Origin of the sequence: Corynebacterium sp. HMSC05C01 (assembly GCF_001807155.1) — a bacterium.
GTDB classification, from domain to species: Bacteria; Actinomycetota; Actinomycetes; order Mycobacteriales; family Mycobacteriaceae; genus Corynebacterium; species Corynebacterium coyleae.
In genome coordinates this window covers 451-58121 of the sequence record NZ_KV787947.1, presented here as the reverse complement: position 1 = coordinate 58121, position 57671 = coordinate 451, and the positions used below count along the sequence as shown (strand labels likewise).

General features: G+C 61.2%; 51 protein-coding genes (1 of these 51 running past the window's edge). 23 read left to right on the top strand and 28 right to left on the bottom strand.

Annotated elements, in window-relative coordinates; translation table 11 throughout:
* Window positions 1-1335: the 5' portion of a DEAD/DEAH box helicase gene (locus tag HMPREF3145_RS03255; protein ID WP_070421820.1), read on the bottom strand. 1794 nt of this gene lie to the left of the window's left edge; 1335 of the gene's 3129 nt are visible here — the first part of the coding sequence; it begins with the start codon at window positions 1333-1335; its stop codon lies beyond the left edge, outside the window.
* Window positions 1336-1453: 118 nt separating this feature from the next.
* Between HMPREF3145_RS03255 and putP the strand changes: the two genes are divergently transcribed.
* From putP to HMPREF3145_RS03240, 3 genes are read left to right on the top strand one after another with little or no spacing between them, the layout of a single operon-like run.
* Window positions 1454-3028, top strand: coding sequence for a sodium/proline symporter PutP (putP, locus tag HMPREF3145_RS03250; protein WP_070421819.1), 1575 nt, complete (start codon window positions 1454-1456; stop codon window positions 3026-3028).
* Between the two features lie 6 nt (window positions 3029-3034).
* A complete protein-coding gene (locus tag HMPREF3145_RS03245; RefSeq protein ID WP_070421818.1) occupies window positions 3035-3655 on the top strand; it encodes an HNH endonuclease family protein in 621 nt (206 codons plus the stop codon).
* A 16-nt stretch (window positions 3656-3671) separates the two neighbouring features.
* A complete protein-coding gene (locus HMPREF3145_RS03240; protein ID WP_070421817.1) occupies window positions 3672-4157 on the top strand; it encodes a DUF2269 family protein in 486 nt (161 codons plus the stop codon).
* A 70-nt stretch (window positions 4158-4227) separates the two neighbouring features.
* Here the strand turns inward: HMPREF3145_RS03240 and HMPREF3145_RS03235 are convergent, their stop codons facing one another.
* The 3 genes from HMPREF3145_RS03235 to HMPREF3145_RS03225 all read right to left on the bottom strand — a co-directional run bounded on the left by HMPREF3145_RS03235 (window position 4228) and on the right by HMPREF3145_RS03225 (window position 8422).
* Window positions 4228-5256 (bottom strand): chymotrypsin family serine protease, encoded by a 1029-nt coding sequence (locus HMPREF3145_RS03235; RefSeq protein ID WP_141740791.1) that lies wholly within the window; start codon window positions 5254-5256, stop codon window positions 4228-4230.
* Window positions 5257-5354: 98 nt separating this feature from the next.
* Window positions 5355-6170, bottom strand: coding sequence for a chymotrypsin family serine protease (locus HMPREF3145_RS03230; RefSeq protein ID WP_070421815.1), 816 nt, complete (start codon window positions 6168-6170; stop codon window positions 5355-5357).
* A 107-nt stretch (window positions 6171-6277) separates the two neighbouring features.
* Complete coding sequence (locus tag HMPREF3145_RS03225) at window positions 6278-8422, bottom strand: DEAD/DEAH box helicase (protein WP_070421814.1); 2145 nt, start codon at window positions 8420-8422, stop codon at window positions 6278-6280.
* A gap of 98 nt (window positions 8423-8520) precedes the next feature.
* Between HMPREF3145_RS03225 and HMPREF3145_RS03220 the strand changes: the two genes are divergently transcribed.
* The 4 genes from HMPREF3145_RS03220 to HMPREF3145_RS03200 all read left to right on the top strand — a co-directional run bounded on the left by HMPREF3145_RS03220 (window position 8521) and on the right by HMPREF3145_RS03200 (window position 13294).
* Window positions 8521-9870, top strand: coding sequence for a CitMHS family transporter (locus HMPREF3145_RS03220; protein ID WP_070421813.1), 1350 nt, complete (start codon window positions 8521-8523; stop codon window positions 9868-9870).
* A 13-nt stretch (window positions 9871-9883) separates the two neighbouring features.
* Window positions 9884-10459, top strand: a complete 576-nt coding sequence (locus HMPREF3145_RS03215) for a hypothetical protein (protein WP_070421812.1) — start codon at window positions 9884-9886, stop codon at window positions 10457-10459.
* A 40-nt stretch (window positions 10460-10499) separates the two neighbouring features.
* Window positions 10500-11459, top strand: a complete 960-nt coding sequence (locus HMPREF3145_RS03210) for a hypothetical protein (RefSeq protein WP_070421811.1) — start codon at window positions 10500-10502, stop codon at window positions 11457-11459.
* A gap of 425 nt (window positions 11460-11884) precedes the next feature.
* Window positions 11885-13294 (top strand): amino acid permease, encoded by a 1410-nt coding sequence (locus tag HMPREF3145_RS03200; RefSeq protein ID WP_070421809.1) that lies wholly within the window; start codon window positions 11885-11887, stop codon window positions 13292-13294.
* 21 nt (window positions 13295-13315) lie between these two features.
* Here HMPREF3145_RS03200 and hisD read toward each other — a convergent pair whose 3' ends face one another.
* A complete protein-coding gene (gene hisD, locus HMPREF3145_RS03195) occupies window positions 13316-14614 on the bottom strand; it encodes a histidinol dehydrogenase (protein ID WP_070421808.1) in 1299 nt (432 codons plus the stop codon).
* A 134-nt stretch (window positions 14615-14748) separates the two neighbouring features.
* Here hisD and HMPREF3145_RS03190 point away from each other — a divergent pair, with 134 nt between their 5' ends.
* The 3 genes from HMPREF3145_RS03190 to HMPREF3145_RS03185 all read left to right on the top strand — a co-directional run bounded on the left by HMPREF3145_RS03190 (window position 14749) and on the right by HMPREF3145_RS03185 (window position 17850).
* Window positions 14749-15708 carry an L-lactate dehydrogenase gene (locus tag HMPREF3145_RS03190; RefSeq protein WP_070421807.1) on the top strand — a complete coding sequence of 320 codons (960 nt, stop codon included), beginning with the start codon at window positions 14749-14751 and terminating at the stop codon, window positions 15706-15708.
* A 235-nt stretch (window positions 15709-15943) separates the two neighbouring features.
* On the top strand, window positions 15944-16966 hold the full coding sequence (locus tag HMPREF3145_RS11455) for a DNA cytosine methyltransferase (RefSeq protein ID WP_083279363.1): 1023 nt from the start codon (window positions 15944-15946) through the stop codon (window positions 16964-16966).
* Entirely contained in the window at window positions 16963-17850 is an 888-nt protein-coding gene (locus HMPREF3145_RS03185; protein ID WP_246817485.1) for an NgoMIV family type II restriction endonuclease, read from the top strand. Before HMPREF3145_RS11455 ends, HMPREF3145_RS03185 begins: the two co-directional genes overlap by 4 nt.
* Window positions 17851-17941: 91 nt before the next feature.
* Here HMPREF3145_RS03185 and HMPREF3145_RS11450 read toward each other — a convergent pair whose 3' ends face one another.
* From HMPREF3145_RS11450 to HMPREF3145_RS03145, 8 genes are all read right to left on the bottom strand, one after another.
* A complete protein-coding gene (locus HMPREF3145_RS11450; RefSeq protein ID WP_083279362.1) occupies window positions 17942-18994 on the bottom strand; it encodes a DNA cytosine methyltransferase in 1053 nt (350 codons plus the stop codon).
* A gap of 73 nt (window positions 18995-19067) precedes the next feature.
* Window positions 19068-19859 carry an MAE_28990/MAE_18760 family HEPN-like nuclease gene (locus tag HMPREF3145_RS03175; RefSeq protein WP_141740790.1) on the bottom strand — a complete coding sequence of 264 codons (792 nt, stop codon included), beginning with the start codon at window positions 19857-19859 and terminating at the stop codon, window positions 19068-19070.
* Window positions 19801-20871 carry a DUF262 domain-containing protein gene (locus tag HMPREF3145_RS03170; RefSeq protein ID WP_070421804.1) on the bottom strand — a complete coding sequence of 357 codons (1071 nt, stop codon included), beginning with the start codon at window positions 20869-20871 and terminating at the stop codon, window positions 19801-19803. The genes HMPREF3145_RS03175 and HMPREF3145_RS03170 overlap by 59 nt, the downstream gene beginning before the upstream one ends.
* Window positions 20872-22426: 1555 nt before the next feature.
* Window positions 22427-23596: an ATP-binding cassette domain-containing protein gene (locus HMPREF3145_RS03165; protein WP_168162442.1), complete on the bottom strand. Its 1170-nt coding sequence runs from the start codon at window positions 23594-23596 to the stop codon at window positions 22427-22429.
* Window positions 23587-24294, bottom strand: coding sequence for an energy-coupling factor transporter transmembrane component T family protein (locus HMPREF3145_RS03160; RefSeq protein WP_246817483.1), 708 nt, complete (start codon window positions 24292-24294; stop codon window positions 23587-23589). The genes HMPREF3145_RS03165 and HMPREF3145_RS03160 overlap by 10 nt, the downstream gene beginning before the upstream one ends.
* A gap of 9 nt (window positions 24295-24303) precedes the next feature.
* Complete coding sequence (locus HMPREF3145_RS03155) at window positions 24304-25110, bottom strand: glycosyl transferase family 9 (protein WP_070421802.1); 807 nt, start codon at window positions 25108-25110, stop codon at window positions 24304-24306.
* A gap of 92 nt (window positions 25111-25202) precedes the next feature.
* Window positions 25203-26198 carry a nucleoside hydrolase gene (locus HMPREF3145_RS03150; protein ID WP_070421801.1) on the bottom strand — a complete coding sequence of 332 codons (996 nt, stop codon included), beginning with the start codon at window positions 26196-26198 and terminating at the stop codon, window positions 25203-25205.
* Window positions 26195-27394 carry an MFS transporter gene (locus tag HMPREF3145_RS03145; RefSeq protein WP_070421800.1) on the bottom strand — a complete coding sequence of 400 codons (1200 nt, stop codon included), beginning with the start codon at window positions 27392-27394 and terminating at the stop codon, window positions 26195-26197. Before HMPREF3145_RS03145 ends, HMPREF3145_RS03150 begins: the two co-directional genes overlap by 4 nt.
* 95 nt (window positions 27395-27489) lie before the next feature.
* On the opposite strand from HMPREF3145_RS03145, the gene HMPREF3145_RS03140 reads away from it, so the two are divergent.
* Complete coding sequence (locus tag HMPREF3145_RS03140) at window positions 27490-28017, top strand: hypothetical protein (RefSeq protein ID WP_141740789.1); 528 nt, start codon at window positions 27490-27492, stop codon at window positions 28015-28017.
* Here HMPREF3145_RS03140 and HMPREF3145_RS03135 read toward each other — a convergent pair.
* Both HMPREF3145_RS03135 and HMPREF3145_RS03130 read right to left on the bottom strand, forming a co-directional pair.
* Entirely contained in the window at window positions 28014-28823 is an 810-nt protein-coding gene (locus HMPREF3145_RS03135; RefSeq protein WP_070421799.1) for a hypothetical protein, read from the bottom strand. The two genes, HMPREF3145_RS03140 and HMPREF3145_RS03135, sit on opposite strands and share 4 nt — an antisense overlap.
* A gap of 88 nt (window positions 28824-28911) precedes the next feature.
* A complete protein-coding gene (locus HMPREF3145_RS03130; protein WP_070421798.1) occupies window positions 28912-30441 on the bottom strand; it encodes a carboxylesterase/lipase family protein in 1530 nt (509 codons plus the stop codon).
* 100 nt (window positions 30442-30541) lie between these two features.
* Between HMPREF3145_RS03130 and HMPREF3145_RS03125 the strand changes: the two genes are divergently transcribed.
* The 3 genes from HMPREF3145_RS03125 (at window position 30542) to HMPREF3145_RS03115 (ending at window position 38918) form a co-directional block, all read left to right on the top strand.
* A complete protein-coding gene (locus HMPREF3145_RS03125) occupies window positions 30542-31447 on the top strand; it encodes a hypothetical protein (protein ID WP_070421797.1) in 906 nt (301 codons plus the stop codon).
* Entirely contained in the window at window positions 31434-35060 is a 3627-nt protein-coding gene (locus HMPREF3145_RS03120) for an ABC transporter ATP-binding protein (RefSeq protein WP_070421796.1), read from the top strand. The genes HMPREF3145_RS03125 and HMPREF3145_RS03120 overlap by 14 nt, the downstream gene beginning before the upstream one ends.
* Window positions 35061-35183: 123 nt before the next feature.
* A complete protein-coding gene (locus HMPREF3145_RS03115) occupies window positions 35184-38918 on the top strand; it encodes a multifunctional oxoglutarate decarboxylase/oxoglutarate dehydrogenase thiamine pyrophosphate-binding subunit/dihydrolipoyllysine-residue succinyltransferase subunit (RefSeq protein ID WP_070421795.1) in 3735 nt (1244 codons plus the stop codon).
* A 63-nt stretch (window positions 38919-38981) separates the two neighbouring features.
* Here the strand turns inward: HMPREF3145_RS03115 and HMPREF3145_RS03110 are convergent, their stop codons facing one another.
* Complete coding sequence (locus tag HMPREF3145_RS03110; protein ID WP_070421794.1) at window positions 38982-39692, bottom strand: type 2 periplasmic-binding domain-containing protein; 711 nt, start codon at window positions 39690-39692, stop codon at window positions 38982-38984.
* A gap of 6 nt (window positions 39693-39698) precedes the next feature.
* Complete coding sequence (locus HMPREF3145_RS03105) at window positions 39699-40226, bottom strand: YflT domain-containing protein (RefSeq protein WP_070421793.1); 528 nt, start codon at window positions 40224-40226, stop codon at window positions 39699-39701.
* Between the two features lie 59 nt (window positions 40227-40285).
* Here HMPREF3145_RS03105 and HMPREF3145_RS03100 point away from each other — a divergent pair, with 59 nt between their 5' ends.
* On the top strand, window positions 40286-41422 hold the full coding sequence (locus HMPREF3145_RS03100) for an Mrp/NBP35 family ATP-binding protein (RefSeq protein ID WP_070421792.1): 1137 nt from the start codon (window positions 40286-40288) through the stop codon (window positions 41420-41422).
* Here the strand turns inward: HMPREF3145_RS03100 and tatB are convergent.
* The 3 genes from tatB to sigE are packed head-to-tail and all read right to left on the bottom strand — an operon-like array spanning window position 41415 to window position 42742.
* A complete protein-coding gene (gene tatB / locus HMPREF3145_RS03095) occupies window positions 41415-41801 on the bottom strand; it encodes a Sec-independent protein translocase protein TatB (RefSeq protein WP_070421791.1) in 387 nt (128 codons plus the stop codon). The two genes, HMPREF3145_RS03100 and tatB, sit on opposite strands and share 8 nt — an antisense overlap.
* Before the next feature lie 10 nt (window positions 41802-41811).
* On the bottom strand, window positions 41812-42132 hold the full coding sequence (locus HMPREF3145_RS12110; RefSeq protein WP_070421790.1) for an anti-sigma factor family protein: 321 nt from the start codon (window positions 42130-42132) through the stop codon (window positions 41812-41814).
* A 19-nt stretch (window positions 42133-42151) separates the two neighbouring features.
* Window positions 42152-42742, bottom strand: a complete 591-nt coding sequence (gene sigE, locus HMPREF3145_RS03085) for an RNA polymerase sigma factor SigE (RefSeq protein WP_070421789.1) — start codon at window positions 42740-42742, stop codon at window positions 42152-42154.
* Window positions 42743-42853: 111 nt separating this feature from the next.
* Here sigE and HMPREF3145_RS03080 point away from each other — a divergent pair, with 111 nt between their 5' ends.
* A complete protein-coding gene (locus HMPREF3145_RS03080; RefSeq protein WP_070421859.1) occupies window positions 42854-43507 on the top strand; it encodes an O-methyltransferase in 654 nt (217 codons plus the stop codon).
* Here HMPREF3145_RS03080 and glgC read toward each other — a convergent pair.
* Entirely contained in the window at window positions 43504-44721 is a 1218-nt protein-coding gene (gene glgC, locus HMPREF3145_RS03075; protein WP_070421858.1) for a glucose-1-phosphate adenylyltransferase, read from the bottom strand. The two genes, HMPREF3145_RS03080 and glgC, sit on opposite strands and share 4 nt — an antisense overlap.
* Window positions 44722-44788: 67 nt before the next feature.
* Here glgC and glgA point away from each other — a divergent pair, with 67 nt between their 5' ends.
* Together glgA and HMPREF3145_RS03065 are read left to right on the top strand one after the other, a co-directional pair.
* Window positions 44789-45943 (top strand): glycogen synthase, encoded by a 1155-nt coding sequence (gene glgA, locus HMPREF3145_RS03070; RefSeq protein ID WP_070421788.1) that lies wholly within the window; start codon window positions 44789-44791, stop codon window positions 45941-45943.
* Window positions 45943-47367 carry a GH32 C-terminal domain-containing protein gene (locus HMPREF3145_RS03065; protein ID WP_070421787.1) on the top strand — a complete coding sequence of 475 codons (1425 nt, stop codon included), beginning with the start codon at window positions 45943-45945 and terminating at the stop codon, window positions 47365-47367. The genes glgA and HMPREF3145_RS03065 overlap by 1 nt, the downstream gene beginning before the upstream one ends.
* A gap of 106 nt (window positions 47368-47473) precedes the next feature.
* Here HMPREF3145_RS03065 and HMPREF3145_RS03060 read toward each other — a convergent pair whose 3' ends face one another.
* From HMPREF3145_RS03060 to dapE, 7 genes are read right to left on the bottom strand one after another with little or no spacing between them, the layout of a single operon-like run.
* Window positions 47474-48334: a methyltransferase domain-containing protein gene (locus HMPREF3145_RS03060; protein WP_070421786.1), complete on the bottom strand. Its 861-nt coding sequence runs from the start codon at window positions 48332-48334 to the stop codon at window positions 47474-47476.
* Between the two features lie 28 nt (window positions 48335-48362).
* A complete protein-coding gene (locus HMPREF3145_RS03055; protein ID WP_070421785.1) occupies window positions 48363-48533 on the bottom strand; it encodes a DUF3117 domain-containing protein in 171 nt (56 codons plus the stop codon).
* Between the two features lie 12 nt (window positions 48534-48545).
* Complete coding sequence (locus HMPREF3145_RS03050) at window positions 48546-48851, bottom strand: hypothetical protein (RefSeq protein ID WP_070421784.1); 306 nt, start codon at window positions 48849-48851, stop codon at window positions 48546-48548.
* Window positions 48852-48861: 10 nt separating this feature from the next.
* Complete coding sequence (locus HMPREF3145_RS03045; protein ID WP_256365571.1) at window positions 48862-49611, bottom strand: glucosyl-3-phosphoglycerate synthase; 750 nt, start codon at window positions 49609-49611, stop codon at window positions 48862-48864.
* A complete protein-coding gene (folP, locus tag HMPREF3145_RS03040) occupies window positions 49608-50447 on the bottom strand; it encodes a dihydropteroate synthase (protein ID WP_246817482.1) in 840 nt (279 codons plus the stop codon). Before folP ends, HMPREF3145_RS03045 begins: the two co-directional genes overlap by 4 nt.
* Complete coding sequence (locus HMPREF3145_RS03035) at window positions 50440-51225, bottom strand: LOG family protein (protein ID WP_070421783.1); 786 nt, start codon at window positions 51223-51225, stop codon at window positions 50440-50442. The genes folP and HMPREF3145_RS03035 overlap by 8 nt, the downstream gene beginning before the upstream one ends.
* A gap of 5 nt (window positions 51226-51230) precedes the next feature.
* A complete protein-coding gene (dapE, locus tag HMPREF3145_RS03030; protein ID WP_070421782.1) occupies window positions 51231-52319 on the bottom strand; it encodes a succinyl-diaminopimelate desuccinylase in 1089 nt (362 codons plus the stop codon).
* A gap of 29 nt (window positions 52320-52348) precedes the next feature.
* Between dapE and HMPREF3145_RS03025 the strand changes: the two genes are divergently transcribed.
* The 5 genes from HMPREF3145_RS03025 to HMPREF3145_RS03005 all read left to right on the top strand — a co-directional run bounded on the left by HMPREF3145_RS03025 (window position 52349) and on the right by HMPREF3145_RS03005 (window position 57611).
* On the top strand, window positions 52349-53290 hold the full coding sequence (locus tag HMPREF3145_RS03025) for a 2,3,4,5-tetrahydropyridine-2,6-dicarboxylate N-succinyltransferase (RefSeq protein WP_070421855.1): 942 nt from the start codon (window positions 52349-52351) through the stop codon (window positions 53288-53290).
* Between the two features lie 62 nt (window positions 53291-53352).
* Window positions 53353-54774, top strand: a complete 1422-nt coding sequence (locus HMPREF3145_RS03020) for an amino acid permease (RefSeq protein ID WP_070421854.1) — start codon at window positions 53353-53355, stop codon at window positions 54772-54774.
* The gene (locus tag HMPREF3145_RS03015) at window positions 54774-56132 is read left to right on the top strand and encodes an amino acid permease (protein ID WP_070421781.1); all 1359 of its coding nucleotides are present in this window, start codon (window positions 54774-54776) and stop codon (window positions 56130-56132) included. Before HMPREF3145_RS03020 ends, HMPREF3145_RS03015 begins: the two co-directional genes overlap by 1 nt.
* Before the next feature lie 5 nt (window positions 56133-56137).
* Entirely contained in the window at window positions 56138-57112 is a 975-nt protein-coding gene (dapD, locus tag HMPREF3145_RS03010) for a 2,3,4,5-tetrahydropyridine-2,6-dicarboxylate N-succinyltransferase (RefSeq protein ID WP_070421780.1), read from the top strand.
* The gene (locus HMPREF3145_RS03005; RefSeq protein ID WP_083279359.1) at window positions 57102-57611 is read left to right on the top strand and encodes a GNAT family N-acetyltransferase; all 510 of its coding nucleotides are present in this window, start codon (window positions 57102-57104) and stop codon (window positions 57609-57611) included. Before dapD ends, HMPREF3145_RS03005 begins: the two co-directional genes overlap by 11 nt.
* The last annotated feature ends 60 nt before the right edge of the window (window positions 57612-57671 follow it).

Genomic DNA, 57671 nt, shown 5'->3' with positions numbered 1-57671 from the left:
CAGATGCTTGGTATCGGCCAGCACCCACTCCCCGCGCAGTTTGATCAGCCCGGTTTTGGAGCGCGCAAGTTCCGCCATCTCATCGTCAGTCAATTCCACTCCGCCGATGGAAAGGCGCCAGTCGTACTTGACCAGCGTGTCAAAGCCCATGCGAGTGACCGTGGCGGAATCGTGCGGGTCCTCGTGACGGGCAAGTTTCAGTTGCGACGACGTCTCCGCCGTCGCCCACGTTCGCGGCAGCATGACGACGAAGCCTTCCGCACGCAACTTGGGCGCAACGTTTTGGACGAACTCGACGATCTGATCAGCCGTAAGCAGCACATCCCAATCACCGTCAGTACGCCCTTGGGCACCATGCAGTGAGGGATCGAGCAGCTCCGACACTGCGATCGCGGAGCGCAACTGGCCACGAAGGTGATCCGCCGACGCGCTATCAAAATCCGCCATGCGAACCGGGCGGGGTGAATCCGCCTGTGAGCGGACCTGGATCCGCACCGGCCACAACGGCTCCGCTGCAGCGGCGTCACTGTTGCTACTGCCGTCGCCGTCGCGGTCGTCGTCAAGATCTGTCATCGGCTCTTGCGGGTCTTCAGCAATGAAGACCAGCTGCAGATTCGCGGCGGTGATCGTGCCGTTCCAATCACCGACCTGCTGCGCCAGGCTCGGTCCGCCGCGACGAAGTGGAGTATCGAACATCAGCGACAGCACAAAGTCGTGGCGTGGAAACGGACGCCCGGCTTCTGACGTCGCAGTATCACGCAGACGAGTCGAGGCAATCCAGTGCGTAAATGTCGTCGCACAATCCTCGCTTAACTTGTGGTTATTGGCCGTGAGCACGCCCGGCGCTGCGGCGATCATCTCCGCGAGCCAGCCACGCTCCTCAAGACCTGTGCCCAACTGCCACTGTGCAAACCACTGGTTCTCCCGGTACGGCACATGGATGGACACTCGCCCGGCTCGGATGAACTTGGTCAACCCCGCGTACATACGAATGAGCCAATACAGGTCAGGTGCGATCGATTGGCGCTGCGACGGGGTTGCCGCCGGTGATGGCCCGTCGAGATGTGCGATGCTCTCCAAGAACCTGATCGCATCCTCGGGCGCGAACTTTGCCACCGGAGCACGCAGCGTTACCTGGCGCCCTTTCGGAGTTTGCAGGAGCAGGATTTCTCGATGACGGAACCGGGAATCGTCGAGAAGCGAATGCACAATTGGCGGAAAAGTCCCCTCCGGAACTTGACCAATCGTCACAATTCTGTGGCCTTCTACCTGCTCAGCCCAAATGACAAGTCCAGCGTCGGACGTCCAGAGCCCGTGCAAAACGTATTTAGGCATACCCACCCTTATACCACCCACCCCGAAATTGACCCCTAAAAGTTTTTAAGGATTATGTGCAACGTAGAGCACCCTTACGTTAAAGTGTGGCGAACGTTACAAGAAGATTGGAGAAACTATGTCAGAGAGTTTCTGGCTTGTCCTCGCGATCGTCCTCTACTTCGGTGTCATGGTAGCCATCGGATTCTACTCATGGCTACAGACCGAGAAGTACGACGACTACGTACTAGGCGACCGTGGCCTCAATCCGTTCGTCGCGGCGCTTTCTGCCGGAGCTTCGGACATGTCCGGCTGGCTGCTGATGGGCCTGCCCGGCGCGCTGTTCGTCTCCGGCCTCAGTGAGCTCTGGATCGCCATCGGCCTCTTCCTTGGCACGTGGGCGAACTGGAAGTGGGTCGCACCCCGCATGCGCGCCTACACGGAAGTGTCCAACGACTCGATCACGCTGCCGAGCTTCTTCGAAAACCGCACGCACGACCAGTCTCGCGCGCTGCGTTTCACTTCCGCCGTGATCATCATCATTTTCTTTACCTTCTACGTCTCCTCCGGCATGGTCGCCGGCGGCCGCTACTTCGAGTCCACCTTCGACGGCGACTACCTGACCGGTGTGCTCATCATCGGCTCCGTCACCGTGCTCTACACCTTCATCGGCGGCTTCCTGGCTGTGAGCTACACCGATGCCGTGCAGGGCACCTTGATGTTCCTGGCTCTGCTGATCGTGCCGGTGCTCGCGCTGTTTGCACTCAATAGCCCGTCCGACGTCCTCACGTGGCCGACCTCCCAGCCGTACGGTCCGTGGGAGAACGGTAACCCCGACTTCTTCAACATGGTCGCTGGTGTCTCCGCAGCAACGATTATCGGCAACCTGGCGTGGGGTCTTGGCTACTTCGGCCAGCCGCACATTGTCACCCGCTTCATGGCGCTGCGCTCCCCTGCACAGGCAAAGGCCGCTCGCCGTACGGGCAGCATCTGGGTATTCATCTGCTTCGCCGGTGCAACAATCACCGCCCTGGTGGGCACCGCCTACTTCGGCCAGAAGTCCGCATCGGTGACCGACCAGTCCGGCTTTGAAACGGTCTTCCTCGACCTGGCTCGCATCATGTTCCACCCGCTGATCGCAGGTATCGTGCTCACCGCCGTGCTGGCGGCGATTATGTCCACGATGTCCTCGCAGCTGCTGGTCACCTCCTCGGCGCTGATCGAGGACCTCTACCGCATCTTTAAGAAGAACCCGAACCACACCACCCTGCTCGTGCTCTCGCGCACGATGGTGGTCGTCGTTGCCGCGATCGGCATGGTCATGGCGCTCAACCCGTCCGACACGATCCTGGGGCTCGTCGGCTTCGCCTGGGCCGGCTTCGGCGCCTCCTTCGGCCCGGTAATCCTGGCGTCGCTGTACTGGCGCAAGCTCACCGCGCCGGGCGCACTGGCCGGCATGATCGTCGGTGCTGTCACCGTGTTTGTGTGGGGTACCTACCTCAGCGACATCATCTACGAGATCGTCCCAGGCGTCGCCTTTGCCACCATCGCCATGGTCGGCGTGTCCCTTGCTACCCGCCCGAAGGATGGCGTGGCAGAAGAGTTCGACGAGGCTATCGCTGCTACCGACTACGCCCTTGCGCACCCGGACGCGACCTTCCAGGAGGCCCTCGAAGCAACCCGTGGGAACCAGGCAGGCTCCACCGCCGTCTAAGGAGGTATGCGTACCTACCTGACAATCCTGGTGATTCTCACTCTCGCGATCGTGCCGTTTCCTACGGCACGATCGCATTTTTCTATCCCGACTCTCCCTCAGCGCGCGACTGTGTTGGGCTACGACCGCTCTGCGTTTGGCCCCGGCTGGGCCATTGATGGCACCGGGTGCACGACACGCGAGCGCATCGTGGTCCGCGACCTTGACAGCACGCAATGCTCACCGGACATGCTGCCCGTCGCCCAAGCGCGTGCAGGCGCCGGCGCTACCGGCACCGACCCGTTTACCGGGGACGTGATGCGTCGCGAAGACATCGAGATCGACCACATCCTCCCTGTTTCCGCCGCCTGGGACCTCGGCGCGCACCGTTGGGACGAAGCCACGCGCATCGCGTTCTACAACGATCCGCTCAACCTCATCGCCGTATCTTCCGCAGCGAACCAGGCCAAGTCCGACAAACTGCCCTCCGAGTGGATGCCGCCGAATCGCCGAGCCCGCTGCGCGTACGGCACCCGCATCGTGGAGGTGGCCACCCAATACCGCCTTCCGCTGCCAGCAGAAGATGTGAAAGTGATCAAACGTGCATGTTCTGGCGTTATGGGACTCGTCGCCAATCAACAACTGTGAGGTAGAGTAGCGCCACATGAATACATTGCTTGTCTTCCTGCACGTGGCCTCTGCCATTTTGCTGCTCGGCCCAGTTGTCGTTTCCGCCTCCATGTTCCCTCGCCAGGCTGAAGAAGCCCGTAACGGTGGCGAAGAAGCGATGGGTCGCGCGTCGGTGCTGTACCGCATCACGAAGACCTACGGCTTGCTATCCGCGCTTGTTCCGCTGCTCGGCGGCGTTGTCATGTTTGCAGATTGGGCGAGCTACAGCACCAACTACTGGCTGCACTCGGCCATTATCCTGTCCGTGATTGCATGGGCGATCCTGCTGGCTATGGTGATCCCGCAGCAGCGCAAGATGCTGGGCACGATCGGTGCGCTCTCTCCTGATGAGGCCGATCCGACTGATGTCACCGAGGACTTTGAGAAGTCCAAGGCGAAGGCGAACGCTGGCGCCGGCGTGTTCAACGTGCTGTGGGTTCTGGTGCTTGTCCTGATGTTCCTGCCGACGGACCTGTTCTAAACCTCCTCGACACAAGCAATCGCCCCGCATCCGTACTGCGCGGATCCGGGGCGATTTTCATGTGCGCAGGTTAGAGAAACTGCATCGCAACAGGGACGGCGGCGATCAAGATAGAGACGATGATACCGATGATCTCGCCGGTAGACAGCGAGCTACTGCTTGTCGACGACCCCTTCTCCCCCTGGACATCCTGCTGCGCACCCGGCGGGGTGCCTGCCTGGTTGTCCTGTTGGGCGCCTGGATGCCCAGGCACTGGGGCCGGGGCTGGCTTCGTTGGCAGATTCGGCACAGCAATCGGCGGGCGTGTAGTGCCTGGTGTTCCGGGGGTGCCCTCAAACATACTGGTGTCCAGCCCGCCTGCCTTGGCAAAATCAATCTGGAACTGACGATCCGACAGCGTCTCGCCGTCGTGGATTGACGCGGCCCAGCCCACCGGTTTGCCCGTTTGCCTCTTCCCGCCAATCACGATCGAAGGTGCTTTGGCCTCTCCTAGTGCCGCAGCCGACATCACACCGAGGAAGCCCCGTCCCGGTACCCACACTGGTCCGCCGGAATCGCCCTGCTGCCAGCCTTCGAGCTGCACGCCAAAGGATTCCGCAGACCATCCGGCAAACGTGCCGCATAAGATGTTGCGTGTGCCCATGTGGCTGGTTTCGCCGTGTGAGCAGACCTCGTCGCCGATCTTCACGTCGTCCTTGGTCAGCACCTTGTCGCCGGAATACGAGTTACCGGCAATTGCCACACCGGCGTCCCATTCGATCCAGCCCCAGTCGTTGTAAGGCAGGCGGGTGAAGTTCTTCGACGGGTGGAACGTGCCCATCTCTTCGCTAAATTCCATTGTCGCGCGGTCCATGAGGGACACACGCGCGCCCTCGCTGCCGCAGTGTGCAGCGGTGTAGCTCTTTCGGTTTGCCACATCGTTATAGCCGATGGTGCAGGCCCCGTGGCCCTCGATGTAGATGGCCTTGCCTTGCTCGACAACGGTCGGCGTTGCCGCGGTTGCAACCGCTGGGCTCAGCACCAGCGCGGCTGCACCAGCGGCGGCTACGAGGCTACGGACCTCGGTGTTCACCGTGGCGGCGAATCCCAATTTTCTCATTTGTATGACTTTCCTAGGGCACGGGTGACGCGCATTAGATTACCTGCTCACACCGCATCACGCAGGCAAATTCCACGTTCAATCGCACGGCGAAACACCTAGCCGTAGTGCAGCGACGCAGGACCATGAAAGCCAAGCCCGGTGAACAGGCGCAAGATGGCGTCGATAACTGCCCGGATCCCCTCAGCGACAGGACCAGTCAGCCCCGGTAGGAACGTGTTCTGCGCCCACAGTCCGACAAGGCGCGCATCTGGTACCGGCGGACCGTCCTGCGGCACGACCCCGACGACGAAGTTCTTGCCTTGCACGAGCGGCAACTGACGCGAGGTCCACATGCTGGAAACCACTCCAACGAAACCACGACCGGGCACCCACATCGGCCCGCCCGAATCACCGGGGCGAGTCAAAGGTGCGTTAAGGAGAAACGTGTTATCCGCCGACCCGCCAAAAGAACCGCAGGTGCGTCCACCACCCGCATGCGAGGTTCGACCGAAGTAGCACACGGTCTCTCCCATTCGAATGTCGTTGGGGGGCACCCAGGCATCGCCTGTGATGCGGTTGCCGTCAAGGCGCACACCTGGATCCCACTGGATTGCAGCCCAGTCGTTACCCAGGTGGCCGTCGTACGCCCGCGAACGGTACAAGGTGCCCACTGCCCCGCTGCGTGCATTGGTAGCGGGGTCGACGATTTCCACCCGTGCTCCGTTCCGTCCGCAGTGCGCCGCAACAAAACTGCGGTGACGTGCCGGATCGTTGTAACCCACCGTGCACACACCGGTGCCATGCACCACTACAGATCCACCCTGCGTGACAGTGCGGGTTTGCGCTGACGCCTCCACTGGAAGCACCCCAACCCCAGCGACGAGCGCAATCACGAATGCAGCGATGGTGGACAACAGGCGCGGTTGAAGCATGAAGGCGTGCTCTCTTTACAAACAAAACGGGGCCACCCCGGCCGGGCAAATGCTTTCCACACTGTACCCGGTTCCGAGATGGCCCCGTGTCGTTGACGCGCTAAGAACTAGTCGCGATATCCACCGCGATCCCGGTCGCCACGGCCACGGCCGCCGTAACCGCGGTCATCACGGTCGCGCCCGCCACGGTATCCACCGCGGTCACGGTCACCGCGGCCACGGCCGCCGTACCCACGATCGTCACGGTCGCGCCCACCGCGGTAGCCGCCACGGCCACGTCCGCCACGATCACGCGGCGGTGCACCATGGTCACGCTGGATGTTGATCAGCTGACCGGAAATGCGGGTGTCCTCCAGACGGTCCAGTACAGCGCGGTCAAGGTTCTTCGGCAGTTCCACCAGAGTGAAGTCACCGCCGATGGTGATGCGACCGAAGTCCTTGGAGCTCAGGCCACCCTCGTTGGCCAGGGCACCCACGATCGCACCCGGGCGCACGTGCTGGCGCTTACCCACGTCGAGACGGTAGGTATCAAAGTTCTCGCTGTCACCACGACGACCACGACCACCACGCTCGCCACGATCAAATCGGTCACGGCCACGACGGTCGTCGCGGTCGAAACGATCGCGGTCACGACGATCACGACGGTCACGCTTGTCGCGCGGCGGCTCCTTCATCAGGAACTCGTCGCCAGCCAACGCCTGGGTAGCAAGCGCTGCGGCAATGTCATCCATCGGCACGTTGTTGGCCGCGGAGTACTCGCGCACCATGGTCTTGAAGATCTGCAGTTCAGAAGCCTCAAGCGACTCGGTGATGGAGTCCATGAACTTGGTCTTGCGGCTCTCGTTGACCTCGTCGACAGTCGGCAGTTCCATCTCTTCGATGGTCGCGTTGGTCACACGCTCGATCGAGCGCAGCATGCGGCGCTCACGCGGGGTGACGAACAGGATCGCCTCGCCGGTACGGCCTGCACGGCCAGTGCGGCCAATGCGGTGGACATACGACTCCGTGTCGTTCGGAATGTCGTAGTTAAGCACGTGCGAGATGCGCTCGACGTCCAGGCCGCGGGCTGCGACGTCGGTGGCCACGAGGATGTCCAGGCGGCCGTCGCGAAGCTGATCCACTGTGCGCTCGCGCTGCTGCTGCGGAATATCGCCGTTAATGGCAGCGGCGGAGAAACCGCGTGCGCGCAGCTTCTCTGCAACGTCCTCGGTCTCGTTTTTGGTGCGAACGAACACGATCATCGCTTCAAACTCGGTCACCTCAAGAATGCGGGTGATCGCGTCGAGCTTGTTGCGGTGCGCCGTAAACAGGTAGCGCTGGGTGATGTTCGTGTTGGTGCGGGTCTCCGACTTAACGGTGACCTCTTCCGGATTGTTCAGGTAGTCGCGCGAAATCTTGCGGATCGCGTTTGGCATCGTCGCCGAGAACAGCGCAACCTGCTTCTCATCCGGGGTGTCTTCGAGGATGCGCTCGACATCCTCCTGGAAGCCCATGTTCAGCATCTCGTCTGCCTCGTCAAGCACGAGGAAGCGCAGGTTGGAGATGTCCAGCGAGCCCTTCTCCAGGTGGTCGATGACGCGACCCGGCGTACCGACGATCACCTGTGCGCCACGGCGCAGCCCCGAGAGCTGAATGCCGTAGGCCTGGCCGCCGTAGATCGGCAGCACGTTGATGCCGCCCAGGTGATCGGCAAACGATTGGAAGGAGTCCGACACCTGCAGTGCCAGCTCACGCGTCGGGGCGAGCACAAGTGCCTGCGGGTGACGCTTCTTGGGATCAATTTGGGACAGCACCGGCAGCGCGAATGCTGCGGTCTTACCCGTACCCGTCTGTGCCAGGCCGACGACGTCGCGGCCTTCCATCAGCAGCGGGATGGTCTGTGCCTGAATCGGCGAGGGCTGCTCGAAACCGACGCGCTTGACGGCCTCCACAACCTTGTCTGGCAGGCCGAGGGTTTCAAAGCCGTTCTCCGGCTTTACCTCTTCTGCCTTTTCCTCTGCGGTATCTGCAGCGTTATCGCCGTTGTCTTCGGACTTCTCGTCCGTATCGACGATCTTTACCACGTTGTCTTCAATTTCAATGGCCGCGTCTTCTTGTGCGGCGCCGGTTACCTCAGAAATCTCCGCATCCCTGGTGTCCTCTACTACGGCCTCAACAATCTCGGCCGCGACATCCTGCGGGTTTTCCTGATTTTCCGACACATTCTTATCCGGCTCGTTCTCGCCGCCGGTGGCGTTTTCGGAAATGCTCATCGCCTGCTAACACTACGGCATCAGCCCGACAATCTGCTATTTCAGTGTTTCTGAAAAAATTAGCCCCGGCTTTCTCAGCAATCATTTAGTATCCACCCATGACTTCTCCCCTCGCGCTGACTGTGCTGGGCCTTGCCATCATTGTGGTGACGGTCGGCCTGCTCCTTAAAGGCAAAACACACCCAATCGTCGCGATGACGTTGATTCCGATCATCGGTGCTGTGCTGACAGGCGCTGGGGTGGCGGAGATTTCGGACTTCTACCTCGACGGGCTCGACAGAGTCATGAAGGTCGTGGTGATGTTTATCTTCGCCATCATCTACTTCGGCATTCTTTCAGATGTGGGTCTGTTCGAGCCGGTGATTAAGGCGTTGATCCGTGCCACCCGCGGCAAGCCAATCCTGGTCACCATTGGCACCGCTGCCATTGCGATCGTGGCGCACTTGGATGGCTCTGGCTCCACCACGTTCCTGCTCACCATCCCAGCGTTGCTGCCGCTTTACGAGGCGATGCGCATGTCGCGCTACGTGCTGCTCACCCTCGTCGCGCTGTCGGCGTCGGTGATGAACATGCTTCCGTGGGGTGGCCCGGTTGGCCGTGCAAGTTCCGTCATCGGACCCTCCCCCAACGAGATCTGGACTCACCTCCTGCCGGTTCAGGGTGCGGCCATTGTCCTCGTGTTTATCGTTGCTGCGATTTTCGGTGTGATCGAGCAGCGCCGCACCGCCAACCAGGATGGCGACCACCAGTTGGTGGATGTGCATGCGGTTGCAGAAGACTTTTCTCGTCGTCAAGCAGAAGAGCGCGCAAAGTTGGAGTTCACCCAGCGTGGTGGCACGTGGGTGACGTGGGCAAACACCCTGATCACGCTCGCACTCATCGGCGTGCTGGTCGCTGGTTTGGCCTCGCCGGCGTCCGCGTTCCTCGTTGGCACTGCGCTGCTCATGGCGTTGAACTTCCCGTCGCTCGACGATCAGAGCGATGCTTTGCGACGACACGCCCCCACCGCCCTGTCCATGGCCGGCGTCATTCTCGCAGCGGCAATGTTCCTCGGCATTTTGGACGGCACCGGCATGCTGGAGCAGATCGCACTGTCGCTGATTGCCATCCTGCCGGCGTCTGTCGGCCCGTACATCCACGTGATCATCGGTCTGCTCGGCGTGCCGCTGGATCTGGCAACGTCGACGGACGCGTACTACTTCTCTGTGCTGCCGATCGTGCAGCAAACCGCAGAGGCGTTCGGCGTCTCCGGTATGGGTGCTGCCTCCGCGATGATCGTGGGCAATGTCATCGGCACCTTCGTCAGCCCCTTCTCCCCTGCACTGTGGCTCGCACTCGGCCTGGCGCGTGCGGAGATGGGCAAGTACCTGCGCATCGCCTTCCCGATCTGCTGGGTGTTCTCGGTGATTTTGGTGCTCGGTTCCTGGGCGGTGGGCGTCTTCGCCTAATAGGGTCGTGTGCATGAACACACAACGCGCAACGCCTGCAGCAGCCCTCGCCTCTGCTTTTGTTGCCTCACTGGCGCTTTCTGCATGCTCCACCAGCGACGACGTCCAGGAGGCGGAACTGAACGAATCTTCAGTGGACCCCTCCGCACAAGCAACAGAAGCTGCCCTCGTCGAGCGTGATCCCGCCGACTTCACAGAAGGCGGCGAGTACCCGGCGTACGTCGTGGAGTTCGACTCCAAAACCACCTGTTCGTACTTCCCCGCCGGCGGAGATGACGACGGGTATCTGGGGTGCGTAATCGCACCGGCTGGGCAGATGCCGCCCTTAGACATTGACAACAGCCAGGGCACTCCCGTTGACCGGTTGATGTGGGTGTCAGAGATTGGCTTTGCCACGACCCACGATGTCGGCGGCGGTGACGCACAACCCGTGGGCGACGTGCTTCACCCCGGTGAACAGGTGACCATCAGCTATTACACCTTCACCCACGGGGCCGACGGCACAATTCGCGGCGAGCGCGACAACTCCTGGTTTGAGATCTCCCCCGACGGGCAATACTCCTCCGACCACTTCACACCAGGGGCGTAATTCCCTATGAGCACCACGTGGTGTTCCTAAACTAGGCGGTATGCAGTTTTCCCGCGCACACCGCACCACATCGATTCTCGCCGCAGTACTCGTCACCGCCGCAACCTTGACCGGTTGCGGCGATAGCTCTGAGCAGGCCCTGCCTGAGCCAACCGTTTCGGATTCGGCACAAGACACCGAATCCACGACGACCGCTTCCGACGCACCGGAAACGTCGGCCGAGGACACTCAAGACAACTACACGGATGTCGATCCTTCGCGGTTCGAACACAATGTTGTTGGGCTCGACTCAGGGGTGTTCGGGTGTCGGATCGGCAGGAACCCGGATGACACTCCAGTGTTCTGCCAGGCCGCGTTCGTCGATCCGATTCCTCCCGTAGAGCACAACGGCGGCGATCCGAACACCAAGGTCCCCAATGTTATTTGGTACAAGCCAGACCGTGGCGGGTTCATTACGGCGGTCTCCCCTGGTTCCCAGGGCTACGACATCCAGCCGAGCCACCTCAACGAGGGCGAACGCGTCACGATCAACAATGTCGTAATCACCAACCTCAACGGCGGCGGTGTCCGTGTTGAGTATGGCAATGACGCGTTCGAGGTCCACGACGGCGTGTACTCCCGCCCAGGTAAAACCCAGAGCATCACCGAGGAGCACACTGTGGCCAAGGGTGAACAGTGCGGCACCACCGACATGTTCGGCATGGAGATGGGTGTGTACGCACTCGAGGACAACACCACGTGCGACGTCGCCATGGGCACCCTTGAGGGATACAAGGAAGCCGCGAAAAACGGCGAGCTTCAAGGCAGCGTGACCGCATGGACGAACAAGAATAATGGCTGGGGATGCCTGGGCCGGTACATCCTCGACGGTGACGAGGACATCCCCAGCAACCGCAGGACTGTCTGCACAGATACACAGATGAGCGGCGCTAAAGCGTACGAAGGAACCGGCGGTGTGGTGCTGCTCGACCCGTCCGAAGCACACCGCCTGAAAAATTAATTCAGCTGTTTTTGCACAAACTCAACATGTCCGTGCTAGGGTTCTCCTCGTGATGAACCGCAACGCATTTTCCGCCACGGCCGACCAGGCCGTCGCTTTCGCGTTGCCGAATACCCAGCCGGCCCGCCTGCATCATCATCTGTAGCGCGGTGTCGGCCGACTTTTTCGCCCCTGCGCTAACTGCCCTTCGCAGCAAAGCGCGGGGGATTTTTCGTTAGCGTCAAGGATTCGTCGGAACACGCCGCGCACCCGGAGCCCCTCCCCCGCGGCGAGCCCCTAATCACTGTGCCACCGCCGGAAGGTCAAACCGGGAAGACGCAGCCCAGCCTTGGGCAATGTCATCACCAATATTTTCCCGTAGCGATTCGATTCGCACTTCGATTCGCACTTCGATTCGCACATTGTCATTTGAAAGAGCACAGTTAATGTCCACCATGACTGCATCTACGCAACAAGACACTTCCAAACCGAAAATGCCGGGCCTGACGGCCCGCCACATCCACTTCATCGCTCTGGGCTCAGCGATTGGTACCGGCCTGTTCTACGGCTCCGCCGGCGCAATCCAGGCGGCTGGTCCTTCTGTGCTTCTCGTCTACCTCCTGGGTGGCGCGGTGATGTACTTCATCCTCCGTGCTCTCGGCGAAATGAGTGTCCGTCACCCAGTGCGCGGCTCCTTCGCGGTCTACTGCCGCGAGTACCTGGGCGGTCTCGGTGGTTACATCACCGGTTGGATGTTTGCCTTCGAGATGATGATCGTGTGTCTGGCTGACTTAACGGCAATCACGATCTATATGAAGTTCTGGTTCCCCACAACACCAGCATGGGTCTGGATCACCGTCACACTGCTGATCATCAGTGCAGCTAACCTTGCCGCTGTCCGTCTGTTTGGTGAGCTCGAGTTCATGCTCACGCTGATCAAGGTCGGCGCTGTGGTCGCCATGATCATCGGTGGCGCTGCAATCCTTATTTTCAACCTCGGTGAGTCCCCGGAGGCAATGGGCATTGACAACCTCTGGAACGACGGTGGTTTCTTCGCTAACGGCTTCTCCGGCATGGCAGCTTCCTTCATCCTCGTCCTCTTCGCTTTCGGTGGCACTGAGATCATTGGTGTCGCAGGTGCTGAGGCTGAGGATCCGGATCGTGCAATTCCGAAGGCTGTCAACACCGTCCCGATGCGCATCCTGATCTTCTACGTGCTGTCCATCCTGGTCATCCTGATGATCAACCCGTGGCGCACGATCAATGGTGATGATTCCCCGTTCGTCCAGATCTTTGACACCCTCGGCGTGAGCTGGGCTGCAGCATTGCTCAACGTTGTCGTGCTGAGCGCTTCCCTGTCGGCTATCAACGCTGACCTGTTCTCCACCGGCCGTGTGCTTGTCGGCCTGGCCAAGGAGAACCTGGCGCCGAAGTCGATGGCGAAGACCTACCGCGACGTACCTGTGATGACGGTTGCGATGCTCATCGTCGCCCTGATCGTCGGTGTCTACCTGAACCAGCGTTACCCGGACATCTTCGGCACCATCGCAGCGCTTGCGACCTTTGCCACCATTTTCGTGTGGCTGATGATCCTCATCGCACACATCGCGTCCCGCCGCGAGATGACCCCCCAGGAGGTCAAGGCGTTGAAGTTCCCGGTTCCGTTCTGGCCGTACGGTCAGTGGTTCGCGGTAGCCTTCATCCTCTTCACCTTCGGCACCATGGTGTGGCTGCCTGACTACCACGTTGCACTCGCCGTCGGTGTGGGCTTCCTGATCGTGATGACCATCCTGTACTTCATCACCGGTCGCCCACAGGCTGTCGCCCAGACGGAATATGAGTATGAGGCGAAGTAGTACGTACCTCGCCTCTGGCGGCTAGCCCCGCCTTGCCTTGATGGCCTCCCCGTGTGCGGGGAGGCCTTCTTCGTCTGCAAGGGTGATCACGGCATCCGCGACCTCTTCCAGTGCCTCAGCGGAGTACTCGACGATGTTCATCGGTTTGAGGAAGGTGTGCGTGCTCAACCCCGCGGCAAACCTTGCGGTACCTGACGTTGGCAGCACGTGGTTCGAACCTGCCGAGTAGTCCCCCAGTGGCACCGGCGAGTACGGGCCGACGAAGATAGCGCCGGCATTGTTGATCTCGCGCGCCACAGCCTGCGCATTCGCGGTGTGGATCTCCAGGTGCTCGGGCGCGTAGACGTTGGTCACGTGCACGGCAGTCTCGATGTCGTCCACAATCAAAATCCCGGACTGCGGGCCTTCCAGCGCGTCGCGCACGCGGTCAGCGTTGAGCGTGATGCCGTAGCGTTTCGCGATTTCCTTGTCGACGACCTCAGCCAGCTCCGGAGAATCCGTAATCAGAATCGATGCGGCCTGCTCGTCGTGCTCTGCCTGGGAGATCAGGTCGTAGGCGAGGTAGACGGGGTCAGCGGTGTCGTCGGCAATGATCGCGATCTCGCTCGGACCGGCTTCCGCGTCAATGCCAACTACGCCGTTGACCAGGCGCTTGGACGCTGCGACGAACACGTTGCCGGGGCCGGTAATCATGTCGACCGGCTCGAGGTCGTCGTCACCGTAGGCCATGAGCGCCACCGCCTGTGCGCCGCCAACGGCCCAGACCTCGTCGATACCAAGCAGCGCACATGCGGCGAGGATCGTCGGGTGCGGCTGACCGTCAAAGTCTGCCTGCGGCGGGGTGCACACCACCATGGACTCCACGCCCGCCTCCTGGGCCGGAATCACATTCATCAGCACACTCGACGGATACACAGCCTTACCGCCCGGGACATAAAGCCCCACGCGATGTACCGGACGGAACACCTCAGTAACAACTGCTCCTGTCGCGAGTTCGGTCTTGCGCGTAGCTGGCTTTTGCTCAGCATGTACCTGTCGGATCCGCTGAATCGAGGTTTCCAGTGCAGCGCGAACATCAGCATCCAAACCATCCAACGCGGCCCGCATGGCATCCGAAGAAACTCGAACCGCTTCTGGGCGTACTCCGTCAAAACGTTCCCCGTATTCAAGTGCTGCCTCGGCACCGCGGCTACGGACGTCGTCGACAATCGGCGCGACCTGTTCTGCTGCGGAGCCGACATCGGTACCTGCACGAGGAAGAATTGCACGCAGTTCTCGTACCGAGGTCTCTCGTCCTCGCAGGTCTGTCACGTTTAGCATGATGCTCCTTTGATTGTCGTGGACATCAATAGATGTTATCCAGCATTCGCCCTTTAAAAAGCGGATTGACGAAGTAACCTCGAAGCCGCCAACCCACCCCGCTCCCCGTAATCAACACATGGAATAATGGTCATATGTTTGTCACTCAAGGTTCGAAAGTTGTCATCATCGGCGCAGGCGCTGTCGGCATCGCGTACGCCTACGCAGTCTTGAACCAGGGCCTGGCAGACCACCTGGCCATCATCGACATCAACGAGGATCTTGCCTGGGCAGAGGTAGAAGACCTCAGCCACGCTATCCCGTTTTCTGGCCACCACATGGATGTCACGGTTGGCACCTACGAGGACTGCAAGGATGCCGCGCTCGTGGTCAATTGCGCCGGCGTTGCGCAGCGCGACGGCGAGACGCGTCTGGATCTTGTGGCGCGCAACGTGAAGATTTTCGAGTCCATCAACAAACAAGTCATGGCCGCCGGCTTCAACGGCATTTATGTCGTGGCCACCAACCCAGTGGATGTGCTGACCTACGTGTCCTGGAAGCAGACCGGACTGCCATCGAATCAGGTCATCGGCGCAGGCACCGTGCTGGATACGGCGCGCTGGCGCCACAACCTGGGACAGCACTTCGATATTGCTCCCTCTGCGGTGCACACCCACATCATCGGCGAGCACGGCGACACCGAACTGCCGGTGTTGTCCTCCGGCTCCATCGGTGGTGTTCCCCTCCCCGCACTGCTTGAGTCGGAAGCCGCCCGCAACCCGGATATTTACACACAAATCGACGAGATGTTTGTGCGTACCCGCGACGCCGCCTACGACATCATCAAACGCAAAGGCAACACGTCCTTCGGCGTCGGCAACGCGCTCGCCCGCATCACGCGCGCGATCCTGCGCAACGAGGACGTTGTCCTACCAGTCTCTGCGCTTCTTGAGGGCGAGTACGGCCTCAACGACATCTACATCGGCACCCCAACCGTGCTCAACCGCAGCGGCGTGCGCAACGTCGTCGAACTTCGTCTCAACGACGACGAAACCGCCAAGTTCCACCACTCCGCCAAGGTCCTGCGCGAGGTTATCGACAAGGCAGAGATCTAAGAGCATTTGCGTATCGACGACCCCACTTCGGCGGTTCAACTTTCGTTTTCCCGCACAGCTCTTTGGTCCACACAGAGATCTTCGGCATTCAAGAAAGCGTAAATTCAACCACATCGATCGAACGCACGTTCCCATTAAAGGAAGTTTGTCTCGCCTAGGACAATTAGGGTTTCTTTCGATCAAGAAATCTACAAAGGTTTCTTTTATCCATCCTCGACCCATAGACTGATCCCCGATGAACACTCCTTTTTCCTCTGTAGAAATTTGCGCTGGCGCAGGTGGCCAGGCACTTGGACTTGAAGACGCAGGCTTCGCTCTTCGAGCCGCAGTGGAACTTGATCCGCATGCCGCCGCCACACTTCGAGCTAATAGACCATCTTGGAACGTAATTGAAGGCGACGTACTCGATTTCGATATCTCCCCGTATGCAGAAGACCTGGATCTCCTAGCAGGTGGTGTACCCTGCCCGCCTTTTTCAATCGCGGGGAAGCAACTAGGTCGAGACGATGAGCGGGATTTGTTCCCCCGCGCACTCGAATTGACCCGAATAGCAAAACCAAAAGCAGTCATGCTTGAAAACGTTCGCGGACTCTCCCAGCCCAGGTTCGCCGCATATCGAAGTGAACTCATTTCCGAGTTCGAGTCAATGGGTTACCACGTTTTTTGGGAGCTTCTAACCTCCGCAGAATACGGTCTCCCGCAGTTACGCCCTCGCTTCATTTTGGTCGCACTACAGTCCGAGTACACAGAGTTTTTCGACTGGCCCGATCCAGTCGACAAAACAGTAACTGTCGGAGATGCTCTTCATAGTCTGATGGCAGAGAATGGCTGGCCTGGGGCGGACCGATGGGCGCAAAATGCTCAAGGGATCGGCCCCACCCTTGTAGGAGGCAGCAAGAAACATGGCGGTCCAGACGTTGGGCCAACCCGTGCCCGAGAGGGATGGGCCAAGCTTGGGGTACGCGGATCTTCAATCGCAGAAGAAGCACCAGGACCAGATTTCCCTGTAGACCCCAGTATCGAAATGCCGCGTTTAACCGTAAAAATGGGCGGCGTTCTGCAGGGTTTCCCATCAGAATGGAAGTGGCAGGGAGGAAAAACAGCTGCATGGAAACAAGTTGGAAATGCGTTCCCTCCTCCTGTCGCCGCAGCTGTAGGCCGCTCCATAGCGGCTGCGCTGCGTAAACAACCTACAACATACTCATTCCCTGCCCAGCCCCAAAGACCTGATTCCACATTGTTGGAGGTCCACCCATGACTTCTATGAACGACGGTCGTAAATCTATTATCACCGCCAATCGAGACCTTTTCCACCAGCGACTTGTTCTGCAGGGAATTCTGTCCATCTCCCCCTCGGGGGTTGCATCAAACGCAGATTGCAATAGCAAAGCCAGTAAGAAGATCGCATTACACATGGCAGAATCCCTCGGCGCTGAAATCCGAGAGAAACTCAAAGGCCAATCCGCAGGATCGTTATTCGAGGAAGCAGTCGCCGGCTTTATTCGCGGCACGTTCCCCCTGCTTCAGTCTGTACGCCCCGGAGAATGGAGCGCTGAGGCAGTCGGCAGTTCGCGCCGAGGTAGCCATGTCGAGCTTTACGAACCGTACCGCCATCTCGCAGATCTTGCTCAAGCTGTCGGGGAAACACCGCAACTTGCTGCTGCCCTTGGCAACTCCTACACAATCAGTCCGGACATTCTGGTGACACGTAAAGCGCTCGAAGACGAAGAACTAAATAGCAGCCATTTTATGGTCGACTCCCACTCTGCGTTAGCCTCACCTTTTCGTGCGGCAAACTACGTTAAACCAGTAGAAATCCTCCATGCGGTAATTAGTTGCAAATTCACAATGCGCAGCGACCGAGCACAGAACACACGCGCAGAAGCTCTTAATCTAATCCGCAACCGTAAGGGTCGTTCCCCGCACATCATCGCTGTCACTGCTGAACCCATGCTTTCCAGAATCTCGTCTCTCGCATTAGGCACTGGCGATATCGACATGGTTTACCACGCAGCCCTCCCCGAATTGACCCTCGCAGTAGAAGCCGAGGGGTCAGACGAGGCCAAAGAGCTTTTGGAGATGCTCACCAAGGGAAATCGTCTGCGCGACATATCCGACCTGCCTTTAGACCTCGTCGCTTAAATACCGACTGCCAAAGTCTTATCGATTCCAGCAAGAGGATTGCTTGAGAAAGATTTTTAGTTGTCGCGTAAGATTAAACGAAGCATTTGGCTCAACTTGCGACGTGACGCAGCAGTGCTTCTCCGATAGATTCTGCAAGACGAACAGGAACTGCATTTCCGATCATTCTCCCAAGCACGTTATAACGCACGCGTTCTCCAGGCCGTACGAACTCGTAATCCTGAGGAAAGCTCTGAAGGATCGCAGCTTCCCGAAGCGAAATTGCTCGATCTTGCGCTGGATGTCCGAACCTTCCGCTACCATATCCAAAGCTTTGAGTCGTAATGGTGGGACTCGGGCGATCCCATAACATACGACCATACACACTTGGATACGTCGCACCCGTGGCTTTACGATGGCAAGGTGATTGCAGTTCAACAGGCCAATCCCGCCAAGTTCCACCTGGTTTTGAGTGCTTGATTCTTTGTAAATTTCGATCACTCAGTTTAGGAGCACGATGAAGGCTATCCTTTGAGTCCACTTCGCCGGCTCTAATCGGCTTCAGCCCACCAATTGCCTCACGAACCGTTACTGGACGGGATACCTCACCCGACAGCTCTAAAGGGTTCTTGTGTTGCTTTGAGGCCATCAAAACCAATCTTCTCCGCTTTTGCGGCACGCCCCAACGCTCCGCTTCCACTACGTTCCATTCCGTACGATACCCTTTTAAGTACTCAAGAAAATCGGCAAATACGTGATGCTTCGCTAGTTGTGGCACGTTTTCCATCACGATCAAATCCGGCTGGATCTGCTGGATAACCTGGCCAAAAACCTCCACTAGTTTCCAATCGTCCCCTGTTTCTCTTCGTTGTTGCGAACGACTGTACGTAGAAAATGGTTGACACGGTGGGCAGCCTGCAACCAGGCTAAAGTCCGCTCCAGACAACCGCTTAGCAACATCTTCAACATTTAGTTTCCGAATGTCTTGTTCAAAGAATTTTGCTCGATTATTGGCCTCAAATGGATAGCGACAATTGGGATCCAAATCATAACCCGCGACCACGTCAATACCGCTCCGCATGAGCCCATGAGTCATGCCCCCCGCACCACAAAAGAGATCCACGGCACGGATATTCGGAAAATGATTCCCTTGGCGATCAAACATCTCTACTCCACCGTGTTGAATACCAACTTTAAAGTTCTACAGGAGAGTGGATAGCGCAGACAAACTGCGCACACTAAGAATCCCGTACCACGGCAGACTCGCGCTCAACGATCTCAAAATTAAGAAAATAAACGAAGGCATCGACTAGCTCACTTAAGTAAATACCAACGCATGTGACAAGACGCTCCATATCTTCATAAAGCATTTCGCCGCCACAGTCTACGAAAGAAAGCGAACCATGAGCCAACCCGTTGCGCCGATCCATGACGAGTTTCAACGATCCCAGGTTGTTCTTAAGTGGCCGTTTAGCGTCACGCTTGGCTTCGGTCGATAACGCAAATTGAAAACCGAGTCGCTTGCAAAGCGCTTCTATTGCCTTATCATCCCAATTGCCACCCCCGCCCACAGATAAATCAAATCGTCCGACAGGTAGCCGATTGATTAACGTTTCACACACTCGAAGTGCAGCCTTTAACCTTTTGTCGGCTCCCATTTCAACATTTGTCCGAGCTTGAGATTTAACCCACTCGCGGAGCATATTCTCCGGCATGTCTTCCGGACGTAGCGCAAACGCGTCCACTACTTCTGATACTGCATCTATACATTTCGTCACCGTCGCTTCAACAAGATTATAAAGCTGCAGGTAAAGATTTGAAGTCAGAATCTGACTTTGACTCGCCGTAATAATCTGACCTGTACCTTTGAAAGTCGGTGCACCAAGCTGCTTGGCAGTCTCCACATTCTTCAGAAGGACCAAGTAGGACTGGACTTCCTCATAGCGTTCTTGAAAGAACTGTTCGAGGTCGTCAGTTGTTTCCAACCAGTTTGTCTCTGACAAAGTTAATTCTGCCTTCCAGTCTTCCACGCGCATTCGCACCATCGGAGCTCGTTATATTTTTAAATTCCCTCGAATCAAGCCAACTAGCGACCGCTACCTCGTCAGCGGTCAATTGACCTATTGAAGGCGACTCTTTAAGCGCTTTGTAGACACCAATGGAGATCGCTTCAAACCTAGACCTTGGTGTAAACGAGCTTCCTTCGGATTTCTTAAATCCGTTGGGGAAATTCCTTGAGACGAAATCTAGGACCTGCTCTGCACGCGCATGGTATCTCTCTACCGAAGATCGATCCTTTTCGAAAGCTCCGTTCATTTTTTCTACGTATTCATACAAAAATTCCGATGGGTTATCACGATATTTTTCGAGGCCATCCCCATAAGCAAAAAACCGTGTGATGAGTTCCTCATACTCCCTTTCATCCTTCCTCTTTTTTGTAATAGGCGCGAGGCTATGAAACTTCTCACATTTGGATAATTCGATAACAAATGACATAAATGGCCCCGCCAGTGCTCCACGCCGTATCTCAGCAGGGTTCGCATTTTTACTACCTGTATTGATTCGCTGAAACATGTCCAATCGGGCAGCCTGATCTGCATGTTCGTTCAATACGATTCCCCTGACTGAACGATTCTTGATCTTGCGTCGGCGCGACGCGGGTAGGTCTTCAAATCGAAAACCGGATAGTCGATCAAGAGTTTTCAGTTCGCCCAACCTAAGGTTTCCATAAATAAATTCTTCTATAGTACGGAGACGTTGTGACCCATCGACAATCTCCAATTTCCCATTTGGCATCTCCCAGAAGAATAGAAAAGGAATTGGCAACCCCATTATCAATGATTCGATGAAGCGAGATTTCCTAGGTTCTTCCCAAGTAAAGTTCCTCTGATAGTCGGGGACGACAAACTCTCGCTCGTGAACCTTGAGAGCAAGCATCTCCACTGAATACTCGGTGAGATAGAATTCTATTCGCTTCGATTGCTCGACAATTTGCGCTTCTGCTTTTTCAACATCTCGCTGGCTAGGCTGATTCGTGGACATAATAAGAGGCCTCCCTAAGATCAGGACTCAACGTCCGTTTTGCACATCAATTTGTTGTATCCGAATCTTACAAGGCTTTAATTTCAATTATGCGAGGCCCTGCTCTCCGGCCGAGGCCGCCAAGAATTCAATCTTCCGACACAATAGAGTTCGATATTGCGAACCGCGATGTCGTTACGCTTAGCAGTCAGTTTTAGCTTCTCGATTATTTTGTGTACCAGTTGAGGTGTCGTCAGAATAAACAGCCGCACAGTCGCAACATACAACCGAATTCTTACCAAGTTCTCCACTACAGTCCGAAAGGTAGAGGTGACGAAAGAATTCATCACAGATCTTACTCGAACTGCTCTGACTGGTACGGCTGTTTGTCTACAATCTTCTAACAGGCGCCGCTAGCCGAGTTTCAATCTGTCAGGACGAAGAAACCAGTAGCGGTGTGGTGAGTAGCCGGTAGCGCTCTTTACGATCGTGGTTTACGCAGTCGATCTTCCATTTGACGAAATCTCCCGCAATACTACCCAGCACCCCGTAGGAGAGAATCACACCAATAGCCCCATTCCAGACCGAGTTATTAGTAATTGGGTGTTCCGTGCCTCCCTACTCGACGATCGCGCCACGCGCTGAGGTAACGGTTTCGCGGACGTGCCTAGACACAATGCTGCACTGCTGCCCGATCCCAACTGAATCGCTACCGGAAAGTCACGCTGCAGCTTTCAGCAACGCGGTCGCAACATCAATCAGCCGCGGCAGGAATCCAACCTACAGGGGTAGACAAGACCACCTCAGTGATAAAGCCCATCTTCAGTAGGCCGATTGGCGTGATTCGTGCGTACTAGCTTAGGAAATTGCGTTAAGGAGATTCGCCATTCCAAAGCTCTACTGCGTAATCCGCTACTGCGAAGTGCATTACCGGGCACTCCATCAAGCACTGCCAAAAACTCGTTGGCTCGCTGTATTTCCCTCTTCCCAATGCAAGTTGCCATTTGGTCTCCAGTAGCACCGTAGTGGCTATCCGATGACACCTGTTTCACCAAATAGCAGGACTGGTGTTAATCAATACGGACAATGCTTCCGCATCTGATTCCCAAAGACTTGACCTTGCTAATCCCTATTGGGGAACCGAAAAGAAGGTAACGTGTCGTTCTCTTTGGCGGAAAGCGCTCGTGCCTGTGGAAGAGATGCGAAGGAACGGTCAATATGTCGACGCTTGGCCTTTACAACAGCAACAGTGACCGGTGATTCGATGCTCCGCTGCACTACAAACGGATCGGGGGTCTAGAGAAAGCCACTTGACCGCCCGGATCTCGGCCAACGAAATCTTCGTGTAAAATACGCCCCGGAGACTTTGAATTGTCGATATTCACTCCATGTGCCCTTCGTTGGGGTTTGGCTACGCAGATCTTGTTGTTGACGTGTTCTGACTTGTTCCGTTTTCCTAAAGAGACCTGCGAGATCTCGTCAAGAGATAACGGATGCGTCCGCGACAGCCTCGCAAGCCGCAAGTCCAAGTCTTGGGTGTCTGAAGCCACGATACTGTTTTGCTCAACCCCCATCTTCATAGCTGCTCGACACAATGTTTCAGCGGATACGCATACTCCCCCACCTCCGCAGCGAAGCTGGTGTCGTGGCAGGTAAAGATCACTGCCTGACCGCGTGCTAGGCCCGCTGCGATGAGGGCGTGGGCGCGTTCGCGGGAGGGAGTGTCGAGGCCGACGTCGGGCTCGTCGAGAAGCACAAGGTCACGCCCCTGGGCGAACACCTGGGCGAGCTGTGCGAGCCGGAAATGCGCTGACGGAAGGTCCAGTGGGTGGGCCTCCGGGTCCAAGCCGAGTGCGGCGACGGTGTCATCGTCGCCAATGAACCGTCCCACGGTGGATTCGGCGAGCTGGTCTGCAGCGCGCTGCAACGCCAGCGACACGGTCACGCCGCGAGTCTGTTCCAGGCCCGGGTTGTCGTCGAGGCCAGCCATTGCGCGAAGGAGCGTTGTCTTGCCGGCACCGTTGTCGCCACGTAGCCATACGGCCTCGCCGGGGCGGACGGTCAGGTGCACTGGACCGGCGGTGAACGATGGCTCTGACGTGGTGCGAAACTGCCACCACTTGCGGGGTGTTTCGCCACGCACCGCGGAGACTTCGCCGAGGTCGATCGGCTCGCCGGTTGCTGTAACGCGGTCGGGCAGCTGCAGGTTCGGCTTTGGTGGGACCTCGGGCTGGAGGACACCTCCGACAAGGCCGAGGGCGACCGAGTCGATGTTGCGAAGCCGAGTGCCCAGGATGACCACCTTCGACGGCAGCGAAGCCAGCAGTTCGGTGATGCGGGTGCAGGAGGTTGGGTCGAAGCCGGCGAAGGGGTCGTCGAGAAGCAAGGTGCCCGGCTCGAGCACCGCAACGGCTGCGATGGCAAGGCGTCGCGTTTGTCCGCCAGAAAGTTGCGCTGGGTTGCGCTCGGCGAGATCGCTCAGCCCTGCGGCGTGGAGAATTGCCTGGCAACGCTGGCGCATCTCGTCGGCTGGAATGCCGCGCTGTTCGAGACCGAGGGCGACTTCCTCGACGACGGTATCGCGAAGATACGACACGTGTGCGGTGGCGTCCTGTTGGACTACGGCGGCGTTGTCCCACTCGCGGTGGACCTGCGCTGCCAGGGTGGTCAAACCAGCACCGGAGTTGCCGATCACCTGCACCGTGCGGTGCTCGTCGAGCGCCTGGGTAAGCAATGTCAGATCCACAGCACAACCCCCAAACATGCAAGTGGGATGAAGATGCGGGCGGCGCGCTGGATGCGACTGTCGTGGACAGGGCGCAGCACGGTGCGAGGGCCGGTGAGGTCGTAACCTGCGGTCTCTAAGGCTTGGCCGCGAGCACCGGCTTGGGTGAGCAACTCGGTAAGCACCGGCATGATCAGGTTCGGGACCACGGTTTTTACGGTGATGCGCTCGCCTTTGAGCCGGTTGGCGTCGCGAACGATCCGGGCGCGGTGTGCACCTTGGGGGCCGAGTTGCAGTGTCGTGCCGGCGATGTATCCGATCCGGTTGCCACCCGGTGCTGCCTGCAGCGCCTTGGCCAGGTCCGGGGTGCGCGACCATGCGACGGCCGCGAGCAGGCTGGCGATCAGTGCGGTGAAGCGTGCGGCTAACTCCCCTGCTGTGGCAAGTCCGTCGCTGGTCAGCAGCGGCGCGATGCGGTGCTCCCCGTAGGGCGCATGGATGAGCACCATGGATGCCGCGACCGGAGCTGCAAGTAACGCGGTGGCCGCGATGAGGGCGACGTTGCGGGTCCGCCACGTGCCCAGCACCACCGCCATGGCCAGCACTGCGAGTGAAACTTCTGGCCGGTTCAGCCCGAGCACCAGAATCCAGCCAAACGCCCCGATGGCCAAAGCGGTCAACGGGTTCACACGGGTTGAAGGGCTCAGACGGTCTGCCACGGAAGTGCTTTACGCCTCAGGTGTCGATGCTGGTGCGACAGGTTCTTGTGGCGCGAAGGCAGCCACGGTGCGCTTCGGCAGCGCCTTGACCGTGGCGTATGCGATGAACAGGACGATGAGCTTATCCACCGGGTCCGAGATAAACGCCTGGGTGGTTACCGACGCGATCAGGGACCCACCCATCTCGCGGAACAGGCTCACCAGCGCACCGGTGCCCACACCGGCGGTACCGCCGTAGACATATGCGGCAACCGGGGCTGCAACCATGCCGCCCACCACGCCGAGCACAAGGCCAAAGCCAACCACGGTGCCAGGGTTACGGAACGCGTTGAAGCGGTGAATGAACACACCCGCCAACCAGCCGACCAAGGCCGCACCGGCGGCGAACGGCAGAGCGGCCGGGTTGACCAGACCCCACACCACGTTGTTCAGCGCACCGGTGGCCATGCCCGCAACCGGGCCGGCCAGGGCTGCGACCAGCACGGTACCCACGGAGTCGAGGTACAGCGGCAGACCAATCGAGCCGACGATCTCGCCGATGACGGAGTTGATGATGATCGCAATCGGAATCAGCCCAAGCGTGCGCGCCGGCAACACCGGGACGATGGCCACGAGTAGCAGCAGGGTGCCCACGCCGTAGCCCGCCAGCAACGTGATGCCAGGACCGGAGCCAGTGACCTGATCCCAGTCAGCGGGGCGGACAAGAACGAAGTAGAGCCAGGTCGCGGCGATAATCAGCGCGCCCAGGGCAACGAGAACGCGACGCAGCGGGGTCCACTGCGCCTTCTGCGAGTTTTGAGAAGTGGTGTGTGACATGGAACTTTCCGTAATTCTCACGGGTGAAAGGGGAAACTACGCGCCTGCCTATGTCACCTCGGCAGGAGCGTTCAGATCAGGCAGTGTAGCAGTTAGTCGTCTGCTTTGAGGTGGCGCAGTTCCATAAGGCTCGCATCACCCGCCACCACGCGTGCATGGATCTCACAGGCCCAGTCGAAGGACTGCCACGCGGCCTCAATGTCCGCGTCGGTGACTAAGCGTGCATTGGGTTCGCGCTCCCAAATGTCGCGCAGATCTGCCACAGAGGTGCCGCGGGTGAGGTCGGAATCGGCCTCGACGGCGATCGTCGTCAAGCAATGCTCGTAGTCCACCGCACCAAGCGCGATGAGCACCGTGAGCAAGTCGTGGATCTGCGCACGATAGCCCTCTCCGACCTCCTCGTGGAACTCGAAGTAGAACCGCACAATGTCTCCCAAGTGCTGGGCGATCGGGCTCGCGCCTAGCTTTGCGACGACCCCCTCCAACCGCTCAGGCTCAAGCACCATCTTCTCCGTCGCGCCAAGCGAACACAGCGTGATCGGAGTCGGTGTCATGTCGAAGACGTCGGCGGCGGCGTGTGGATCGACCCAGAAGTTCCACTCCGCCGTCGGCGTGGTGTTGCCCGGGTAGTTCACCGCACCACCCATCACCGTGATGTGCTTGAGCCGCGCGAAGTGCTGCGGGTGGGCGTGAGCGAAAAACGCCAAGTTGGTCATGGGACCAGTGACGATGAGGTGAAGATCGTCTGTGCCACGCTCAATCGCGTCGATCCACAGCGCCTCCCAGTCGTGCTCGACGTGACGCTGCGGCGCAGTGGCATAGCCCAGCCCCGTATCGCCGTGGGTTTCCGGCGTGGTAGTCAGCTCCACCTCAAGCGGCGCCGGTACTCCAGCGGCGAGAGAGATAATCGGCAAACCGCACAACGACAGGATCCATGCGGCGTTCTTGGCACACTGGTCGGCGTCGACGTTGCCGGCAGTCGTGGTCACGCACTCAAGCTCATGGATGCCTGCCTGCGTGGCCGCGGTGAGCCAGATGAGGGCTAAGGTGTCGTCGATACCCGGGTCGCAGTCCAGAATTACTCTCATCGTGGCTCCTTCACCATCGTTTCCTTACCGATGATCAGCCACACAACAGCCGCCACCGCACACATTGCACCGCATACGCCGAACGCGGCAGTAAAACCCGCGGTCTGCGCAATCGCACCGACAACCACAGGCGCGAAAATCTGGCCCGCATCCTGCGTCATCTGGAATGTGGATAACACCTTACCGCCGGAGCGTTCATTGCCAATGATGTCCGCCAACGCTGCCTGAATGGACGGGCTCATCGTGCCGGAAGCCACGCCGGCCAGCACCGACCAGATGACGAGCGGCCAAAAACTTGTCGCCGTGCCAAGCACCGCTGTAAACACCGCAGACATTGCCATGCCCGCGAAGATCATCGGGCGCCGACCGAAGTGATCCGACATGCGCCCAGAGAACTGCAACATGATTGCCATACCGAGCGCGAACGCCGTAAGCGCGAAACCAGCCGCTGCCCCGCCTTGCTCAAACACCGCGGCGGCAAAGAGCGGCAACACCGCCACGCGCGCGCCCATATTCACAAATCCATTGGTAAACGCCGCGACCAGCAATCCCCTGTAGGTAGGCACCTTCCAGGCGCTCCGCAGCCGCATCGCGGGCTTCGCCTTCGGCAACGCCTTCGCACCTGGACGCGGCTGTGTAAGCCACGCAACAATGCCCGCAGCACACGCGACCGCAACGCCATAGATGGCAAATGGGATACGGAATCCCAAATACGACAACGCTGCGCCCACGATCGGACCGAACACATTGCCCACAAGAAACGCCGAGGCATACAGCGCATTCGCGCGGCCACGGATCGAAGGATGCGTCACCCGCACAATCAGTGCCTGCGCCGACAACGTAAACATCGTCGAGCCGAAACCCGCGATGAACCGCAACGCAAGAATCTGCCAATACGCCTGGGCAAACGCCACGAAGAACGTGGAGACAGCCACGATGCTCAAGCCCGTGAGATAGATCGGGCGCGAGCCCAGTTTGTCCACCAGCACACCCGCGCCGGGCGCACCAAGCAACCTGGCGAGAGCAAACACAGACACGACCGCACCTGCTGCGGCCATGGATACGTTGAAACTTCCCGCAAACTGCGGGAGAACCGGAGCGATTAACCCGTACCCGAGCGCAACAATGAAGGCGGCGCCCGTGAGCACCCAAATGGTGCGGGGGATCGACGGTTTCACCACCTTATTCGCACTCATAAACAGCAAGGTTACACAACGCGTCAAATAACCGTATCGCTAATGTGTTCGAATGCGTGCCTGTTGATGTCGGGGCCACTTTTAGTGTTTGAGCCATGAAGTTGAACGCAAAGAATGCCCTGTCCATGTTCCGCACCTCCCCCACTGTGGATGCCGATGCATACGCCAGCGCCGATTCCTTGGCTGCCGAAATCCGAGACCTCTTCCCCGAGAAGCTGCACGCCATCAACGCGATGATCCACCACCCGCGCTCGCTGTCGCGCCCGGCTGCGACCTGGCGGCCACCGGTGATATCGCTACCCCGGATAGACAACGGTCCGACGTTGTCGCTGGCGGTCACGCGGCGGCGCGTTGGCCCGCGCGCTCGCGCACGTATCCAGGGCTACGGGCAGCGCCACATCCCGGCATACCTGATCGAATTGCGTATTACGGATTCCGCTGGGGTTCCTGTGGACACGTTGCTTGCCGAGTCCTGGGTGCGCGCGGTCATCCCCGATGATGCTGCCCACACCGTCCACGAAATTCCGGGGGCGAAGGCAGCAAGTTACGTCTGGCTCGTCGACGGGGCGTTCACCCCGATCGAGTCGCCCTCCTCCATGTTCGAAGGACTCAGCGCGGCTTAGTCCTCGTCGTCCTCGTCGAAGTCTTCGTCGTCGAGATCCTCATCATCGAGGTCCTCGTCGTAGTCTTCGTCGTCTTGGCCGAAGATGTCGTAGACGTCCGGCTCGTCAATCTCGTCGTCGACTGGAAGCAGCTGCGCCTCCCATTCCTCTGCCTGGTCGGCGGCGAGCGACAGCACGTCAAAGAGGCGGTCGAAGTCGGTGAAGCTGCCCAGCTCGAGCTTCTCAGCGTCGGCAACTGCCTCATCATGGATGACGTCAAACAGACGTGCGCGGTCCTCCTCAGACAGTTCCGCATCGCCGTCGGACTCCCACAACTCGCCCTCGGCGTCCTCGATGACATCGTCGTAGTCATCCGGGAGTGCAACGAAGGTCACTGTGGCGCTCGGCACGCCGTTGACGGCTTCGACGACGACCTGCAACTCGGCATTCGCGCCCACTTCGGCGCGCACCTGCTGCGGGTTGACGTGGTCCTGGAAGAACTCGAGATCCCCAATGCGCTCGTCCGTGCTTTCCAGCAGGTCGCGCAGCACTGTTACCACCTGGTCGGTCGCCATGTGCTCAGCAACAGCAGTCACCGCTGCCTCCACGGAGAACACCACAGCGACTAAGACGGCCTCAAACTCTTCGTCGTCCTCGTCCACGTCAGCGGCGGCGATGTACACGTTCGCCGCTGGCAGGTGCGGATCAATTTCCACAAACTGCAATTCCAACGCCGCGGACATGGGGACAAACATCGTGTCCCCGCCTACGCGCGACTCAATACCGTCGCGGTCCAACGCGGCCGCGATGTCCTCGAAAAAGCTCATGACAGTGGGTTCCTTCCGCATTGACCTTCAGACTGGCTTCAGCCTAGCCACGTTCGCTGACGCGTGCCTGGAATTATCATCGCGGATGTCACAAATCCGTCCGGCTAATTCCCCACTCGCGCATGTCAAACGACTCCCACGCGGTGCGTTGCTCCGCTTTCGGGTCGTATTCCACACGTATGCCGTACTCAAACACCGCAGTCGCACGCCCCGGGTCGTCGCCACGCTTAAACCCATAGCTGGGCCACTCCGTACCAGGTGTGCCGGTGTGGAAGAACTCGCCCCAGTGGTACTGCATGAGCCGGCTGACCTCTTGGAAGGTGTCCCGGGGCCCGAAGCGGTCCAGTTTGGAGGTCACTGTGGCAAAGGGATCGCCATAGACCGCAACCAGGTCAGCTGCATGAATCGCGCCGAGGCCCAACTTGCGCATCGCGGCAGATGCGTAGGCGAAGCGATACATATAGGTCGGCGCAACCATGCGGTGCGCTGTGGCAAGGATGACACTCGGGGCCCAGAACACGGCGTCTGCCATCAACTCCGCAAAGTCGCCGCGTGCGCCGACATCGTCGTACGCCTCGATGACATCCAGCGCATTGTCCGGGTCAAACACGTTCAACGCCCGGCGCGCAGCACGTTGGCGCTGGCGGGAGGTTTGGTAGATGGCTTTGGTGAAACTGGCTTCGTCGGAGTTGGTTCCCACGATCAGTGGCACGCGGGCTTGCTCGCCAGCGTTGAACGTGTCAATGGGGTGTTGGGGCAGGCTGGCACTGTCCAGGGTGGGCATGAAGCTGATGTTGAATTGCAGGGCTTCCTTGCTGTTAAACATCAGTGATTGCCCGGCGCGCACGAGGGTTTCTGCGGGGATGTCGCGCAACTGGTCAAGGGTGGTGTCTGGTGCGAGACCGAGTTTCCTGATGAGGGCTTGGACCCACCTGGCGGCTTGGCGCCTCGAGTGGACGCTGGCCGGTGGCGGGGACTGCGCGATTGCGCGGTGGAACAGGCCGCGGGCATCGGGTGCGCACATGAGATGCAGCACGGCAGCACCGCCTGCGGATTCGCCCATGATGGTCACGGCATCTGGGTCGCCGCCGAAGGCTGCGATGTTGTCCCGGATCCACCGCAGGGCGAGGATCTGGTCGCGGATAGCGGGGTTGGCCACGCAGTCGTCGCCAAGCGATCGCACATCGAGGTAGCCGAGCACGCCGAGGCGGAAGTTCAAGGAGACGTAGACAATGTTCGTCGCGGCGGTGAGGCGATGACCTTGGAGGACTTTTTCGTGGCTGGCGCCGGTGACAAAAGTGCCGCCGTGGAAACAGACAACGACAGGCAAGACCTCATCAGTGTCGGGCCTGACGATGTCTAAGTTGAGGCAGTCCTCCGAACCAAGCACCGTGCCACGGATGCCGAAGGTGCCTTGCATGGCGGGTGGGCCGAAGCGTGTGCAGTCGCGCACCCCAGGCCAGGGTTGGACGGGTTTCGGTTCGCGGAACCGGTGAGTACCAGCGGTGTTGGCGCCGAATGGCACGCCACGCCAGGTGCGCATTCCGGTGTGCGGGTCGACTTGACCGCGCACGGCTCCGGCCGTTGTCTGTACGACTGGTTGGCGGCGCGCATTCATGCGTTCAAGCCTAGAGCGTTTCCGCCCGGTCTTCCCGGGATATGAAGTCGTTCTATGCTGTACCAATTACCCATCGCCAGTTCACGGCAGGAGGATAAACGTGTTCGGTAAAAAGAAATCAGCACAGACCGACGAGACGGAGCTCCGCAAGGAAATCGAGGTCGCGCTGCAGGAAAATTCAGCGCAGCTGGAAAAGGACGCGGGCAAACTCGGTCGTGTTTTCATCGGCGCGGTGGACAAGGCCGTGCGACTGCAGACCTCTGTGATCCGCGGATATGTAGATTGGTTGCGCCGCGACAACCCGGATAAGTCGCCGGCACAGATCCAGGCGATTATGGATAAGCATCTAAAGAACACCGTCACGGGCACCGGTGCCGGTGTGGGTGCCGCTGCGGCAGTACCAGGCGTTGGCCTGTTCACAGGTGCTGCTGCTGTGGCCGGCGAGTCCGCCCTCTTTCTGGATCTCGCGGCGTTTTACGCCATGTCCTCGGCATATTTGCGTGGCGACGACATCTCCGACGCCGAGCACCGCCGCGCCATCGTGCTGACCACGCTGATGGGTACGAAGGGTCTAGCAATCGTGGATACGCTGCTCGGCGAAAACTCCCGCAAGCTGCCTGGCAAGGCCACCCTGTCGCGCTTTTCTGGCCCGACGCTCAATGAGACCAACAACGTGCTGCAGCGCATGGCTATGCGTTCGCTGCGTCGTTCCATGCGTCGCGCCTGGCTGGGCAAGATGCTGCCGCTCGGCCTGGGCGCAGTTGCCGGTACCACGGTGAACCGCAAGCTGGCCGGCAACATCATCGATAACATTCAGCAGGCCCTCGGCCCGGTGCCGCTGCAGTTTGCCACCCCGCTCGAGCCCGAAGACAAGGCCGACGAGACCGGTCGCATCAAGGGTGGCTTCAACCCGAAGGAATTCGCTGCGTGGATTTTGAAGATCTTCCGCGACGGCAAAGACAGTAGCGGGAAGGACAGCGACGACAAGGAACATGAGGACCACTAGCCCACTTCTTACTCAATCGCTCAAGGCGAACCGCGCGCCTGCCGCCGTCGCGTTCGCTGCTGCCATCTTGGCCGCGCTCACCCGCGTGGCCGAGCCCGCTCTTACTGGCCAAGCGATTGATATTGCCACCGGGAATGCAGACGGTTCCGTTGCCGGCGTGGCGTGGCTGATGGTGGCAGTCGCAGCGGCCACCTACGTCCTGAGCATCATCCGGCGCACCACCTCCGGTCGCCTTGCAACGACCTCGCAACACTGGTTGCGCACCAAGATCCTGCGCACGCTGCACCGCCTGGACGGGCCGGGACAGGACAAGATCGTGACCGGCCAGATTGTCTCGCGCTCGATCTCGGATCTGAACATGTACCAGACGGTGCTGGACACTCTGGCGATGATGCTCACGCGCATCGTGCAACTGGTAGCCACCTTGATCGTCATGCTGAGCATGGACGTCGCACTGACCGCGATGTCGCTGGCGCTGCTGCCCGTGCTCCTGTGGGAGGCCAACCGGTCGCGCAAAACGCTCTACGCAGCAACGTGGGTCAACCAGCACGCCACCGCAGAACTTGCAGAACACGTCGAACAAACCGTCTCCGGCGTGCGCGTGGTCAAGGCGTTCGGACAAGAACAGCGAGAGATCGACCAGCTCGACAACCTTGGTCGCCACCTCTACGCGGTAAAAATGCGGGCGGCGAAACTCACCGCACGCTTCCAGCCGATGCTCTCCCAACTGCCCAAGGTGGCGCTGGTGGTCACCATCATCGCCGGCGGCATGCTCGCCATCCACGGAAGGATCTCCATCGGCCAGTTCGTCGCATTCACCGCGTACCTGACCACGATGACGTCCACCCTTTCCATGCTGACCAACCAGTACGTCCGCATGCAGATGGGTATGAGCTCCTTCGACAGGCTCGCGGATGTGCTGGCACTCGCACCTGAAGAGTCCACCGCAAACTCCACCGTGAATTCCACCGCGAATTCCACCGAAAACTTGCCTGCCGAACCCGGCCTGCACTTTAGCGACGTGCACTTTTCCACCGGCGGCCACAACGTCTTAAACGGCTTCACCCTTTCGGTCGCGCCGGGCGAGACCGTTGCAATGGTCGGCCCGCCCGGCGCGGGTAAAACCATGGCGGTGCAGCTAGCTGGCGGGTTCTACACCCCGGATACGGGCACGGTCACCGGTGGCGATGTGGTCTGTGTTTTCGACGACGCCTTCCTTTTCTCTTCCTCCGTGCGCGACAACATCGCCATGGGCGCTGCCGACAACATGTCGCCGGACGAACTTGATGCCGCGGTGCGCGACGCAGCACGTCTCGCCCTGGCAGACGAGTTCATCGAGCGCCTCCCCGACGGCTACGACACCCAAGTCGGTGAGCGCGGTCTCACCCTGTCCGGCGGCCAGCGCCAGCGCATCGCACTCGCCCGCGCGCTCATGTCAAAACCGAAGGTGCTCGTGCTTGACGACGCCACCAGCGCCATCGACTCCATCAACGAAGCCCACATCTTGGCTAACCTGCGCGACGCACTGAGTGATATTGCGGTGCTGACCGTGGCGCACCGCCAGTCCACGGTGGATCATGCGGATCGGGTAGCGGTGGTGCGCGGTGGGGTCGTCGTCAAGCAAGGGCCCCGCGACGAGGTCATGGCAACCGACGAGTATCGCGCCTCCATGGATCCCGAGTCCGAAACGCTGTACGAGGAGGTTGGCGACCTGTGGCCCGAAGTGGACACCGAACCCCAGGAACGCGTGATCGTGCCGACGAGCGGGCGCGCCTCCACCATCAACGCCACCCCGGAACTGCTCGCGCGTGTGGAGCGCCTCCCGGAAGCGCGCGAACTGCCAGATCTGGCCGAGCAGACACTGACCCGCCTGCGCACCCCGTCGAGCGAATTCCACATCCGCGACATGTTCAAGGCCGTGCGCTGGCTCATCGCAGGCACCGTCGCCCTGCTGATTGTGGGCGTGCTGGCGGACTTGGCCTTCCCCACCATCGTGCGCGCCGCCGTGGACCGCGGCATTACCCCAATTAACCAGGAGAACCTGATCAACGCGGGCCTCATTGCGCTCGGTGTGGTCGCGATCGCCTGGGCCTCGGATGCACTCATGACTGTTTTGTCGTCGCGCTCCGGCGAACGCCTCCTCTACGGGCTGCGCCTGCGCTCCTACGCGCACCTGCAGCAACTGGGGTTGAGTTACTTCGAATCGCGACTGTCCGGCAAGATCATGACGCGCATGACCACGGACATCGACACCTTGTCAAGCTTCCTACAAACCGGGCTTGCCCAGGCGATTGTCGCCGTTGGCTCGCTCGTGGGCGTGATCGTTATGCTCGTTGCCACAGACGGCGAACTCACCCTCATCGCACTGACCGCCGTCCCGCTGATTGTCGCCGCTACCTGGGCGTTCAGAGTCTTCTCCAAGCGCTACTACCAGGCCTCACGCGAACAGATCTCCACGGTCAACGGCGAGTTCGCGGAACTCATCGGCGGCATCCGCACCACCCAAACCCACCGCGCGCAGACCCACTTCGAAGCGCACTTCACCGCCCTAAGCGACGAATACCGCCGCCTGCGCATGCGCTCCGTCACCCTGGTCGCGCTGTACTTCCCAGGCATGCACTTCATCTCCCAAACCATGACCGCCGTCATCGTCGGCTTTGGTGCGGGACGCATCGCCGACGGATCGCTGTCCGTCGGTGTGCTCGTCGCATTCACCATGTACCTCGGCCAGCTCTACGGCCCCATCCAGCAGCTTGGCCAAATCTTCGACTCCTGGCAGCAAGCCACCGTCAGCTTCGACCGCATCCGCGCACTGCTCGCCCAACGCACCACCGTCCCCGACACCGGCACCAACCCGGGTGCTCTCAGCGCCGCAAGAGGGCCATTGCTTTTCGACGACACCACCTTCTCCTACTCCGCCTCCACCGATACAGACGCCTCCCCCGTGATTGACCACATGGACCTGACCATCGAACCAGGTACCACCGTGGCACTCGTCGGCCCAACAGGTGCGGGCAAATCCACCGTGGTCAAACTGCTCGCCCGGTTCTACGACCCCACCTCGGGCAAGGTGCGCGCCTCCGGCACAAACATCGTGGAATTCCCGCTTGCAGACTGGCGCCGCGCACTCGCCCAGGTCCCGCAGGAGTCCTACCTGTTCCCCGGCACCGTCGCGGACAACATCGCCTACGGCACGCCGGGCGCGACCCCAGAAGAGATCGAGGCAGCGGTGAACCGCATTGGCGCGCTCGGTGTCGTCGATACGATCCCCGGCGGCTTCAACGCGCGCGTCGGTGAACGCGGCCGAGGCTTGAGTTCCGGGCAGCGCCAGATCATCGCACTCGCACGTGCGGAGATGCTCTCCCCTGCCGTGCTGCTTCTCGACGAAGCCACCGCCACCCTTGATCCCGCAACCGAACGCGCGGTACTCGACGCCGCCGACCGCGCAACCTCGGGGCGCACGTCAGTGGTCGTCGCACACCGCCTCGCAACCGCTGCGCGGGCCGACCGAATACTCGTCATCGACGAAGGACGTATCATTGAGGACGGTTGCCACGAGGACCTCCTCACCGCCGGCGGTAGGTATGCCCAAATGTGGGCTGCCAACCGCTAACGGGGGTGAAAGACGGAAACCCCGTGGACAGGAACAACCCAAGTTCGCGCCATATCAGCGCGGACGATTACAGTCAAAGAAACGTTCCGCGAAATCGAAACAGAAGGAAGGCGAGAACCTGCCGTGAGCAGCGAAAACACGTTCGGCCAGAACAGCTGGCTGGTTGACGAGATGTTCCAGCAGTACAAGGACGACCCGAACTCGGTCGACGCCGAATGGCGTGAACTGTTTGAGAAAAAGGGTGCACCGAAGACCGCCAATGGCACGTCCAACGTCACCCCTTCCCAGGCAGGTGCAAGCCAGGCGAAGACCGACCCGAAGGTTGCCCGTTCCACCGGCGCACCTTCGCAGGATGGTCGCGAGACCAAGGTCGACGAGGCCGCAGCAAAGGTCTCTAACCGCCCGCAGCGCACCCTGCCGAAGCCGAAGGCCTCCCCGCTGGACAAGATCGCACAGGTCGAGGTCGAGCCGGGCGAGTTCCAGCTCAAGGGCGCATTCCGTGCGATTGCGAAGAACATGAACGAGTCGCTCGAGGTGCCGACGGCGACGACCGTGCGAGACATGCCGGTCAAGCTCATGTTTGAGAACCGCGCGCTGATTAACGACCATCTCAAGCGCACCCGTGGCGGCAAGGTTTCCTTCACCCACATCCTGGGCTACGCCATCGTCCTGGCGACGAAGCTGCACCCGGACATGAACAAGAACTACAAGGAGGACGGCAACAAGTCCTTCGCCATCCAGCCGGAGAACATCAACCTCGGCCTGGCTATCGACCTTCCGGGCAAGAACGGTTCCCGCTCCCTCGTCGTCGCTGCGATCAAGGAGTGCGAGAAGAAGTCCTTCTCCGAGTTCGTTGACGCATACGAGGACATCGTCGCTCGTGCACGCGACGGCAAGCTGACCATGGATGACTTCTCCGGTGTCACCATCCAGCTCACCAACCCAGGCGGCATCGGCACCCGCCACTCCATCCCGCGCCTGACCAAGGGCCAGGGCACCATCGTCGGCGTTGGCGCTATGGATTACCCGGCAGAGTTCGCCGGCGCTTCCGAGGACCGCCTCGCCGAGCTCGGCGTTGGCAAGCTGGTCACGCTGACCTCCACCTACGACCACCGCGTCATCCAGGGTGCAGAGTCCGGCGAGTTCCTGCGCGATATTTCGCAGCTGCTTATCGACGACAAGTTCTGGGACAACATCTTCCAGTCCCTGCAAATCCCGTACTCCCCGCTTCGCTGGGCACAGGATCTTCCGAACACGGGCATTAACAAGGACACCCGTGTCATGCAGCTCATCGAGGCATACCGCTCCCGCGGCCACCTCATCGCTGACACCAACCCGCTGCAGTGGCACCAGCCTGGTCTGGCGAAGCCGGATTCCCGTGACCTGCTCATGGAAACCCACGGCCTGACCCTGTGGGATCTGGACCGCACCTTCCACGTCGGTGGATTTGGCGGCAAGGAGCAGATGACCCTGCGCGAGGTTATGGCGCGCTTGCGCTCCTCCTACACCCTCAAGGTCGGCTCCGAGTACTCCCACATCCTGGACCGCGACGAGCGCGAATGGCTGCGCGACCGCGTCGAAGCTGGCATGCCCAAGCCGACCGGTGCAGAGCAGAAGTACATCCTGCAGAAGCTCAACGCCGCTGAGGCCTTTGAGAACTTCCTGCAGACGAAGTACCTCGGCCAGAAGCGCTTCTCCCTCGAGGGCGCAGAGACCCTCATCCCGCTGATGGACGCCATCATCGACACCGCTGCAGGCCAGGGCCTGGAAGAGGTTGTCATCGGCATGCCGCACCGTGGCCGCCTGAACGTCCTGTTCAACATCGTGGGCAAGCCAGTTGCAACGATTTTCAACGAGTTCGAAGGCAACATGCGCGCAGCCCAGCAGGGTGGCTCCGGCGACGTGAAGTACCACCTCGGCTTCGAGGGCGAGCACATCCAGATGTTCGGCGACGGCGAGATCAAGGTCTCCCTGGCTGCGAACCCGTCCCACCTTGAGGCAGTCGACCCGGTGCTCGTCGGTATGGCGCGCGCCAAGGAAGACCAGATCAAGGCTGCCAAGGGCCGCGAGGACCACCCGGTCGTTCCGCTTATGCTCCACGGCGACGCATCGTTCACCGGTCTGGGCATCGTCCAGGAGACCCTGAACCTGTCCCGCCTGCCGGGCTACACCGTCGGCGGCACCATCCACATCGTGGTGAACAACCAGATCGGCTTCACCACCACCCCGGATTCCGGCCGTTCCTCCTACTACGCCACCGACCTGGCCAAGGGCTTCGACTGCCCGGTGTTCCACGTCAACGGCGACGACCCGGAGGCAGCCGCATGGGTTGCGCAGCTCGCTACCGAGTACCGCCGCGAGTTTGGCAAGGACGTCTTCATCGACCTCATCTGCTACCGCCTGCGCGGCCACAACGAGGCTGATGACCCGACCGTGACCCAGCCGGTCATGTACGAGCGCATCAACAACCACCCGTCGGTGCGTACCCGCTACACCCAGGACCTCATCGGCCGTGGCGACATCACGCAGGAAGACGCAGAGAAGGCTGCACAGGACTTCCACGACCAGCTCGACGCTGTCTTCACCGACGTGAAGTCCGAGAAGGGCAAGCCGAGCGAGCAGACCGGTATTACCGATTCCCAGAAGCTCACCCGCGGCCTGGACACGAACATCTCCGAAGAGCAGTTCAAGCGCCTCGCAGACGCGTACGCCAACCTGCCGGAGGACTTCACCCCGAACAAGCGTCTGAAGTCCGTCCTGTCCAAGCGCGGCGGCTCGTTCACCGACGGCGACATCGACTGGGGCTGGGGCGAACTGCTCGCCTTCGGTTCCCTGGCTGAGCAGGGCAAGTTTGTCCGCCTCGCCGGTGAGGACTGCCAGCGCGGTACCTTCACCCAGCGTCACGCTGTGCTGTACAACCCGGACAACGCCGAGCCGTTCAACCCGCTCGACCACAACGCGCAGGAAGCCGGCAACGGCGGCCAGTTCCAGGTCTACAACTCCGCACTGACCGAGTACGCAGGCATGGGCTTCGAGTACGGCTACACCCTTGGCAACAAGGACGCGGTTGTCGCTTGGGAAGCACAGTTCGGCGACTTTGCCAACGGCGCCCAGACGATTATCGACGAGTACCTGTCCTCCTCCGAGACCAAGTGGGGCGAAGTGTCCTCCCTGATCTCCCTGCTGCCGCACGGCTACGAGGGTCAGGGTCCGGACCACTCGTCTGCTCGTATCGAGCGCTACCTGCAGCTCGTCGCGGAAGGCTCCATGACCATCGCGCAGCCGTCCACCCCGGCTAACCACTCCCACCTGCTGCGCCGTCAGGCTCTCGGCGAGATGAAGCGTCCGCTGGTCGTCTTCACCCCGAAGTCCATGCTGCGCAACAAGGCTGCAGTGTCCCAGCCGTCTGACTTCACCGAGGTCAACCGCTTCCAGTCCGTCATCGACGACCCGAACTTCGTCGAGCGCGGCAACAAGAAGATCGGCGACACCGACAAGGTGAAGACCATCATGCTGTGCTCCGGCAAGATCTACTGGGAGCTGGACAAGAAGCGTCAGAAGGATGGCCGCGACGACATTGCGATCGTCCGCGTGGAGATGCTCCACCCGATCCCGTTCAACCGCCTGTCGGATGCGTTCAAGAACTACCCGAACGCCAAGGAGATCCGCTGGGTGCAGGACGAGCCGGCAAACCAGGGCGCATGGCCGTTCTACAACGAGCACCTGCGCACCCTGATCCCGGACATGCCGGAGATGGTCCGCGTGTCCCGTCGTGCACAGTCCACCACCGCAACCGGTGTGGCCAAGGTGCACCAGCAGGAAGAAAAGCAGCTGCTTGAGGAAGCATTCGCTGACTAACCTGCACACCTAAAAACTCCGGCCCGGCTTGTGAAAAGCCGGGCCGGAGTTTTTGTTATTCGGTTATTTGGACGCAGAGTCCGGGTCGATCACATCCTCTGGGTCTGCCGGGGTGTCGTGGTGGACGTCGATGTGGGCGTATTCGATCATCCACTCCGCAATCGCATCCTCCACCGTGGCACCCTTGTCCACTTCTTCCGCCATCTCCTCGAGACGGTCAGTGGACAGCACGCGGGTGATGAAGTTCAGGCGGTTGATCTCACCGTGATCGAACGTGCCTTTATGAAACACCGGAATGACGTTTTGCGGCAGCTCACTCTCTCCGCACGCTTGGGCGGGTGACGGGTCGACGGTGCGCATATCCCCCGGCATAGCGGCGACAGCGGCCCCATAGACCTCGTCGGTATAGGCGCCATCGGTCACATCGCCGCCCGCTAGCTCCTTGGCGGCCTTAGGGTCCGACTCTTCGAGCAGACGCCCAGTGCACGTGACGACGAAGTCAATCGGCTGCTCACGCAACACCTCAAGCGTCGGCGCGTCATCCAGCCCCGTCACTGAGGTCACGCTCGTCGGCCGGCCTTGGCCCTTAAGTACGCGGCTGTAGATCTCCCCAAGTACGACTTGTTCGTTGGAGGCGCCGTCGATGGCGATGGCGATATCGGCCTTCTCCGGCCGCGCCTGAGTGTAGATGTTGTCCTCCGACGCGCAACTAGAGAGCGCAACCGCGGCCGTGCACAGGGCTGCGGCTGCAACAAACTGGTGGTGTGCCTTCATGGTCGGTTACTCGCCGATGACGTTTTCAGAGGCGGGAGTGCGACCGCCTGCTTGTGCGATCATGTCGCGGGCCTGCGGTGCAGCATCCGGCTCGCACAGCACGTCGTAGCGGCCAGCCACGATCGTGGTTGCAGACGCGAAGTCGCGCTTGCCGCCGGTGAACGCGTAGGCCACAGCGGAGGCCACCGTGCCGAAGATCGCACCGATAACAACCGCCCACACGAACATGGTCAGGCCAGCACCCGGAACCGAGATGAGGGAAAGCAGCAGGCCGAAAAACAGGCCCATCCACAAACCCGACAGCGCGCCGGTGCCCAGCACCTTCGGCCATGTAAGCCGGCCGGTAATCTTTTCCACCTGCATCAAGTCCACACCAACGATGGAAAGCTTCTCTACAGGAAACTCCCTGTCGGACAGGTTGTCCACGGCGCGTTGCGCCTCGGCGTAGGTGGAAAAGCTGCCCACAGGCCAGCCGGTGGGCACCTCTGTGACACCAATACGCTTATTCAACGATGGGTTCATAGGTTCAGTCATGCTGGGTAGTCTATCGGGATTCCAAAATCCCCCAGGAACGGCCGTATAATCGCGTGGCAATGGCTACTGAACATCAGATTTTGGAAAGCGATGTCCACGAAGCGCTTTCGCGCGTTGATGACCCGGAGATCGGCAAACCGATCACGGAGCTCAACATGGTGGAATCGGTCACCATCGACGGCAACAATGTTGCGGTCGGTATTTATCTCACAATCGCAGGCTGTCCGATGCGCGACACCATCGAGTCAAATGTGCGCGCTGTAGTCGAGGAGCTCGACGGCGTGGGCGACGTGAGCGTCACTCTCCACACGATGAGCGACGAGCAGCGCCGTGCGCTTGCCCAGAAACTCCGCGGCGAGCAGACCGGCCCGGCGATCCCATTTGCGGATCCGGATACGCGCACGCGTGTTATCGCGGTGGCCTCCGGCAAGGGTGGTGTGGGTAAGTCCTCGATGACCGTGAACCTGGCCACCGCTATGGCCGCCCAGGGCCTGACGGTAGGCATTGTGGACGCCGACATCTACGGCCACTCGGTGCCGGGGTTGATGGGTTCTGAGGACCAGGGCCCCACGCTTGTCGACGAAATGATCATGCCTCCTATCGCCCACGGCGTGCGCCACATCTCGGTGGGGCAATTCGTGGAAGGCAACGCCCCTGTCGTGTGGCGTGGCCCGATGCTTACCCGTGCGATCCAGCAGTTCTTGGGCGACGTCTACTGGGGTGATCTGGACGTGCTGTTTATGGATTTGCCGCCGGGAACGGGTGATGTGGCGATCACCGTCGCACAGTTGGTGCCAAACGCGGAGCTGCTGATCATCACCACCCCGCAGGCTGCTGCAGCAGAGGTCGCGGAGCGCGCCGGCACGATCGCGCAGCAGACTGATCAGAAGATCGCCGGCGTGATCGAAAACATGTCGGGCATGACCATGCCGGACGGCACGGTACTCAACATCTTCGGCGAGGGCGGCGGCGAGCACGTCGCCGAGCGCCTGACCCAGCTGACCGATTCCGATGTGAAACTACTCGGCTCCGTGCCACTGGACCCGAAGCTGCGTGAACACGGCGATACTGGCACCCCGGTTGTCATCTCAGACCCAGATTCGCCGGCGGCCAAGGCGGTGCTTGAGATCGTCGACAAGCTAAAGGTGCGCCCGAACTCACTGGCAGGCAAGAGCCTGAACCCGCAGGTTAAATAACGTCCTCCCAGGAAAAGCCTTTGCGCTCCGGCTGCGAATCCCGCGGCTCGGGGCGCATTTGTTGTTGCGGCGGCGCCTGTGGTGGTGTCTTCGGCGCTGGAGGCTCGCTGGGGTCGTCGTCTTCGAACAACACCTTCGCCATCGCACGCTTCGGCCCCATCGCCGCATAGCGCGAGACAGTATCGATCGGCTTCTTAAACTCCTCGAACTCCCCCAGTTCACCATTGAGTTCCGCCTTGGCGTTGTTGATCGCTTTCTTGGCCGCATAGATCGCGGCGCGCACATCCTCGACGACAGAAGGCAGGCGTTCGGGCCCGATCACGATCAACCCGATGATCAGGATGAAGAAAATCTCGCCCCACCCGATGCTAGAAAACACCTAACTCACCTTACTCACGGTGCGTCAGCGAGCGAATCGCAGACTCCACTCGGCTCCGGATCCCCTTGGGGGTTTCGGGGGTGTCGGTCACGTCTTCGTCGCAAAGCATCGCCAGTCGCTCCACAAGCGACGCCGGGGCGTGCATGTCGGAGGAATTACACACCTGCAGACGCTGCGACGTCCCCCGCTGCGCCTGAACTTCCTCACAACACTCTCCGCACAACTGCAGGTGTCGCTCGGCGCGTAGCGTGGCCGCCTTGGACAACTCGCCGTCCACGTAGGCGGCAATCGCCTCCGGATTGAGATGATCGGTGGAGTTAAACCTAGTCACGGCGCCGACTCCTTCCCTACTACCGGGCGCGGATGAGTTCCTTCGCGGCGGCGCTGTGGAGGGCTTGTTTCTCCAACGACTCACGCATCTGCGCGCGACCGCGGTGGATACGCGATCGTACAGTACCCATCTTCACTCCGAGGGTTTGACCGATCTCCTCGTAGCTCATCCCCACCACATCACACAGGACCACGGCCACGCGGAACTCCGGCTTCAGATCGTCCAACGCCTGCTGCAACGCAGGGTCCAGGTTGGTCACGGAGTACGCATCTTCCGGGGTCATGTCGGTGCCGGGCATGCGCTCGTAATCCTCGGGCAGGGCCTCCATGCGGATCTTCGCGCGGCGACGCACCATGTCCAAAAACAGGTTGGTGGTGATGCGATGCAGCCAGCCTTCGAACGTTCCAGGCTGGTACTGCTTCACGTTGCGGAACACACGCATAAACGTCTCTTGTGTGAGATCCTCCGCGTCGTGCTGATTACCGGAGAGGCGAAATGCCAGGCGGTAGACACTGTCGGCATGTTCTTTCACCAGTTCAGACCAGGTCGGCATTGCTGCCTGGCCTGCGTCAAACGCTGCGGTACCGGTGAGTGGAACGTCAGTGCTCATGCGCAATAGTTTCGCAGACTCACTGCCCCAAAGCCAGCCAACCAGTTAACAGAATCCTGTGAACGCAACACGGCTATGATGTGGCGTGTGAGTGAGACCGCATTTACCCAGATGAACTCGTACCTCGCCGCCCGTTCCACCGAAGGCGGCCACCTTTCCAACCAGGTTGCGGAAGCTTTGCGCGCAGCGCGCGAGGACGCTGCCGAAAACGGCACCCCGGCACCCAGCCCGGTGGTTGGTGACCTGTTGACGGTGCTCGCGGCGGCAACCCCGAACGCATCTCAGGGTGCGGTTGCGGTGACCCCGGCCGCCGGTGTTGTGGGCTTGCACCTGCTCGCAGGCCTGCCGGAGAAGGCCACCATGACCTGCATCGAGCCGGAAGCCGCACTGCAGGCCGGCGCGAAGGAGGCGGTGCGCAACGCAGGGTTTAGCCCGTCGCGTGTGCGTTTCCTCACCGCACGTCCCCTCGAAGTAATGGGGCGCTTGGCTAACGACGCCTACCAGATCGTCTACGCAGACGTCTCCCCCGTCGAACTGCGCCCGCTCATCGAGGCCGCCTGGCCGTTGCTGGCCCCGGGCGGCACGTTGGTGCTTGCAGGTTCGCTTCTCGACGGCACCGTGGCCGACCCCACCCGCCGCGACCGCGAAACAGAGGCCGCCCGTGAGGCGGATGAGTTCGTCGATACGCTGACAGCCGAGCGCGGCGCCGCGGTGGCGCGTCTGCCGCTTGACGGCGGCCTGACGCTGATCACCAAAATCGGCTAAACAACTTCGCTCTTACCGACGACCACAACACCCCCGTCGGACACCGTGAAACGCTCGCGGTCGCGCTCCGTATTCACACCGACCGTCTCCCCATCGGAGACGTAAACGTTCTTGTCCAGGATGCAGTGGCGCACCACCGCGCCCTTGCCCACGCGCACACCCGGCATGAGCACAGAGCCCTCCACCGTCGCGCCTTCTTCGATGCGCACGTCGGTGGACAGCACCGAGTTACGCACCGTCGCACCGGAAATGATCGAGCCGGACGCCACAATGGACTCCTGCGCAATACCACCGAGGACGAACTTTGCCGGGGGCAGGTTGTCGTCGTCAGTCGCGTGGATCGGCCACGCCTTGTTGTACAGGTTGAACACCGGGTGCGAGGAAATCAGATCCATGTGGGCCTCGTAGAACGAATCAATCGTGCCCACATCACGCCAGTAACCCCGGTCGCGGTCCGTGGCACCCGGCACCCCGTTGTTGGAAAAGTCATACACGTTCGCCTCGCCCTGCGCGACGAAGTACGGGATGATGTCGCCGCCCATGTCGTGGCTGGAATCCTCGTTCTGCTCGTCCTCCAGCAACGCCTGGATTAGCGCCTCGGTAGAGAAGCAATAGTTGCCCATCGATGCGAACGTCATCTCCGGATCGTCCGGGGTACCCGGTGGGTCGGCCGGCTTTTCCAAAAACTCGGTGATCGTGCCGTCATCGTCGGCCTGGATGCAACCGAACGCGCTCGCCTCCGCACGCGGCACGCGAATGCCTGCCACGGTGGCGGCCTTGCCCGACGCAATGTGATCTTCGACCATCTGCGACGGATCCATCCGGTAGACGTGGTCCGCGCCAAAGACCAAGACGTAGTCAGGCATGTCGTCGTAAATGAGATTCAGCGACTGCACAATCGCATCCGCCGACCCGTTGTACCAACGCTTGCCGCGACGCTGCTGCGCCGGAACCGACGCGATGTACTGCTGCGTTGGCCCAGAAATGTTCCACGCCGTAGCCACATGGCGGTCCAGAGAGTGCGACTTGTACTGCGTCAACACCGCAATACGCATGTAGCCGGCGTTGACCAAATTCGACAACACAAAATCGATCAAACGGTAGTTGCCGCCGAACGGAACGGCGGGTTTGGCACGGTCAGCCGTCAGGGGAAACAGGCGCTTGCCTTCCCCGCCGGCCAGGACAATGGCGAGAACTCGAGGCTGGCTTTTCATAACCGCAAGGCTAATGCCAATTCCAGGCTCGTGCAGGGATTCCGCAACGTCAGTAGGCTCGGCGGACATGAAGGTAGGAATGCTCACGCGCGAATACCCGCCGGAGGTCTACGGCGGCGCCGGGGTGCACGTCACAGAACTCACGCGGTTCATGCGCGAATTCGCCGACGTCGACGTCCATTGCATGGGCGCCCCACGCGACGCCGCAGGTGTATACGTCCACGGCGTCGACCCCGCACTCGAGGGGGCCAATAGCGCGATCAAAACCCTGTCCACAGGCCTGCGCATGGCCGATGCCGCAGCCGGGCTCGACGTGGTGCACTCGCACACCTGGTACGCCGGCCTCGGCGGCCACCTCGCCGGGCTGCTCCACGAGATCCCCCACGTGGTCACCGCCCACTCACTCGAGCCGGACCGCCCGTGGAAGCGCGAACAACTCGGCGGCGGCTACAACGTGTCCTCCTGGTCGGAGAAAAACGCGATGGAAAACGCCGACGCGGTCATCGCCGTATCTGCCGGAATGAAAGATGCCATTTTGCGCGCCTACCCGCGTATCGACGACTCCCGCGTCCACGTCGTCCTCAACGGCATCGACCCCGCCAACTGGTACCCGGACACCGGCACCATCGCCGACGAACTCGGCATCGACACCACACGCCCAGTCGTCGCGTTTGTCGGGCGCATCACCCGCCAAAAAGGTGTCGCCCACCTGCTCAAAGCAGCACAGCTTTTCGACGACGACGTCCAGCTCATCCTCTGCGCCGGCGCCCCCGACACCGAGGAGATTGCTGCTGAGACGCGTGGGTTCGTCGAAAAGCTACAAGCGCAGCGTGACGGCGTGTTCTGGGTCCAAGACATGCTGCCCGCCGAAAAAGTACGACAGGTCTACACCATCGCCGACGTCTTCGTCTGCCCATCCGTCTACGAACCGCTGGGCATCGTGAACCTGGAGGCCATGGCGTGCGGCACCGCGGTGGTAGCCTCGCGCGTCGGCGGCATCCCCGAAGTCGTCGTCGACGGCGAAACCGGCGTGCTTGTGGACTACACGCCCGACGACACCACCGACTTCGAACAACGCCTCGCCGAGGCGGTCAACGCCGTCGCCGGCGACAAAGCACGCGCCACCGCCATGGGCAGCGCCGGACTCACCCGAGCCAAAGAATCCTTCTCCTGGCGCACAATCGCGAAACAAACCGTAGACATCTACAAGGGGTTGATCTGATGACGGACTACCGTCCCGAACTACACGTCACCGCAGAATGCGGCATTCTCGAAGGCCCAGCTGGCGTATTCCGCATCGGCAGCCGCGAGAACCGCCTGTGGCACATGTTCTACCAGTACCGCCCAACCCCCGACGCCCCGAGCCGCTGGGGCCACGAAGTCAGCGAAGACGACGCATTCAACTGGCTCGACTGCAACGACGTCATCGTCCCCACCGGCGACGAAACCAACATCCGTGCAGGGTCCGTCACCTCCGCGGGCGACGGCGTCAACCTGTACTTCTCCTCCGAAACCCCGGCAGGAAACACCATCCAGATCGCCCACGTTGCGCACGTGGACAGGCTTTACGACGACCTCGACGCCGAAGACGCTGACGCTGACGACACTGACGTCTCCGATGCCGCCGAGCGCACCGGCACCGCCGTCGACGACACCGCCGGCGACACCAACTTCCGCTCGCCTTGCGTCGTACCCGCCTGGGACACGGAAGCCGACCGCGACCAAGGCCACGACGGCTGGCTCATGCTCGCCGTGACCGGGCCTGTCACCGACCCCAAGCCGGTCGTCCTCACCTCCCCCGACGGCCGAGACTGGGAGCTGCAAGGCCCGCTCGAGTTCAATGGCGAGACGGGCATCACCCTCGATGCCTCCCTCGTTGCCCCACGCATCGTGCGCCTGCGCGACGAAGTCGACGGCGAAATCCGCGACGTCCTGTTCATCACCCTCGAACGCGACGGCAAAGACACCGCCGTCTACGCCGTGGGCCGGCTGCGGGGCAACGTCTTCGACATCACCACGCCGTTTACGCTTCTCGACTACGGCCACGACTTCACTCGCCCACGCAACACCAACTACCCGCTGGACGAAACCACTGCGGAAAACCGCTACGAGCGCGCCTACCTGCTCGGGTTCATGACCAACACCGACCGCGCCGGCGACCCCACCCTCGAACCCAACTGGGCCACCGAAGGCTGGGCCAACGCCCTCACCCTCCCGCGCCGCGCCACCCTGCAAGGTGGGCGTCTTTTCCAAGTGCCCGCACCAGGCCTGCCAGACGCCGTCAGCGCCACCGACCGCGCGCGCATGTGGGCCGGCCTGTGCGAAATCCCGGCCGGCTCCCAGGTCACCCTCGAGGTGCTCGACGGCAACAACGAACCTGCTGCGGTGATCACCCACGACGGCGAACACATCACCCTCGACCGCTTCGACGGCTCCCCCGCAACCGCACCGCTTCACGACGACGACGAAGACAACGTCACCGTCATCGTCGACGGCTGCACCCTCGAGGTCTACGCCGGCGGCGGCAGCGTTGTCATGTCGTCGCGCATCTGGCCCGAAGGCGGCTGCAACGGCATCCGCAGCCGCGCCACCGGCGAAGCATCCATCAGCGGCGAGTGGCGCCGCGGATACCCCGCCCGCTTCTAAGCCAGCCGGCGCGTGAGCCGGCACATGAGCTAGGCACAGCAAGAAGGCCCGCATCACGCGGGCCTTCTCCGTTTCTTTAGCGCGTCGTGAGCGAAGCGCCGGCGCGCTACTTCTTGCGCAGGCGGATCAGCTGGGCGCGGGCGGTGACCTCCATCTGCTCCGGGAGGTCCTCGAGTCGCGCGTGCAGCACGTCCTTATCCAGGTGACGCGCCGACGGGCTCATACCCACCTGCGCGGCGATCGCGTCACGGCCCAGGGTCATCGGGAACGAAATCAACTCCGGATCAGCCACCGGGGTCAGCCACTGCGCCGACTGCTCGATCAGTCGCGCCACCTTGCCGTCCTCCACCCCGAGGATGCCGAGCGGCTCGCGCAGCTCATCGAGGTGGCCTTGGTCGGCGACGAGGATGACGGCCTCGCCGTCGTCGCTAAGCACACGCGCAAACTCCGCAGGATTCCGCGGCGCGAACACCACGGTCACCACATCAACCGCTCCCGTGCGGATAGGCAGCTGCTCCCACACATCCGCCACAATCGCACCCAAACGCGGATGCGCCTTAGCCAAATGCTTCGCAGCAGGCACCGAAATATCCAACCCCACACCACGCGCGCCATCAATCAGGTCCAGCGTGTGCGCAAGGTAGTAGCCGGTTCCGGCGCCAGCCTCCAGAATTACCGGATCATGATCGCCTGCGGCATGCTCCACAACATCCGCCACACGATCCGACACCGCCTCCACAAACGGCGCGAAATGGCCATTCGACAGGAACGTTTCGCGGGAATTAATCATCTCCAGCGAATCGCCCTCATGATTCAGCCCGCGCCCCGACGCGAGCGTGACATAACCCTGCTTGGCTACGTCATAAGAATGCCCCGATTCGGAGACGAGACGACCAAAATCGTCCTCGCCCCGAAGCGGGGTCAGGTCTACCGGGTCCGCGAGTACATCCACGATCTCGTTGAGCATGTGGTGATACTACCGCGTTTGACCGGAACTACTCTCCAGCAGCCTCCGTGAGCAAGCGGCCAAGTTCGCCAGCCTCTTCCTTGCTCAGTTCAATGACGAGGCGTCCGCCACCGTCAGACGGGATACGCATGACGATCTTGCGCGACTCCTCCACCGCTTCCATCGGGCCACTACCGGTACGCGGCTTCATTGCTGCCATCGTCAACACTCCTTATTGCTTTGTTTCCGAAACGTGTTCTTCCGGAGATTCTACCCGTGTTTCCGGCGCAAGGTTGCCGCCCGCCAACTGTTCAATGAGCGCATCGACCTGATCCATGCGGTAACCGCGGTGCACAACCTCGAGCTGAATGTCGCCGAAGTTGCCTTCTTCCACCGCGCGGCGGTTGGCTTCCTTCACCTCTTCTGTTGGTGGCATGGGCGGCAGGGCCTCGCCGCGGCCGAAGACGGTGGCGAACAGTTTCAGGCCAATGATGCTCAGCAGTGCGAGCACCAGGATGAGGATGATCCAGGAAAGCATGCGGGTTAGTTTAGCTGTCGGCCCAGGCGGGGCGCTCGCTGACCTCGACGGGGAATTTTCCTGCGCGCGCGAGAATTGTCTTTGCGACGACATCAGCCATACCAGCAAGTTCATGCAGCGGCCTATTGCGGTGGGTACGGGGGCTCAGTTGCGCTTGCTGGATGGCTTTTGGGCCGTGGGCGCGGGCGACGTCGATGAGCAAGCCCGCTTCCACGCCGTAGCCTGCGACGAACGGCAGGGAAAGCGCGGTTGAGCGCCGGATGGCGTATTCGCCGGCGAGCGGCTGGTCCACGGCGATCTCCGGGAAGAGGGCGCGCAGGAGGGGTTTCGCGGTCAATTCGGTGACGCGACCCCCGGCGCCTTCGCGGGTGTAGGAGGCTTTGACGAGGTGGACGGTGTCGTCGATAAATGGCTCGGCGAGCGCGTCGACCCACCAGGGTTCGAGTGAGGTCACGTCGGCGTCGACGAAGACCACCACGTCGCCGCGTGCGGCTTTCACGCCGCGCCACAGCGCCTCGCCCTTGCCGGGCCAGGGTGTGCGTGGGTCGACGTCGCGCCAGTTCACCACGGTTGCCCCGGCTGCGGCGGCGCGCTCGGCGGTGCGGTCGGTGGAGTCTGAGTCGATGACGATGACTTCGTCCGCTGACGAAGCCACACACTTTTCGACGACCCCACCCACCGTCGCCTCCTCATCCAGCGCAGGAATCACCACACTGATTCGTACATCGGTGCGCATGCCGGCGAGCGTGTCGGCACTCACGCGAGCCCCCGCACGGTTGCCAGCGGTGCCGCGGTGCCCTGGATCGCCTCGATCATGCGGATGACGTCGATCGTCGCCTCGACCTCGTGGACGCGAAACGCCGCCACCCCGCGCGCGGCCGCCCACGCGGTTGCTGCGAGGGTGCCGGGAACGCGCTGGGTGATGTCGGCACCGTTGAGGCCACGCCCGACGGTCTCGCCCACGAAATCCTTGTTGGACAGGGCCATGAGGACGGGCCAGCCGGTGGCGACGATTTCGTCGATACGCCGCAGGATCTCCAGCCCGTGGTAGGTGTTTTTGCCGAAGTCGTGCGTGGGGTCAATGAAGATCGCCTCCTCCGGCACGCCGAGGGAGACGGCGCGCTCGGCCAAGGCGGTGGTTTCCGCAATCACGTCGGCGACCACGTCGTCGTAGTGCACCCGGTGCGGGCGCGTGCGCGGCGTGACCCCGCCGGTGTGCGAGCACACGTACCCCACGCGGCGAGCGCCTGCTACCTCAACCAACTCGGGGTCGAAGCCTGCCCACGTGTCGTTGATCAGGTCCGCGCCCGCTGCGATCGCCTCCTCAGCCACCGCGGCGCGCCAGGTATCCACGCTCACCGTCACGTCCGGGTGGCGCTCACGCACCCCGGCGATAAGCGGCACGACACGGTCAATCTCCTCGGCAACGGACACGTCGTCGCCCGGGCCTGCCTTCACGCCGCCGATGTCGATGATGCTGGCCCCGGCGGCAACGGCGTCGTCGACACGCAAAAGCGCCTTCTCAATCGCGAACGTCGCACCCTTGTCATAAAACGAGTCGGGGGTGCGGTTCACGATCGCCATGACCTCACTCATCACGCAGACGCTGATCCGTCATCACCTTGTGGGCCTCCACAATGTGCGCCACGGCCTCCTCCACGGAATCAGTCACCAGATACAACTTCTCATCCCCCGGCGAGATCAACCCACGGCCAAGCAACTGCTGCTCGATCCACTCAACCAGCCCAGACCAAAACTCCGTGCCCATGAGCACGATCGGGAAGTTGGTCACCTTGCCGGTCTGCACCATGCACAGCACCTCGAAGACCTCGTCCATCGTGCCGAAACCGCCGGGCAGCGAAATAAACGCCTGCGAGTACTTCAAAAACATCGTCTTGCGGGCGAAGAAGTACCGGAAATTCAGACCCAGATCCACCCAGTCGTTCAGGCCCTGCTCAAACGGCAACTCGATACCCAAACCAACCGACAAACCATCCGCGTTGTGAGCACCCCGGTTCGGCCCCTCCATCAAACCCGGCCCACCGCCGGTGATCACGGCGTAGCCCGCCTCCACCAGCGCGCGGCCGACCTCGTAGGACAACTGGTACTCAGGCGTGCCCTCGCCAAGACGTGCGGAGCCAAACACCGTCACAGCCTTCGGCAACTCCGACAACGCATCAAACCCAGCCACAAACTCCGACTGGATCCGCATCACACGCCACGGATCCTGGTGCTTCCAATACCCATCAGACTGCCCCATGGACTCCAACAAACGCTGATCATAGGTCGTGGCCTGCTCAGCCTCATTGCGCAGCGCCATCGGCCCACGCAACTTCCGGTCGCGGTCCGGGCGGGGGAAATTCAACGGAGCCATATCTCTTACTCGCTTTCAGCACTCAGGTAATCGAGCAACTGCGCCGCCACCTGACGAATCTCATCGACCGGGCACTGCTCGTCCTTCTTGTGGGCAAACCCCGGATCGCCAGGCCCGAAGTTCACCGCAGGAACACCCAGGCTAGAAAAGCGCGCCACATCCGTCCAGCCGAACTTCGCACGGAAGTTCCCGCCCACAGCCTTGACCAGCCCAGCCGCCACCGGGTCACCCAGGCCAGGCAACGCCCCCGGCGCGACATCGTCGTAAATGAGCTCGAGGCCCTCCTCCAGCGCGAGTGTCTCTTCCAGATGCGCCTTCGCGTCCTCGACGCTGCGATCCGGCGCGTAGCGGAAATTCACGATCAGTCGCGCGTGATCCGGGATCGTATTCGTCGCCACGAAGCCCTCCAGCCCGACGACGTTTAAACCCTCGCGGTACTCGCAGTCGTCGATAAGCACAGTGCGCGGCTCATACGCCGCGATACGGGTGAGCACGCCCGCAAGATCATGCGCCGCATTATGGCCAAGCCAAGAGCGCGCCGAATGCGCACGCGTGCCATGCGCATCCACAAACACGCGGATCGTACCCTGACAACCCGCCTCAATGATCGCACCCGACGGCTCACCCAACAACGCAATATCACCCTGCAGCAACTCCGGATGATCACGCTCAAGGTGGTACAAGCCATTGAACTCCTGCGCCACCTCCTCGCCCTCATAAGCGATCAGCGTCAAATCATGCGCCGCCTTCCCCGGCTGCGCCAACGTGGCAAACGCATGCAAATAACACGCCAACCCCGACTTCATATCCACTGAGCCACAGCCGTGCAAAATACCGTCCGCGAGCCGATGCGGCGTGTTATCAGCCAGCGGCACCGTATCAATATGGCCCGCCAACACCACCCGCGAATCCAACCCGAAATTCGTACGCGCCACCACGGTATTACCGAAGCGCTGCACCTCCGCATGCTCAAGGCCACGCAACGCAGCCTCAACGGCGTCCGCGATCGCCTCCTCATGGTGCGACGGCGACTCAATATCCACCAACGCAGCCGACAAAACAACAGGGTCCGCAAAAAGATCTAAGGAAGTCACACCGCGATCCTACGTTTACAATGACGGCCATGTCTTTGGGAGCACACGGCCTCGGAATCGCCAACATCGCCATAGACGGCACAGTGCTCGACACCTGGTACCCCAACCCCGAACTCACGCTTAACGACGACCACCCCACCACCACCCAACGCACCTCCGCCCACAACCTCTCCCCGGAGTTCCTGCGCCTCATCGGCGCCGACCGCGACCGCCTCGTCGAAACCGTGCCCGTCCGCACCACCATCGCCGACCTCGACGCCCCACCCATCGACGCCCACGACGTCTACCTCCGCCTCCACCTCCTCTCCCACCGCCTCGTCGAACCACTCACCATCAACCTCGACGGCGCCCTCGACCACCTCACCCCCGTCGCCTGGACCAACAAAGGCCCCTGCCTCCCCAACAACTTCGAAACCGTACGCACCAACCTCCGCGCCCGCGGCCCCATCCACGTCTACGGCATCGACCGCCTCCCCCGCATGGTCGACTACGTCGTCCCCACCGGCGTCACCATCACCGAAGCCGAACGCGTCCGCCTCGGCGCCCACCTCGCCGAAGGCACCACCGTCGTCCGCGAAGGCTACATCTCCTACAACGCCGGCACCCTCGGCCCCGCACGCATCGAAGGCACCATCTCCTCCGCAGTCGCCGTCGGCGCCAACACCACCCTCGCCCGCGGAACCGCCCTCATCGCCACCCCCACCAACAACAACGCCCTCGCCCGCCACCCCATGCGCATCGGCGCCAACTGCCACCTCCACCCCACCGCCAGCATCAACGGCATCACCCTCGGCAACAACTGCGACATCGGCGCCGGCATCACCCTCGAACCCCACACCCGAATCTTCGACCCCGCCACCGGAGAAGATTTTCCCGCGGGAAAACTCACCGGCCGCGACAACCTGCGCATCCAACACGAGCCCTACACCACCGCCCCCGTGCTGCGCCCCGCAGAAACCACGCGCACGTAACACACGCATATAAACCGGAAAAGAATGCACTTCACTGCATGTCGAGGTTTAAGGTGTTCGACATGTCAACCCCCGTTTCCCCCGTCGCCGATTCCACCGCGCTCGCACGCGGCCTGAAAACGCGCCACCTCACCATGATGGGCCTCGGCTCAGCCATCGGTGCCGGACTCTTCCTTGGCACCGGCGTTGGCATCGCAGCCGCAGGCCCCGCCGTCATCCTCGCCTACGTCGTCGCAGGCTTCATCACCGTGTGCTTCATGCAGATGCTCGCGGAAATGGTCGCCGCGCGCCCGTCGTCGGGCACGTTCTCCACCTACGCCGAGCAAGCCTTCGGCCGCTGGGCCGGCTTCGCCATCGGCTGGCTGTACTGGTTCATGATGATCATGATCATGGCCGTCGAAATCACCGGCGCGTCCGCGATCGTCGCCCAATGGTTCGCCATTTCCCCCTGGATCCCGGCGCTGATCGCCATTGGTTTTTTCACCGTGATCAATTTCGCCGCGGTGAAAAACTTCGGCGAGTTCGAATTCTGGTTCGCCCTGATCAAGGTCGTTGTGATCGTGGCGTTCCTGTGCATCGGTGTGGCCCTGTGGCTCGGTGTGCTGCCCACCGGCGGGTTCGTAGGCCTGTCGAATATCAGCGAGGTCGGCTTCATGCCCAACGGCTGGGCTGGCGTTGCCACCGCGTTGCTCGCGGTCGCCTTCGCGTTCGGCGGCATTGAACTGGTCACCGTCGCCGCCGCCGAATCCGAAAACCCCGAAGCCGGCGTCCACTCCGCGATCCGCTCCATCATCTGGCGCATCTCCATCTTCTACATCGGCTCCGTGCTGCTGATCGTCTTGCTGTTGCCTTTCGACGAAATCGGCGGCGCGGACTCCGCAGCCGACTCCCCGTTCACCGCAGTGCTCGAAATGGCAAACATCCCGGGCGCCGTCGGCATCATGGAGGCCGTCATCGTCGTCGCCCTGCTGTCCGCCTGCAACACGCAGATCTACGGTTCGTCGCGCTTCATGCAAAACCTTGCAGTGCGTGGCGACGCCCCCGAGATCTTCGCTAAAACCGACCCCCGCGGCGTGCCTGTCCGTGCCGTGATCGTGTCCGTATTCTTCGGCTTCGTCGCCGTTGCCCTGCAGTACTGGAACCCGCCCGGGCTGCTCGCCTTCCTCCTCAACGCAGTCGGTGGCTGCCTGATCGTGCTGTGGATCGTCGTCGCCCTGTCGTTCGTCCGCCTGCACCCGAAGCTCGAAGCAAGCGGCGAAATCACCGACGTACGTATGTGGGCCCCCAACGTCCTTCCCTGGGTCATGATCGCGCTCGCCGGCGGAGTCATCCTGCTCATGCTCGCCGACCCCGACGGGCGATTCCAAATGTTCGCCGTCGCCGTCGTTGTCGGTGTCGTTTCCCTCGCGGGAGTTTTGTGGACCCGCGCGACAGGAAAGCAACCGGCGAAGAAGAACGTGGCAGAGATTGAGGAGGTGCGGTAATGGGGTCGTCGACAAGCAATAGCGAGCTCGGCACCGGACTGAAGTCCCGCCACCTCACCCTCATGGGCCTCGGCACCGCCGTGGGTGCGGGCCTGTTCCTCGGCGTCGGCGTCGGCATTCGTGCCGCCGGCCCCGCGATTCTGGTCGCATACGCCATCGCCGGACTCATCGTCATCGCCGTGATGCGCATGCTCGGCGAAATGGCCGCCGCCCACCCATCATCGGGCTCATTCGCCACCTACGGACGCATGGCGTACGGCCACTGGGCAGGATTCCTCCTCGGCTGGCTGTATTACTTCCTGCTGATCATGGCGTGTGGTGCCGAACTCACCGGCGCCTCCGCCATGATGGCCTCCTGGTTCGACGTCCCCCAATGGGTGCCCGGGCTCATCGTCGTAGTTGTGCTCACCGCGGTGAACCTCGCGCAAGTGAAGGGCTTCGGCGAGTTCGAGTACTGGTTCGCCATGATCAAAATCGCGGTGATCGTCGGATTCCTCATCATCGGCGTTCTCCTTTGGCTGGGCGTGCTGCCCGCCAGCGGCTTCGTCGGCTTTGACAACGTGCGCGAATCCGGCTTCGCCCCCAATGGTGTCGCCGGCATCGCCGCAGGCCTCCTCGCCGTGGCATTCGCATTCGGCGGCATCGAAGTGGTCACCATCGCCGCCGCCGAATCCGAAGACCCCGCCGACAACGTCAAACGCGCCGTCAACTCCATCATCTGGCGCATCGCGATCTTCTACCTCGGCTCCGTCGCCGTGATCACCCTGCTACTGCCATACGCCACCATCGACGGCGCCGACTCCGCCGCCGACTCCCCCTTCACCGCCGTGCTCGAAATGGCAAACATCCCAGGCGCCGCAGCCTTCATGGAAGTCGTCATCGTGCTCGCACTACTCTCCGCATTCAACGCGCAGCTCTACGGCACCTCCCGCCTCGGCTACCAACAAGCGCTCGAAGGCGACGCACCAAAATGGATGGCGAAAACCAACGCCAACAACGTGCCCATGAACTCCGTGCTCGTCTCCGTAGTCTTCGCGTTTCTCGCCGTCGGCCTGCAATGGTGGAACCCGCCCGGAATGATCGACTTCATCATGTCCGCAACCGGCGGCTGCCTCATCGTCACCTGGATCATGATCACCTTAAGCTTCATCAAACTCCACCCACGCATCAGCGAATCCGCCGTCCGTGTCCACGGCGCCACCTGGGTGCCATGGGTCACGCTCGCCGCCCTCGTCGGTTTGACGGTGCTCATGCTTTTCGACGACGCCGCCCGCTCCCAAGTCATCTCCGTCACCATCCTCTCCCTCGCCCTGGTCGGCTTGTCGCTACTGACCAAGAAACGCGGTGTCGTAAGGTAGTCGCCATGACTACCCCCACGACTGCAATTGCACGCGGAATCGCGACCATCACCCACGACGGCACCGTTCTCGACGTCTGGTACCCCGCCCCCAAGGTTGACGAGGCGGTGACGGAAACAGGCACTCGTCGACTAGAAGAGCCAGATGCCCGCTTCGCCAACCTCGTCGGCCCCGACGAGGCCCGCGGCGTCGCACGCGTCGCAGTCGAAACCACCATCGCCGACTTAAGCGCACCGGCCATCGACGCATACGACGTCTACCTGCGCCTCCACCTACTGTCCCACCGCCTCATCCGCCCACACGGCGCCAACATGGACGGCATCTTCGGCCTCCTGTCCAACGTCGTCTGGACCAACTACGGCCCCTGCGCCGTCGCCGACTTCCAAATGACCCGCGCACGCCTCGCCGAAAACGGCCCCGTCGTCGTTTTCTCCGTGGACAAATTCCCACGCATGGTCGACTACGTTGTGCCGAGCGGCGTGCGCATCGGCGACGCCGACCGCATCCGCCTCGGCGCCCACCTCGCCGAAGGCACCACCGTGATGCACGAAGGCTTTGTGAACTTCAACGCCGGCACCCTCGGCGCATCCATGGTCGAAGGCCGCATCTCCGCAGGCGTTGTCGTCGGCGACGGCACCGACATCGGCGGCGGCGCCTCCATCATGGGCACCCTGTCCGGAGGCGGCAAAGAAGTCATCTCCCTCGGCGAACGCTGCCTCCTCGGCGCCAACGCCGGCGTGGGCATCTCGCTTGGCGACGACTGCATCGTCGAAGCCGGCCTCTACGTCACCGCCGGCACAAAGGTCGTCCTCACCGCACCCGTCGCCGAAGCCCTAGGCAAGGAAGCCGGCGCCGAAGTGAAGGCCCTCGAACTCTCCGGCGCCAACGGCCTGCAATTCCGCCGCAACTCCGTCACCGGCTCCGTCGAAGCCGTCCCTGCAAAGGGCATCGAACTCAACGAGGCCCTCCATGCCAACTAACCCCTGGTTCCCACCCGCCAACGACACTCTCACCGACGGCGAGTTGACGCTCCTGCCGTGGTCGCGCGTGAAAACCGTTCCGGGCGTGCGCGACGACCTGTTCGCTGCGTCGGTTGACCCGCGGATGGTTGAGTGGACGACGGTGCCGTCGCCGTACACCGTGGAGATGGCGGAGGCGTTCCTCGGCGATGCGGGTGATGGGTGTGTGCGGTGGGCGCTTGTCGTCGATGACCGGTACTGCGGCAGTATCGAGCTGCGCCCCGATGATTCCGGTGGTGCCGATTTTGGTTACAACACTGCCCCGTGGGCCCGCGGGCGTGGTCTGATGACTCGTGCCGTGCGCCTGGTGACCGATCACGCTTTCGCCGAGGGGGCTCCCCTGCTGATTATTCGGGCGCTGCCGGGCAATGCTGCTTCGCGCCATGTCGCGGAGGTCAACGGTTTCGTCTTTGCTGGCGAGCGTGATGAACACGTGGAGTATGTCAAGCATGCCGAATAGCCCGCTCGCTGGCGGGTTATTGGCTAGTTAAAGAGTTGTTGCATGGCTCCGGGCGGATGC

What these genes read in the sequence shown, in the direction of transcription:
- HMPREF3145_RS03080 (WP_070421859.1), top strand. Translation starts at nt 42,854, where the DNA reads ATGAACTCGTACCTCGCCGCCCGTTCCACCGAAGGCGGCCACCTTTCC.
- HMPREF3145_RS03200 (WP_070421809.1), top strand. Translation starts at nt 11,885, where the DNA reads ATGTCCACCATGACTGCATCTACGCAACAAGACACTTCCAAACCGAAA.
- HMPREF3145_RS03145 (WP_070421800.1), bottom strand. Translation starts at nt 27,394, where the DNA reads ATGAGTGCGAATAAGGTGGTGAAACCGTCGATCCCCCGCACCATTTGG.
- HMPREF3145_RS03245 (WP_070421818.1), top strand. Translation starts at nt 3,035, where the DNA reads ATGCGTACCTACCTGACAATCCTGGTGATTCTCACTCTCGCGATCGTG.
- HMPREF3145_RS11455 (WP_083279363.1), top strand. Translation starts at nt 15,944, where the DNA reads ATGAACACTCCTTTTTCCTCTGTAGAAATTTGCGCTGGCGCAGGTGGC.
- HMPREF3145_RS03035 (WP_070421783.1), bottom strand. Translation starts at nt 51,225, where the DNA reads ATGGCTCCGTTGAATTTCCCCCGCCCGGACCGCGACCGGAAGTTGCGT.
- HMPREF3145_RS03105 (WP_070421793.1), bottom strand. Translation starts at nt 40,226, where the DNA reads ATGACTGAACCTATGAACCCATCGTTGAATAAGCGTATTGGTGTCACA.
- HMPREF3145_RS03100 (WP_070421792.1), top strand. Translation starts at nt 40,286, where the DNA reads ATGGCTACTGAACATCAGATTTTGGAAAGCGATGTCCACGAAGCGCTT.
- HMPREF3145_RS03170 (WP_070421804.1), bottom strand. Translation starts at nt 20,871, where the DNA reads ATGTCCACGAATCAGCCTAGCCAGCGAGATGTTGAAAAAGCAGAAGCG.
- HMPREF3145_RS03130 (WP_070421798.1), bottom strand. Translation starts at nt 30,441, where the DNA reads ATGAATGCGCGCCGCCAACCAGTCGTACAGACAACGGCCGGAGCCGTG.
- HMPREF3145_RS03190 (WP_070421807.1), top strand. Translation starts at nt 14,749, where the DNA reads ATGTTTGTCACTCAAGGTTCGAAAGTTGTCATCATCGGCGCAGGCGCT.
- HMPREF3145_RS03215 (WP_070421812.1), top strand. Translation starts at nt 9,884, where the DNA reads ATGAACACACAACGCGCAACGCCTGCAGCAGCCCTCGCCTCTGCTTTT.
- HMPREF3145_RS03135 (WP_070421799.1), bottom strand. Translation starts at nt 28,823, where the DNA reads ATGAGCTTTTTCGAGGACATCGCGGCCGCGTTGGACCGCGACGGTATT.
- HMPREF3145_RS03020 (WP_070421854.1), top strand. Translation starts at nt 53,353, where the DNA reads ATGTCAACCCCCGTTTCCCCCGTCGCCGATTCCACCGCGCTCGCACGC.
- HMPREF3145_RS03220 (WP_070421813.1), top strand. Translation starts at nt 8,521, where the DNA reads ATGACTTCTCCCCTCGCGCTGACTGTGCTGGGCCTTGCCATCATTGTG.
- HMPREF3145_RS03140 (WP_141740789.1), top strand. Translation starts at nt 27,490, where the DNA reads ATGAAGTTGAACGCAAAGAATGCCCTGTCCATGTTCCGCACCTCCCCC.
- putP (WP_070421819.1), top strand. Translation starts at nt 1,454, where the DNA reads ATGTCAGAGAGTTTCTGGCTTGTCCTCGCGATCGTCCTCTACTTCGGT.
- HMPREF3145_RS03110 (WP_070421794.1), bottom strand. Translation starts at nt 39,692, where the DNA reads ATGAAGGCACACCACCAGTTTGTTGCAGCCGCAGCCCTGTGCACGGCC.
- HMPREF3145_RS03225 (WP_070421814.1), bottom strand. Translation starts at nt 8,422, where the DNA reads ATGAGCATTTCCGAAAACGCCACCGGCGGCGAGAACGAGCCGGATAAG.
- glgC (WP_070421858.1), bottom strand. Translation starts at nt 44,721, where the DNA reads ATGAAAAGCCAGCCTCGAGTTCTCGCCATTGTCCTGGCCGGCGGGGAA.
- HMPREF3145_RS03060 (WP_070421786.1), bottom strand. Translation starts at nt 48,334, where the DNA reads ATGCTCAACGAGATCGTGGATGTACTCGCGGACCCGGTAGACCTGACC.
- HMPREF3145_RS03150 (WP_070421801.1), bottom strand. Translation starts at nt 26,198, where the DNA reads ATGAGAGTAATTCTGGACTGCGACCCGGGTATCGACGACACCTTAGCC.
- HMPREF3145_RS03025 (WP_070421855.1), top strand. Translation starts at nt 52,349, where the DNA reads ATGTCTTTGGGAGCACACGGCCTCGGAATCGCCAACATCGCCATAGAC.
- HMPREF3145_RS03065 (WP_070421787.1), top strand. Translation starts at nt 45,943, where the DNA reads ATGACGGACTACCGTCCCGAACTACACGTCACCGCAGAATGCGGCATT.
- HMPREF3145_RS03050 (WP_070421784.1), bottom strand. Translation starts at nt 48,851, where the DNA reads ATGCTTTCCTGGATCATCCTCATCCTGGTGCTCGCACTGCTGAGCATC.
- glgA (WP_070421788.1), top strand. Translation starts at nt 44,789, where the DNA reads ATGAAGGTAGGAATGCTCACGCGCGAATACCCGCCGGAGGTCTACGGC.
- HMPREF3145_RS03185 (WP_246817485.1), top strand. Translation starts at nt 16,963, where the DNA reads ATGACTTCTATGAACGACGGTCGTAAATCTATTATCACCGCCAATCGA.
- HMPREF3145_RS03230 (WP_070421815.1), bottom strand. Translation starts at nt 6,170, where the DNA reads ATGCTTCAACCGCGCCTGTTGTCCACCATCGCTGCATTCGTGATTGCG.
- HMPREF3145_RS03235 (WP_141740791.1), bottom strand. Translation starts at nt 5,256, where the DNA reads ATGAGAAAATTGGGATTCGCCGCCACGGTGAACACCGAGGTCCGTAGC.
- HMPREF3145_RS03015 (WP_070421781.1), top strand. Translation starts at nt 54,774, where the DNA reads ATGGGGTCGTCGACAAGCAATAGCGAGCTCGGCACCGGACTGAAGTCC.
- sigE (WP_070421789.1), bottom strand. Translation starts at nt 42,742, where the DNA reads ATGAGCACTGACGTTCCACTCACCGGTACCGCAGCGTTTGACGCAGGC.
- HMPREF3145_RS03155 (WP_070421802.1), bottom strand. Translation starts at nt 25,110, where the DNA reads ATGTCACACACCACTTCTCAAAACTCGCAGAAGGCGCAGTGGACCCCG.
- HMPREF3145_RS03055 (WP_070421785.1), bottom strand. Translation starts at nt 48,533, where the DNA reads ATGGCAGCAATGAAGCCGCGTACCGGTAGTGGCCCGATGGAAGCGGTG.
- hisD (WP_070421808.1), bottom strand. Translation starts at nt 14,614, where the DNA reads ATGCTAAACGTGACAGACCTGCGAGGACGAGAGACCTCGGTACGAGAA.
- dapD (WP_070421780.1), top strand. Translation starts at nt 56,138, where the DNA reads ATGACTACCCCCACGACTGCAATTGCACGCGGAATCGCGACCATCACC.
- folP (WP_246817482.1), bottom strand. Translation starts at nt 50,447, where the DNA reads ATGAGTGAGGTCATGGCGATCGTGAACCGCACCCCCGACTCGTTTTAT.
- HMPREF3145_RS03240 (WP_070421817.1), top strand. Translation starts at nt 3,672, where the DNA reads ATGAATACATTGCTTGTCTTCCTGCACGTGGCCTCTGCCATTTTGCTG.
- HMPREF3145_RS03210 (WP_070421811.1), top strand. Translation starts at nt 10,500, where the DNA reads ATGCAGTTTTCCCGCGCACACCGCACCACATCGATTCTCGCCGCAGTA.
- HMPREF3145_RS03005 (WP_083279359.1), top strand. Translation starts at nt 57,102, where the DNA reads ATGCCAACTAACCCCTGGTTCCCACCCGCCAACGACACTCTCACCGAC.
- HMPREF3145_RS03120 (WP_070421796.1), top strand. Translation starts at nt 31,434, where the DNA reads ATGAGGACCACTAGCCCACTTCTTACTCAATCGCTCAAGGCGAACCGC.
- HMPREF3145_RS11450 (WP_083279362.1), bottom strand. Translation starts at nt 18,994, where the DNA reads ATGTTTGATCGCCAAGGGAATCATTTTCCGAATATCCGTGCCGTGGAT.